The following is a 57,671-nucleotide window of genomic DNA, read 5'->3' as shown; positions in this document are numbered from 1 at the left end:
AGAAAGGCCCTTATGCCGAGAATGTAAATGATGACGGGCAATCGGCAGATCCATATGGTAAGGAGGGGTACCATGCTATCTCTTAATGAGCTTTGGTTTATCCTCGTTGCAGTACTATTTATCGGATTCTTCTTCCTCGAGGGCTTTGACTTCGGGGTAGGGATGAGCACTCGTTTTCTGGCGAAAAACGACATGGAGAGAAGGGTGCTGATCAACTCGATCGGCCCCTTCTGGGATGCGAATGAGGTCTGGCTGCTGACGGCGGGCGGTGCGATGTTCGCGGCCTTCCCCAACTGGTATGCTACGCTGTTCAGCGGCTACTATACGCCGCTTGTCGTACTGCTGCTGGCCCTGATCGGGCGCGGGGTGGCGTTCGAATTCCGGGGGAAGGTTGAAAATACGCGCTGGAAGAATACCTGGGATATAGCGATTTTCCTAGGCAGCCTGCTGCCGCCGTTCCTGCTCGGCGTCGTGTTCTCCGGTCTCCTCAAAGGGCTGCCGATCGACGGCGACATGGAAATGAAAGCCGGATTGTTCGACATGGTTAACCTGTATACGCTCGTCGGGGGAATTACCGTCGTCGTGCTCTGCCTCGTTCACGGCTTGCTGTTCACGTCCTTGCGGACGACGGGCAGCCTGCGGGAGCGGGCGCGCCAGCTGGCACACAGGCTGTTGATTCCGCTAGCGGCATTGTTCGTTATTTTCGGAGCCATGACGTATTTCCAGACCGACGTGTTCGAAGCTCGCGCTTTGCCGCTGACGCTTATCGCGGTGGCTGGCCTGGGGGCCTTCCTGCTAGCCGGATGGTTCATCAGGAAGGAGAGAGACGGCTGGGCCTTTGGAATGACGGGCACTTTGATCGCCCTGTCCATCGCTTCCGTGTTCATTGGACTGTTCCCCCGCGTTATGATCAGCTCGATCAGCGAAGCTTACTCGCTGACGATTCATAATGCGGCGTCCGGTCCATATTCATTAAAGATCATGACGATTGTTGCGCTGACTTTGCTGCCATTCGTACTTGGCTACCAAATTTGGAGCTACTTTGTCTTCCATAAACGCATTAATGAGAAGGAGCATTTAGAGTACTAATGGGACGCGGTTTAATGAAGTTCAAGGGGATCAGGCCGGTTCTTGCGGGAATCGGCGTCCTGACCCTCATTCAGAGCATCGCTATTATATTGCAGGCCAAATGGCTGGCGGAGGTTATCTCCGCCCTGTTTGCCGGCGCTAAGCTGCAGGAGCAATTCGGCGGGGCCGTCTTGTTCCTGCTTGCTTTTATCGTCCGGCAAATTTCAGCGCTGCTCCAGCAGCGGATTGCATACCGATTCGCCGAGCGGACAGGCAAGGAGCTGCGCAAGCAGGTAATGGAGAAGCTGTTCGAGCTGGGCCCCCGTTTTGCCAAACGGGAGGGCACCGGCAATTTGGTGACGCTCGTTCTGGATGGCGTGACGAAGTTCCGCAACTACCTGGAGCTGTTCCTGCCCCGGATGCTGGCAACCGGGATGACTCCGGCGCTCATTTTGCTGTACGTATTTACGCTGGATATTACGGCGGCTGTCATTTTGATCGTAACGCTCCCCATCCTGATTGCCTTCTTGATCCTCGTGGGGCTGGCTGCACGCAAGCAGATGGATCGCCAATGGAAATCCTACCGCACCTTGTCCAATCATTTCGTGGATTCGCTGCGCGGGCTGGAGACCTTGAAATTCCTCGGGCATAGCAAAAGACACAGCAAATCGATCGAGAGGGTCAGCGATTCCTACCGTTCCGCAACGATGCGGACGCTTCGCGTAGCGTTCCTGTCCTCGTTCGCCCTTGACTTCTTCACGATGCTGTCGGTTGCGTCCGTGGCAGTCAGCCTTGGCCTGCGCCTGATCGACGGCCATATGACGCTTCTGACGGGGCTGACGATTCTGATCCTCGCGCCCGAGTACTTCCTGCCTGTCCGGATGGTCGGAGCGGATTACCATGCGACGCTCGACGGCAAGGAAGCAGGGGAAGCGATGAATGCGATCATCGCCGAAGCAGAGGCAGAGAAGGCTTCCTTGGCGCAATGGCCTGCATCGGCTGCAGCTTCGCTGGAGTGGCGGGCGGACAGTCGAATGAAGCTGTCCGAAGTGACGGTACAGCATGGGGAGGAGGGCCAGCCTTCGCTGGATCGGGCCGGGCTTGAGCTTGGCGGCATGGGCACAATCGGCATCATCGGCGAGAGCGGTGCCGGCAAATCGACGCTGATTGACGTGCTTGGAGGCTTCCTGCGTCCAACCGGGGGCGAGATTATGCTGAACGGTCTGAAGCTCGGGGATCTTGCCAGCCCGGAATGGCGGAAGCAGATTACGTACATTCCGCAAAGTCCGTATATATTCAGCGGTACCCTGGCGGAGAATATTTCGTTCTATTCGCCAGGGGCTTCCCGCGCGGCGGTTGAGCAGGCCGCTATTGCCGCAGGACTCGGCGCCCTAGCGGATTCGCTTCCCGCCGGGTACGATGAGCCGATCGGCGGAGGCGGACGTGCGTTAAGCGGCGGCCAGGAGCAGCGCGTGGCGCTGGCCCGGGCCCTGCTCAGCGAGCGCCCGGTCCTGCTGCTGGATGAGCCGACAGCCCATTTGGACATCGAGACGGAATATGAGCTGAAGGAGACGATGCTGCCTTTATTCGAAGGTAAGCTCGTACTGCTGGCAACCCATCGCCTCCACTGGATGCGGGATATGGACCGCATTATCGTCATGGAGCAGGGACGGATCGTGGAGACGGGCACGCACGACGAACTGGTCGCGAGAAGGGGAGCGTATTATCGTTTGTTATCATCTCACCGGGAGGCGATATTGTGAGCAGGAGAGAGGACGCTATGGACTGGAATGGCGAGCAGGGCACCGGCGGGCAAGCGCAGTGGATTACTCCGTATTTTCGTGCCTATAGCGGGCGCTTTGCCCTGTATTTGATCCTTGGGACACTGACGATTCTGGCGGCCAGCATGCTCATGTTCACTTCCGGCTTCCTCATTTCGAAATCTTCCCTGCAGCCGTATAACATCCTGCTTGTTTACGTGCCGATCGTCGGCATTCGTGCGTTCGGGATCGGCCGGGCGGTTATACACTATGTGGAGCGGCTGGTCGGACATGATGCGGTACTGCGGATTTTGTCCAAAATGCGCGTGCGGTTGTATAAAATATTGGAGCCTCAAGCGCTGTTTATCCGTTCCCGCTACCGGGCAGGGGATATTCTCGGCGTACTGGCGGATGATATCGAGCAGCTGCAGAACGTATACATTCGTACGGTATTTCCGAGCCTCGTCGCCGTGATTATTTATGGGGTCGCCGTATTCGCATTAGGCTGGTTCGATGGGCTGTTTGCCTTGCTGATGGCGGGGTATATTTTGATCCTGGTGGCCGTGCTGCCGTATATTTCGCTGATGCTGACCCGGCGTACGAATGCCGAGGTGAAGCGGGAGCGTAACGGGCTGTACCAGAAGCTCACCGATGCCGTGATGGGGATTGGCGACTGGGTGATCAGCGGCAGACCCGCAGAGTTCTTGGAATCGTATGAGCATGACGAGGATATCGTGGCGCGGAAGGAGCGCAAGCTGCGCACCTGGGCCAGATGGAGAAGCTTGATCGGCCAGCTGGTCGTCGGGATCGCCGTCGTATCTATGATTTATTGGTCGGGCAGCCAAGCGGCTGCGGGACAGATTGAGCCTGTGCTGATCGCGGCCTTCGTGCTGGTCGTGTTTCCGCTGGCGGATGCGTTCCTGCCGTTGTCCGAGGCTGCCGAGCGCATTCCGCAGTACCAGGAATCGCTGCGCCGGCTGAACCGGATTACACAGCCCGGATTGGCCCAGTCTCCGGGAACCGGCAGCGGCAGTGATCCTGACTCGGCATTGCAAGAGCAGCAGGTCGCTGGCGTGCTGGATGCTTCCCGTGCCCGTACGATTCATCTGGAGCTGCGCGGGGTCTCCTTCACTTATGATGCCGGACAGAGCTTGCAGGGCAATCGGGACCGGAAGGCGGCGCGAACCGCTGCTGAGGGCACCGCTTATTCAGTATGCGATGTGTCGCTCGACATTCCGCAGGGCAAGCGGGTTATGGTGATCGGCCGGAGCGGCGCAGGCAAGTCTACGCTGCTGAAGCTCATACAGGGTGCAATTGCGCCGACGGAAGGCAGCGTGTTGATTAACGGTGTTCCGGCTGCTGATTTCGGCGATGATATTTCCAAGATCATCTCCGTCTTGAACCAAAGCCCGCATTTGTTCGATACGACGGTAGCGAACAATATCCGGCTTGGGCGGCAAAGCGCTTCGGAGGAAGAGCTTCAGCTGGCAGTGCAGCAAGCGCAGCTTGACGCGCTGGTCGCCGCGCTGCCGGCGGGCCTGGACACGCCGATGCGCGAGACCGGGCAGCGCTTCTCCGGCGGGGAGCGGCAGCGCGTGGCGCTTGCGCGCATTCTGCTCCAGGATGCGCCTGTGCTCGTCCTCGATGAGCCGACCGTGGGGCTTGACCCGCATACCGAGCGCGAGCTGCTGTCGACGATATTTCGTACGACGGCAGGCAAGACGCTGGTTTGGGTCACGCATCATCTAGTCGGCGCGGAGAAGATGGACGAGATCATCTTCATGGAGCATGGCTCGATCCTGATGCGCGGCACGCATGAGGAGCTGCTGGAGCGGGAGCCTCGTTACCGCAGCCTTTATGCGCTGGACCGGCCGGAGGATCTAACCTGTTGATCTATAGAAAAGAACCGCCCCTTATGGAAGACAGCGTCTAACCATAGGGGCGGTTTGTTTTTGGCCTAATTAGCACAACCTGCTTGCGCAACAATATGCTGCAGGGCTATCGGCATCCGGTGTTCCGAAGCGTGACCGCGTATTGTTTGTTTCTGATACTGCTGCCTAGCCAAAGCGAGTTAATAGGGTCTGCATAGCAAGCCGCTTCGGTACATGCCTGCGTACTGATGCAGTAGCCTCATCGGCCAGAGCGCGTATAACGCAGCATGCACAAGTTCGCGGGGTATCCCACAAACATAATAGCCGGGTGCCGCCGCAGCGGTTATGAGTGACTAAGGTGCTGTGCTGCATAAAGGCTTCCGAGCACTACCGCGCCAGCCGGATTACGGCTCCATTCCCCATTGCAGGCTGCCGGATACGTAGCCGGTAACTCGCGGGGCATCCTTATAAGAGGTTGAGGTAGAATCGAAGGAGTAATCGTCGCTCTGCGAATAATTGCTCCAGTCGGATTTGGAGATGCGGATTTGCAGATCGATGCTCTGGCCGGCTGCCAGGCTGCCGGCTCCGCTTGTAAAACCGATCTCCGCATAGTAATCTGCTCCGTTTACCGCAGCGGGCAGCTTGACGAAGGTGCCCGTCACATTGGAGCTGCCTGCCTGCGTCCAATCGCAGAACAGATTTTGCGGCTTATCCCCGTCGATGGTGTAGTAGTAACGCAGCTTCACATCGGAGAGATTGATAGCCTCGCTGCCGGTGTTGGTCAGCTTGATCCGCGGACTGATCGTGTTCGTCACGTCACTTAATGACCCGTTATACATCTCTACCTTAATGTCTCCGGCTGGGGCCGGGACGCTCGAGTCCTGGATGCTGATATTCAGCTCCTGGGCCGCTCCCGCGCTGAACTGGAACGTCAGGGTGAGCTGCCCCAGCGGCTGTGACGCCAGATAGCCGCTGAGAATCGTCACGGTGGAGCCGGAGACCGTGTAGTGGCTGCCTTCTGTTAACACCGCAGAGCCGCTGCGGATCGCGGTTAACGTATTCCCGTTCAGCGTCATTGCGACCGTCACATCGGCCTGATTGCTGACGTTCTTGTCGAAGGCGGCTGCCGTGGGTGCAATCATAGAGTCGGAGCCGGGCTGCGGTTGAGGCACCTCCGGTTCGGGAGGGTTCGTTAGCGCATCCCCATATACGATGCCGAGCCCGTTTGTTCCGATATATACACGGCCATAAATTCTCGGATCGCCGGTTATGGCCGAATTGGTGGAGGCATACTGGTGCTGGTCGTCATTGATGCGGACCCAGGTAGCCCCCGCGTCGTTCGAGCGGAAAATGCCGCGCACGCCGTCCATTTTGGCGCTGGTGTAGAGGGCCATGTAGCTGTGGCCCGGCGCATGCTTGCCGAATCCGATCACGTTGGCCTCCTGTACGTTGGAGAGCTTCGTAAAGGATGCCCCGGAATCGGTTGAGTGCCACAGGCCGTATTTGCCGCCTGTCGTACTGCCCCCGGCGAGCCAGATATCGCCCTCTATACCAGGGACGGCTTTGAAATCCAGGTCGCCTTCGGCAGGCAGCCCGGTCGCAGCTGTCTGAGTAAACGCGGCCCCGCCATTAGTACTTACATAGAAGTTGCCAGCTGACCAAGCGTAGAACTTATTAGGATTCACGCGGTCGGAGGCGATTTTTGCTCCTTTAGGCACGCCGGTGCTGGCTGTCCAGGAGTTTCCGCCATTGCTGGAGTAGTAGACCCCTGCATCAGGGGTACTCCACAGAATCGAGCTGCCGTTGGCGGCCAGGGCGACCTTGCCCCCGCCTGCTGTGCCGGGAGGCTCTCCGTTTCCGGCATACCAGTTCGATCCGCCGTCCCGGGAGAAGCCGATGGATTTGGCGTTCGGATCAGCCGATTTGTCTGCCTGCCCCACACGCACGATAAAGCTGGGGTCAAGCTCCGCATAATCGATATCCGTCGTGCTGTTCGGATGGGTCATCATTTTGGCCGGAGGCCGGGTCAGATCATCATGCCGGAAGCCCGTCACATCCAGCAGTCCGCTGATCAAATGAGCGCCCGACGGCGGGCTGATCAGGTCGGTGACCGCGGTCTCTTCAATGCCCTTGGCCATCACGCTGATGTTGACCTTGCCGCCAGTATCCCAAGCGGTAAGGTTATTAGTGCCATAAATTGTGGCCCCGGTTCCGTACATCATGCGGTCAGGATTGAACGGATCGATCTCCAGGTCGCCGATCATCCAGCCCAGCTTAGGCGTAACCTCTGGCGGGGAAGGGTTGTTCCCGAAATCGAGCCATGGCGCGCCGGAGATATCCTGAGTATACCGGAGCGTCCGGTTAGGATATCCGTCCCAGTCCCAAATGCGGCTCCAGGTGGCTCCGCCATCGGTGCTGCGGAACAGAATGGCATCCGGCCACCAGGAGTTGAGCGTAGCGACAACGATCGTATTCGGATTCTGGGCGTCGACTGCCAGTCCGCCATAGCCGAAGTAGTTGTCGCTGCTGCTGGACGGGATCGGGCTGATGTTGGTCCAGATTCCTGTGGCCGTGTCGTATTTCCAGACGTCGCCTTTCGTTCCGTCGTAAGGGCCTGCGCCATCGCTGTATGGAATATACAGCTGGCCATTGGAGGACAGTACGCCATGGTGCGGTAGATAGCCGGTCGGCTGGCCTGGAACAGCAGACCATGTTGCGCCGCCGTCGGTGCTGCGGTATACGCTTTCATTTTTATCCGCGACGCCGACATAGATCGTTTGTGTAGCTTGTCCAGGCGATCCGGTCGAAGGGTCGAACGTGATCCAGGCCAGCCCGACGATGTCGCTCTGGTATTCATAATCGGGATTCTCAATATAGGTGCCGGGGTTAGGGAAGCTCGTTACCTTGCTCCAGGTTGCCCCGTAATCGGTGCTTCTCCATAGTCCATTCCCGCTGCGCGCCCCGAAATAGAGGATGTTGTTCTTGTTCGGGTCGATAGCCAGCCGTTCGCCCATCGAGCGCCCTGGCATGTTGCCGCCTACCTTGAACGGCAGATGGGACACCTGCCAGGTGCTGCCTCTGTCCGTCGAGCGCAAAATGCTGCCGTTATTCGGATCCCAGCTGTTCGTATAGGTGCCTACGGCGAGATACAGGCGATTCGGGTCGACAGGATCGGTTGCCAAAGCATCAACGCCGGTCTTGCCCCACTCATCCATGCCTACCCAGTCCAAGAGCTGAATCCAGCCGTTGTCATCGGGATTCCAGCGGTAAGCGCCGCCGATATCGGTCCGGGCATAAATCAGGTCAGGCTCGGTTGTATTGAAAATAATCCCCGGCACAAAGCCGCCCCCGCCGCCCGTAACTACTTTGCGCCACTGATAGCTTTCGCTGTCCGCGGCATGAGCACGCTCTGCGCCCAGCAGACCCGTAAACGCCGAGCCTGCAATAAGGATGGATAGTAGAACGAGATGAAATCTTTTAAGAGAAGCATGTTTTAAAAGAGATGTTTTTGCCACCCAATAAACCTCCCTCAGATTGAATGTTGGAAAAATGGCATGCTGAATCGAGCAAATCATTCAATGCACACGTTAACATTTTACTCATTGCGAAGCTGGCTGTTATCTGCAGTACCGTTCTTTCTACAATTAATCCAGTTGTATACATCGAATCTTGCGGTATGCGGCATCCGGTAGCGGGATCGCGTCGTGTTCGTCAATCCTTGAGCGAAATCATGGGGCAAGAGTTGTAGTCGCTAAGAAGATCATCAACGGGTTAAAACAGGGGGACACCTCCTTTTCTTAAGCAAATCGTGCAGCTGCTTGCAGTTCACTAGGCATCGGATTCAGCTATGAAAAGTAGTGTAAAAAATAGATAGGTAGATTAATATTACCTTATAATTTACAAATATTCAATAAATAGTATAAATGTCATTGTTGGCAAAGGGCTTCCTTGACGGCCTCGCTTTTGTTCTGTCAGCTTAACTTATATAATAGGGGCTAATAACGGAGGTGAAGCGGCGGAATGGAATTGAGGCAGATATTGTATTTCATTGAGGTAGCGAAGCTGGAGCATGTGACGGAGGCTTCTTATGCTCTGCACGTATCGCAGTCCGCTGTCAGCAGGCAAATTTTTAAGCTGGAATCCGAGCTTGGCGTGGACTTGTTCATCCATGAAGGGCGAAGGGTCAAGCTCACTCCTATCGGCAGGCTGTTTCTCGCTCATATGGAGCAGCTCGTCAAGGTGCTGGATAACGCGCGCCAGGAGATCAGCGAATTTCTGGATCCGGAGCGAGGGACGGTGCGGATCGGCTTCCCCAGCAGTTTGGCGGCGCAAATGATCCCGGGCGTAGTGTCTGCATTCAGGGAGCAATATCCAGCCGTACACTTTCAGCTTCAGCACGGATCTTACCGGGAACTTGTGGATTCCGTGATCAAGGGGGATATGAATCTGGCCATCATGGGCCCGGTGCCGAAGAACGAATCGCAAATCAAAGCGGAGGTGCTGTTCCGGGAAAAGTTCAAGGCGCTGCTGCCGTCCAAGCATAAACTGGCAGGGCAGTCCTCGGTCAAGCTCAGCGATCTGAAGGACGATTTGTTCGTGCTGTTCCCTGAGGGCTTTGTGCTGCGGGAAATCGTCGTGAGTGCCTGCGGCGATCTTGGCTTCAAGCCGAAGGTGACGTTCGAGGGGGATGATCTCGACGCGATCAAGGGACTTGTCTCCGCGGGGCTCGGCCTGACGGTACTGCCGGAAATTGCCCTTAGCGAACATCTTCCCGATTCGATCGTAGCTCTGCCGATCACCGAGCCGCTGGTTACGCGCGATGTCGGCGTGATCATTCCTGCGAGCCGCGAGCTGCCGCCTACGGAGAAGCTGTTCTACGATTTCCTAAAGGAAATGGCGCCGAGCTTCGGATAGCCGCGATAACGCTAACTCAATAGCATCATAAAAAGGAGCTGCCCCGCAGAATCAACTGCTTGGGGACAGCTCCGTTATTATTTTATCGGCTGCACAATTCTTCTATGATCTTAGACGACTCTTCTATGATCTTAGACGACGCCATGAACGATCATCGTATCCGCGACCTTCAGGAAGCCGGCGATGTTCGAGCCCACCAGAAGGTTGCCGGAGTACCCGTACTCCTCGGCTGCATTTACACTATTTCTATAGATGTTCTTCATGATGTCCTTTAGCTTTTTGTCCACTTTCTCGAACGACCAGGCCAGTCTGGCGCTGTTCTGGGCCATCTCCAATGCGGATACTGCCACACCGCCGGCATTGGCTGCCTTGGCCGGTCCAAAGTATACTCCGTTGTTCAAATATACTTCAATCGCTTCCAGCGTAGATGGCATGTTGGCCCCTTCTGCTACGTACTTCACGCCGTTAGCGACGAGCAATTTTGCCGACTCCTCGTTAATTTCATTTTGCGTCGCGCAAGGCAGGGCAATATCGCAAGGGATGCTCCAGATATTCTGGCAGCCTTCAACATAGATGGCGGAAGGATGGTCGTTGACGTATTCTTTGATCCGTTTTCTCTCCACTTCCTTGATGCGCTTCACCGTAGCCAGATCGATGCCGTTCTCGTCGTAAATATAACCGTTGGAATCGCTGCAGGCAACGACTTTGGCACCGAACTCCTGAGCCTTCTCGATGGCATAGATGGAGACGTTCCCGGAGCCGGATACGACAACGGTCTTGCCCTCCAGACGCTCACCCTTCGTCTTCAGCATCTCTCTCGTGAAGTATACGAGGCCGTAGCCTGTCGCTTCAGTTCTTCCCAGGCTGCCGCCGTACAGCAGGCCCTTGCCGGTTAAGACACCGGCTTCGTTGCCGCCGACAAGGCGTTTGTACTGCCCGAACATATAGCCGATTTCTCTCGCGCCAACCCCAATGTCGCCAGCTGGTACGTCCGTATCCGGTCCGACGTATCTCGACAGCTCGGTCATGAAGCTTTGCGTAAAGCGCATGATTTCGTTGTCGGATTTGCCTTTAGGGTCGAAGTCCGATCCGCCCTTGCCTCCGCCGATAGGCTGCCCTGTCAGGGAGTTCTTGAAAATTTGCTCAAAGCCCAGGAATTTAATGATACTGGCATTGACGGAAGGATGGAAGCGGATGCCGCCTTTATAAGGACCGATGGCGCTGTTGAATTGTACGCGGTAGCCGCGGTTCACCTGCACCTTGCCGTTATCATCGACCCAAGGTACGCGGAAGGTAATCAGCCGCTCAGGCTCGACGATTCTCTCCAGGATCGCATTGTCCCGATATTTAGAATGCTTTGCAAATACGGGAACGAGAGAATCCAGGATTTCTTTGACAGCCTGATGAAATTCCGTCTCGCCGGGATTCCGCTTCTTGACCGTCTCATACACCTCGCTGACGTATTGCTTGGCCTCGTCAAGGTTACTGCCGGATTGTTGTTGCATGATAGCCATAGCTACTCCACCTTTCAGACTGATATTAAACGTGTTCTCTTTTTCACGATTGATCTGAAACCATTGTAATATGTATTCCGGTTCTAAACAAAACTTTATTTAGATGAACTTCATGACTTATAGAGATCAACTTCAAGGTGCTGACTGGAGATTTCATTACTTTATTGTATGAAAAATGACATGCTTATATGAAAAATGACATGTTTTTGAGTAAGAAAAGCGACAATCCAAGCACTTTTTAAGATGACAAAGTGCGTTTGGTGCTTGTTTTCATAACGTATGCAGAATGTTCAGCCACTGAGCTTAAAATTTCTATCTTCTTAAAAAAGTGCCGAAATTATGAATAATCTAACCGGCATCATTATAAAGCAATCCGCGGCTGCACAGGGTGAGCTCATTCCCTTCTTGTGCTTTATTGGGAGAGCGGTTACGCTATTTTTAGCTAAGTGCCGGCTGCGGCTTTCGCCTATATTAAGTTGAACTAACCTCCTTTATCCGTCTCAGGTCTATTGCCATCGTCCCCCGCGTCATGATGCGGACGGTTATAGCAGAGGCAAAGCCACGTGAAGTCCGCCTTGTCAGCGACAGCAATAATGCTGCTGGAGAAATTTTGTACAATAAAACGCGCAATCTCGAAAGAACATTTTTCTGTACAGCAGCTTTTACTTTAAAATCTGAGTTCAGCTTAATAGTTAGTAACTAAATAGAAACAGATGAAGGAGAGATCAGCGATGAATTTGAATATTGGAATCGTCGGTACAGGCTGGTTCAGCAAGGTGCATGGGGATATTCTGGCCGAGACAGAGGGAGCTCGCGTAGCGGCTGCCTGCGGGACAAGCATGGAGAAGGCGAATGCGCTCGCATCCCGCTATCCCGGTGCAAGGGGGTATGACAGTCTTACGGCAATGCTGGATAGCGAGCGGCTGGATGCCGTGTATTTATGCATTCCGCCGATGGCGCATGAGGGAATGGAGACGGAGCTGATTGCCCGGGGAATTCCTTTTCTCGTGGAAAAACCGCTGGGCGTCGATTTGGACGGTCCTTGCCGCATTCTGGAGCAGCTTCGCCGGAATCCAGTTATTACATCGGTAGGGTATCATTTTCGCTATAAGCAGTCGGTTGATCAGCTGAAGGCGCTGCTTAAGGGGCAGACGATCGGCATGGCTCTCGGCACCTGGATGGGCAGCATGCCGGGCGTTGCCTGGTGGAGGAAGCAGGAGGGCTCTGGCGGACAATTCATTGAGCAAACCACGCATTTGGTTGATTTGCTTCGCTATATTGCCGGGGAGGTAGAGGAAGTATACGCTGCTTATGGGAACCGAATTGTACAGAACCAGCACGAAGGCGTTACGGTTTCAGATGTCGGCACGGTCACGTTGAAGCTCTCCAGCGGAGCGGTCGCCAATATATCGAATACTTGCGTGCTGCCGGGAGCTGTAGGCGAAGTCGGGCTCAGCTTGTATACCGAGCAGGGCATCCTGGCCTGGGAGCCTGACAGGCTGGAGGTCAAGAGCCATGGAGTGACTACCAGCTATTCCAGCACCGATAACCCGTATGCCGCCGAAACGGCAGCATTCCTTCATGCGGTGCGTACGGGGGATGCCTCGCGGATTCGCTCCGATTATGCCGATGCCATTCGTACCCAAGCGGTTACCTGCACGGCTTTGGAATCGTCGCTAAGCGGTCAGCCGGTACGCGTCCCGGAGCTCTGAGATTCTGAAGTCTAGCGATCTTTCAAAAATGAGCTATATTCTTAGAATACTCGCCCTATCGAATTCTATCGTCCTTTCATAGTATGAAGTAATCCTTGAAAGGAGTTGATAGATCAATGGCAGAGCTTCTTCAACATGTTACTAATGTACCAACCCCGATTACGAACGGGGCAGCGATCAATGTTCCGCAGACTCCGGCGGGCCAAGGCATCGCGCTGGTACGTGTATCGATTCCCGCCAACCGCCCGGTCAATACAGTAGAATTGACAGCTACGGTAGGCTTGCAGGGCTTGACGGGGATTCCTCGCGTATTGTTCCGTATTTTCCGTGATGGACAAGAAATCTACTATGCTACTCAGGCTGTGGAGAGCGCCTTCGAGACCGTCAATCTTACAGCATTGACAGCAGTGGATACAAACGTTGTTCCAGGGGTGCATGATTATATTCTATCTGTAGAACAGATTGCTGCTGCGACGAACACGGCTAGAGTCATCGGTCCGATCGTGTTCAGCGCGCTGGCCACAGCTCCGTAACTTCACAGCAGCCTGTCGCCATTCTTGCCAGCCTACGATGTTCACAGGAATCACCGAAGCAGGCCGAGAGCTCGTCTCTCGGCCTGTTTTGGCGATATCCGGAGGATCCTGCGTATGTTGGTTATTTGACAAAAAAGAGGGCTTGCCTTAGGCAAGCCCAAATAAATATATGAATTTGGAGGAACCCGTCTGGTTAAGCTCATCCATAAAACAGGACCGCGATGAGCATAGGAGCGACGCCGAGCGTGAACAGGGCGGCCAGGATCATGGAGATGCTGGAAATGGTTCCGGTAAGCGAGCTTAGCTCAAACGCTTTGGAGGTGCCTGTTCCATGGGCGCCGGTACCGAGCAGAACCCCGCGGGCAACCTCATTGTCTATCCGGAACCACTTGAGTACATACGGCCCGATAATACTGCCCAATAGGCCGGTGAGGACGGCGAAGATGGCTGTTACGTTCGGAATTCCTCCGATCGCCTGGGACACGCTCATCGCGATAGGCGCCGTGATCGAGCGGGGAATCAAGCTGCTTACGAGCTGATGGTCGAGCCGCAGCCATTCCGCCAGCAGCCCGGAGGATATAATGGCGATGACCGAGCCCGACAGAACGCTGACGAGAATGACCGCAGCGTGCTTCTTAAGCACGTTGTAGTATTTGTACAGCGGTACTGCAAAAGCGATGGTAGCAGGCTGCAGCATGTCGCTAAGCCATTTGCCGCCGGAATTGTAGGCTTCGTAAGGAATATGCGCCCACATCAGCAAGGCGACCAGCACGATCGGAGTCACCAGCAGCGGGGACAGGTAGACGCGCGGCTTGGCTTGATATATTCGCTTGGATGCTGAATACAGCAGAAGAGTGAGCGCCAGCCATAATAGAGCGGTGATCATGACGCCTTACTCTCCTTTCGCTTCGTGATTCTCGAGGCGATCAGTCCGGAGCTTAGCATGACAATAAAGGTGCTGGAAATGACAACGACAAGAATGCGAAGTCCGTCGCTCTCCAGCAGCGGGATATATTTCATAATGCCGACCGCGGAAGGGATGAAGAACAGCAGCAGCTCGGCCAGCAGCAGGTTGGCGCCTTGTTCGATCCAGGTCAGCTTGATCATATTCATTTTCAGCAGTGCAAAGATAACGATAATGCCCAGGATGGAACCCGGGATCGGCAAATGGAGCAGTTCGGCCAGCCAATTCATCGCTATCGAAATGAAGAATAGAAGGACGACTTGCACTGCGCTCATAGTAATATTACGCAATTTATCCATGGAAGCAGGTTCCTTTCGTGATTTTCTTTAAGCTCGCTATTTTTCGTTAAGCTTGATATTTCGTGACTCCGATAGGGAGTTCTTTTTTCTTGGGGGTCTATAATTTTTCGTTAAACTTGATATTTCATGACCCTTGAGGTTGATCTTTCATTTGAGCATGATTTTTCATTGAGTGGGTAATGAAAATATTACATCAGCTTCTTTCATGAGTAAAATGAATATTAATAATGTATACTATTCCTAAAAGTTATCGATAATTTACCCCGAGGGGATGGAGTGCTATGGATATTCGTCAGCTTCAGTATTTAATTGAGGTTGCACGGTTCGGCAGCTTCACCAAAGCCGCAGATGCGCTGTATATTACGCAGCCGGCGATCAGCAAGGCGATTAAGGCGATGGAGGAGGAGCTCGGCGTCATTTTGTTTGACCGCCTTGGCAAGAGAGTGGAATTGACCGATGCCGGGCAAATTATCGCCGGGCAGGCCCAGCAGATCGTCGCCTCCTTCCACAGCCTGACCTCGGAGCTGGATGATCTGCGCAACTTGAAGAAGGGCCATATCCGCATCGGGCTTCCGCCGATGGTAGGCGCAAGCTTCTTCCCGACCGTCATCGGGCAATTTCATAAGAAATACCCGGACATTACGATCCAGCTCTACGAAGACGGGGCCAAAAAGGTCGAGCAGGAGGTAGCATCCGGTACACTGGAGGTCGGCGTGGTCGTGCTGCCTACGACGCAGGAGGGATTGAGCAGCTTTCCGTTCGTGGAGGAGAAGCTGAATCTGGTGGTGCATCCTTCCCATCCGCTGGCGGGGCGGAAGGAGATTGAGCTGGCTGAGCTGGCCCAGGACGATTTTGTACTGTTTCGGGAGGATTTTACGCTCCATGACCGGATAATCGGCGAGTGCGCGAGATTCGGCTTTCAGCCGCATGTTATTTATGAGAGCTCGCAGTGGGACTTGATCAGTGAGATGGTAGCTGTAGGGCTGGGCATCACGCTTCTTCCGGAAACGATCTGCCGGGAGATCGATAATAAGCGGGTCAGGATCATTCCTCTGGTGAAGCCTGTTATCCCGTGGAAGCTCGGAATTATATGGCGGGATGACCGCTACATGTCGTTCGCTACCCGGGAGTGGATCGCATTTGCCAAATCGGAGCTGTCTAAGGCTTTTTAAGGGAAAGTTATTTTTCCTTGCTACGCACTGCCTGCGAGATTCGATGGTATAATAGGGGCATTCATTCTACAAACAGTCATTGGTGATTTGCGACAGAGGAGGAACAGGAAATGACAATTCAGGTAGGACTTATTGGATTCGGTTTATCGGGCTCGGTATTTCATGCTCCGCTGATTGCTCGGACGGAAGGCTTGGAGCTTGCGGCCGTCGTATCGTCCCAGCCGGGCAAAGTGAAGGAGAGCTATCCCGAAGCAAAGGTATACGAGGATGTGGAGGCGCTCCTGAATGATTCGGAGATTCAGCTTGTGGTCGTATCTAGCCCGAATTTGACGCATTATGAATACGCAACCCAGGCGCTGGAGGCTGGGAAGCATGTCGTCGTGGAGAAGCCCTTCACGAACAGCTCGCAGGAAGCGGATCGCTTGATCGCGCTGGCCAAGGAGAAGAAGCTGCTGCTTACGGTATACCATAATCGCCGCTGGGATAATGATTTCCTGACCATACGCCGTCTTCTGGATTCGGGTGCGCTGGGCAGCGTCTCGTATTATGAGGCTCATTATGACCGCTTCCGCCCGGAAGTGACCGGACGCTGGCGTGAGCAGGATTTGCCCGGCTCGGGGATGCTGTACGATCTCGGCTCGCATCTGATCGATCAAGCTTTGACGCTGTTCGGGAAGCCGAACACCGTATGGGCGGACTTGCGCAAAGAACGGAGAGGCGGCAAGGCTGATGATTATTTTCACCTTGTACTTGGCTATTCGAGTCTTCGGGTTGTCCTTCATTCGGGATCATTAGTCCGCGAGCCGGGACCGCGCTTTATTCTGCACGGGGATCGGGGCAGCTTCATCAAGCACGGCTTCGACCCGCAGGAGGCGCAGCTTAGAAAAGGATACGGACCAGGGGACGAAGGCTGGGGCCGGGATCCCGAAGCGAACTACGGCAAGCTGACGACGGAGCTCGGCGGCCTCACTGTCAGCGGTACGGTGGAGACGCTGCATGGAAGCTATGAGTCGTTCTATCGGCAGCTGGCTGATGCCATCCGCTTTGGACAGCCTGCGCCTGTATCGGCGGAAGATGCCCGCAATGTCATCCGCATTATCGAGCTGGCCATGGAGAGCCATTCCAAGGGACGGGTGCTTACCCTAGACCACTAGACCTTAGCGATTTATAGCTTTAAATCTGGGAATAAGACAGGCTATCTGCAGTCTGGGCATGGGCTTGGATAAGATAGGCTATCTGCAGTCTGGGCATGGGCTTGGATAAGATAGGCTACCCTGCAGTCTGAGCATGGGCTTGGATAAGATGGGCTACCCTGCAGTCCGATCATGGACTTCGGGATAGCCTTATTTTGCGTGATCGTGCATATTTTTTGTCCCGGCAGCGGAAAATACAATGACCTATCATGATGACAAAAGGAGGGAACCGAACCATGATGAGAATAGCGTTGTTAACGGCACTGGCGGCTTATTGTCTCTCAGGCCTTCTGCCGATCGGGACGATAGCTTCGGCTCAGGCCTCAGCGTTAGCCGCGGCGGACGGGCCTTATCATTTCGGCTTCAAGCGCAGCGTGGGCGGGCAGCTGCCCTCGATTAACGAGGAGGGATTCAAGCCGATTATTGACAAGCACGGCGCCATTTTCCTGGGTGATACCTCGCGGAAGGATTTGTTCCTGACATTCGACAACGGCTACGAGAACGGCTTTACGGGACCGATACTCGATACGCTCAAGGCGAAGAAGGTGCCGGCGGCTTTTTTTGTCACGGGGCATTTCGTCAAGGATCAGCCTGAGCTTGTAAAGCGGATGGTGTCGGAGGGGCATATCGTCGGGAATCACTCCTGGAGCCACCCGGACATGACGACCATCTCCGATGCGCAGATCAAGGAGGAGCTTGATCGGGTGAACAAGGGGATTGCAGCTTTGACCGGCCAGGGCGATATGGGGTATCTCCGTCCTCCTCGGGGGATTTTTAATGAGCGTACGCTTCGGGTGACGAAGGAGCTCGGGTACACGAATGTATTCTGGTCGGCAGCCTATAAGGACTGGGATACGAAGGATCAGAAAGGAAGCGATTATGCATTTAAAAAGGTCGTAGGGCAGCTGCATCCGGGAGCCGTTATCCTACTCCATTCGGTATCGAAGGATAACATGGAGGCGCTAGGCGCCATTATCGACGAAGCGCGCCGGCAAGGCTATGAGTTCAGGGCCCTCCCTGAGCTGGATGGCAGCAAGCTGCCGTTTTTACAATAGAGCATATCGGTTGGAGCCTCGCCTGCGGCGAGGTTTTTTGCACTGGATATGTGCTGGGTATGCACTGAATTTGCACTGAATTTGCACTGAATTTGCACTGAATTTGCGCTGGATATGTGCTGGATATTACTGGATATGCACTGGATAGTTATAAGTCCGTAGGGCTTCCTGACGCGGGTCGCCTGGTGTCTTATGACGGTGGTCAACCACATCCATGCGGGCGGGCCCTGATGTATGTCGAAGGAGTTCGTCTGGATGTAAGATTTGTCCGAGTCTAACGAAGCTCACCAACGTTATTTGAACATATTTGCCAATGTATTGAATCTAGCGAATCTCAGTTACTCTATTCATGGCTTATATCCTTCATGGGGCAGTAAACAAATGATATAACGTTACCTGTATTCGTTACATTTTGACAGAGGCTATTTTTACACTAATAGCGCTTGTGAGCTTCGTTATAGAGTTACGCTCTCGAGATCACAACCTCGGTACCATGACATGACCTCACTCTCGCTCTGATCACACTCTCGGTACCACGATATGACCTCGCTCTCGCTCTGATCGCACTCTCGGTACCACGTCTACCTCGTCTTATTCTCGCTCTCGGCCACACTCTCGGCCCCCTCCTAATTTTAATCTCAATCTCGCCCCCATTCTCGGTCAAACGTCTCGTTGTTACAGTCTCGGTTTCTCATCTCGTTGTCTCGGTATCAGGTCGCAGTCTCAGTCTCATGCCTCAACCCCGAGACCGGGACTCGTTTTCCGTATCCCGGTCTCGGGGAGCTTGTGTTATGGGTTCGATATCGTAGTTTGCCACTTGTGATCGGCAGCAACGGTTTGCCAACGAGATACTGCCAGCAGATACAGTCGGCGTGATGCTGCCAACGAGATACTGCCAGCGAGATACAGTCGGCGTGATGCTGCTAATGATTTACCGCCAGCAGATACAGTCGGCGTGATGCTGCCAACGAGATGCTGCTAGCGGGCTGGGGAAGGATCTCTTTTTATGCAGTGTGCTGTCCTTGCGAGCCATGATAATTTTGCTGGTTCTCAGGTCCTTGACTTTGCAAAAACGGATACTTCACTTTACAAAATGGATCCTTGACTTTGAAGTTCAGATATTTGACTTTAAAAAATGGCAGAAATATAATTAGGTATACTAATAAATAGGATTACTAATTATTAAATAGTATAAATAAATTTGGAGGGGATGATCACGTGTTTATGGGCGACGATTCTGTAGCCCAGCGACTTATTGAGGCGATTCAACGTTTTCGCCGTGCAGAATGGCACAAGCTGGCGATCAACGGCTTGAATCATAGCGAAATCAAGATGCTGATGTGCATTCAGCGGGGGTGTGCTCAGGATGAGCGAGGCTCCTCCATTTCTTCGCTCAGCGCCATGATGGAGGTCACTTCTCCGACGATAACCCAGTTGATCAAGGGCTTGGAACGCGAGGGTCTGGTTGCCAGATATAACGATCAGGAGGATCGGCGCGTGGTCAGGGTCAGGCTGACGGAGAAGGGGATGGCGATGACGAAGCAAGCCCGGGAGGATGTGGCCCGGCGATTCAAGGAGCTGTATGAGTATCTGGGAGAAGAGAAGACCGAGCAGTTGGCCTCGCTGCTGGAACAGGTCTACGAGCATCTGGAAGCCCGTTTGAAAGAGAAGCGCGATATTGATAGAGAGAGTGGAGATGATGGACGATGATCAAGCTTTTTCGATTTGTGAAGCCGTTCTGGCTGCCGATACTCGCCGTACTCGTGCTGGTGTTTTTTCAATCGCTGTCCGAGCTGTATCTGCCCACGTTAATGGCGGATATCGTGGATATAGGCGTTGTGAACGGAGATACCCCCTATATATGGAAGGTAGGCTCCGTCATGCTTCTGGTCGCCCTCGGGGGCATGCTGTGCTCCATTGCGGCGAGTTATTTCTCGTCCAGGGCGGCAACAGGATTCGGGAAGCTGCTGCGCGCCAAAGTATTTAATCATGTCGAGAATTTCTCCCTGGAGGAATTCGACAAGGTCGGAACAGCGTCTTTGATTACGCGCACTACGAATGACATTACGCAAATCCAGCAGGTGCTGATCATGATGCTGCGGATGATGGTCATGGCCCCGATGCTCTGTATCGGCGGTATTATTATGGCTGTCTCCAAAGATGCGACGCTATCGCTAATCTTCGTGGTAATACTTCCTGTGCTGGCGCTGGCGGTCTTCCTGATTGCCCGGAAAGGGATTCCCTTATTCAAAGCCATTCAGAAGAAAATCGACAAGCTGAACCTCGTTATGCGGGAGAATCTGACGGGAATTCGCGTCATTCGCTCCTTCAACCGCGTTCAGCATGAGAAAATGCGTTTTGATGAAGCGAACTATGACCTGACGGATACCTCGATCAAAGTGAATAAAATTATGGCTTTCATGATGCCGATCATGATGCTGGTAATGAATCTGTCGTCGGTCGCGATCATTTGGTTCGGCGGGCTTCGCATTCAGGCGGAATCGATGCAGGTCGGAGACTTGATGGCATTTCTGCAATATGCAATGCAGATCATGTTCTCGCTCCTGATGGTTTCTATGATGTTCGTAATGATTCCGCGCGCGTCGGCATCGGCCGTCCGTATCAATGAGGTTCTGGACATGGCTCCGGTCATTAACGACGCGGAGACCACGGCTCCCGCAACCGGACAGAAAGGCCATGTCGAGTTCCAGAACGTGTCCTTCAGCTATCCTGGAGCCGAGAAGCCGGCGATTCAGGATATCAGCTTCGCCGCCCGCCCGGGCGAGGTGACGGCGATCATCGGCGGCACAGGCTCCGGCAAATCTACGCTGATCAATCTCATCCCGAGATTCTATGACGTGAACGAGGGCCGCGTGCTGGTTAACGGCATCGATGTCAGGGAGATGTCCCAGCAGAAGCTGCGCGCGAAGATCGGCTTTGTTCCGCAACAAGCCGTTCTCTTTACCGGAACGATCAGCGACAATATTCGGTATGGCAAAGAGGACGCCAGCGATGAGGAAGTCCGGCATGCGGCGGAGATCGCCCAGGCTGCAGATTTCATTTCAAAAATGGAGCAGGGGTATGATAGTCCGATCGCGCAGGGCGGCACCAATGTCTCCGGCGGACAGAAGCAGCGTCTCTCCATCGCTCGGGCGCTGGTGCGCCAGGCGGAAATTTACATCTTCGACGACAGCTTCTCGGCGCTCGATTTCAAGACGGATTCCAGGTTGCGGGCGGCGCTGAAGCAGGAGACGCAGGAATCCACCGTGATTATCGTAGCCCAACGGGTGAGCACTGTGCTGGATGCCGATCAAATCATCGTCATGGATGAGAGCAGAATCGCCGGCATCGGGAAGCATCAGGAGCTAATGGAGACCTGCGACGTGTATCGGGAAATCGTCCTGTCCCAGCTTTCAGAGGAGGAGATCGCATGAGCCAGAGCCATAATCAAAGTGCAAGGAAACCCGGCGGTTTCGGCGGAAAAGGCGGCCGGGGCCATGGCGGGCCTGGCGGCCATGGCGGCCCGGGCATGGGCATGCCGGTCGAGAAGGCGAAGGATTTCAAAGGCACGCTCAAGCGGCTAATGACCTACATGCGTCCGTTCAGGCTGCAATTAGGCTCTGTTGTGCTTATGGCTGTCCTTAGCACGGTCTTTGCCATTCTGAGCCCGCGGGTCATGGGGGACGCCACCAACGTGCTGTTTGAAGGCATTATGGGCAAGATACAGGGCGTACCGGGTGCTGCCATCGATTTCGATGCGATCGGGAGAATCATTCTTTATTTGCTTGGACTGTACTTATTGAGTTCATTATTCAGCTACTTCCAGCAGTATTTAATGGCGGACGTCTCCCAGAAGACTGTCTATAATTTGCGGAAGCAGGTCAACGACAAGCTGTCGCGGCTCCCGCTCAAGTATTATGATGCCAGAACACACGGCGAAATTCTGAGCCGGGTAACGAACGATATGGACAATATCAGCTCCACCCTGCAGCAGAGCATGACACAGCTCATATCGTCGGTCCTGACTATCATTGGCGTCATTGTGATGATGCTCTCCATCAGTCCGCTTATGACGCTGATCGCGATATTGACGATTCCGCTGAGCATCGCGGCGATCACCTCGATCGCGAAGCGTTCCCAGCAGCAGTTCGTTCGCCAGCAGAAGGAGCTGGGATTGCTCAACGGCCATGTGGAGGAGATGTACACCGGCCACAAAGTGGTGAAGGCCTTCGGCCGCGAGCAGCAATCGCTCCAGCAATTCAGCGAGATCAACGAGCGGCTGTATGAAGCGGGCTGGAAAGCGCAATTCATCTCCGGCGTGATCATGCCGATCATGAGCTTCATCGGCAACATCGGCTATGTGCTCGTTGCCGTGGTAGGCGGTATTCTGGTCCTGAAGGAAAGAATCAAGATCGGTGACGTGCAGGCGTTCATCCAATATACGAGACAGCTGTCCCAGCCGATCGCGCAGACGGCTAATATCGCTAATATCATTCAATCCACCGTCGCATCCTCGGAGCGGGTATTCGAGGTGATGGATGAGGCTGAGGAGATTCCTGATCCGGCTAATCCTGTTACAATCAAAGATCCGCAAGGGGAGGTGTCCTTCAATCATGTGCGCTTTGGTTACCAGGATCAGGCTGTGCTGATCGAGGATATGAACATCCATGCCTCGAAGGGTCAGACGATTGCGATTGTAGGCCCTACGGGCGCCGGGAAGACGACGCTGATCAATCTGCTGATGCGCTTCTACGAAGTCAACGGCGGATCGATTACGATCGACGGGGTCAATATTACCGATATGAGCCGCGGCGATTTGCGCAGTCTGTTCGGGATGGTACTGCAGGATACATGGCTGTTCAACGGTACGATCCGCGACAACATCGCCTACGGGCGGGAGGGAGCAACGGAGGAGGAGATTATCGAGGCGGCGAAGACGGCGCATGCCGACCATTTCATCCGCACGCTGCCGGACGGATATGACACGATCCTGAACGAGGAGGCGTCGAACATCTCCCAAGGCCAGAAGCAGCTGCTGACGATTGCACGGGCCGTTCTCGCTGATCCGGCCATTCTTATTCTTGATGAAGCGACGAGCAGCGTGGACACGCGGACGGAGATTTATATCCAGAAGGCGATGAACGAGCTGATGAAGGGTCGTACGAGCTTTGTCATTGCACACCGCTTATCGACGATCAAGGACGCGGATATGATTCTGGTGATGAACCAAGGCTCAGTCATTGAGCAGGGCACTCATGATGAGCTGCTTGCGCAAGGCGGATTCTATGCTGATCTGTATAACAGCCAATTCTCCAAAGGCGGATTCGATCTCGAAGTCGGATAAATTTCGTTAAGCAAGCTTGCTCTCGATTGAAATTCATGGTAATAATAGAAGAGGATTAGGAAATCACTATTTTAACAATTCAGGAGGACCCTTAGACGATGGAGTAAGAACACGTTCCCATAAAAGACAACTTGTCAGCAGGCAAGCGGAGCTCTCGAGAGATCGGGGGACGGTCAGGGATACGTGTGTCGACTTAGGGTCTTCTTTTTTGTACGCCAAAAGACGGATAAGATCAGGAACGGAGTGAACGGATGCGCTTGTTAGCACGGCGTTCTATTCCGCCGTTGGCCGTACCCTATTTCCCCGTACCCGACCGTGTGCCGCTGGCCACGGTTATTTGCGTTATACAATCGCGAACGGGGGATGATGTCGAATGACGATAGTTTTAACGGTTAAGGATTTGAAGAAGGAATGGAACGGAGAGGTTCTGTTTGCAGATGTTTCGTTTGAAATCAGCGAGGGGGAGCGTGTGGCGCTATTCGGCCGCAACGGCTCCGGGAAGACAACTCTGCTGCAGGGCCTGCTGGGCAAGATCAGCTTTGAGGAGGGGCGCGTTCATCGGCTCCTGCCGCAGGAAGCCTGGGGCTGGATGGAGCAGCAGGTGGACCTCGATTCGCCATTAACGCTGCTGGAATATGTGCAGTCCAGATCCGGGGAAATCTATGAGATGAAAAAGGAACTGGAGCATTTGCAGAGCGAAATGGGAGCGGGCCATGCCTCTGAGGCCAGCGTAGAGCGATACGGTTTGATTTATGAGCGTTACATGCAGCTGGGCGGCTATGACTGGGAGGTCAAGGTAGAGAAGCGTCTGGGACAAATGGGTCTGGCGCCGGAGCTGTGGAGCCAGCCGTTTGACCGGTTGAGCGGCGGTCAAAAGACGAGGGCCCAATTGGCCGCCCTAATGGTTCGTGAGCCGAGGTTTATCCTGCTGGATGAGCCGACGAACCATCTGGATACCCAGTCGCTGAGCGATCTGGAGGAGTGGATCCGCAGCTATGAAGGAACGATCCTGTACGTATCGCATGACCGGACGTTCATGGATCGGACGGCTACGTCCGTACTGGAGCTGCAGGTGAACGGATGCCGGCGCTATTCCGGCGGCTACAGCGATTATCGCCGGCAGAAGGAGCTGGAACGGCGTACTCAAATGACGCTGTACAAGAAGCAGGAGCAGGCTAAGCAGGCTCTGGAGCAATCGATCCGGCGCTATCAGGAGTGGTTCCACCAGGCACACAACGCTGCTCGCGCCGATAACTTAGATGTCGCTATCACCGCCAGCTTCTACAAAGCGAAGGCGAAAAAGAATATTTCACGTTATCATGCGAAGCAGAAGGAGCTGGAGAGACTGGAACGGGATCGGGTAGAGAAGCCCCGCGAGGCCAAGACGCTCCGGATGAATTTACAGGAGGGCGCATTTGCGGCGTCGACCCTGCTGCGGATGAACGATATTACTTTTGGGTATGGCACCGCTGCCGGAGAGGGGAGAGGCAATCCGTTATTCAAGGGCTTCAGCCTGCAGGTGGAGCGGGGGGACCGGGTCGGCGTACTGGGGCCAAACGGGACGGGCAAGTCCACATTAATGAAGCTGGTTACCGGCCAGCTCAGCCCTTTATCAGGCACGGTAGCCCTGCATCCGCAGGCCTCGGTCGGGTATTTCGCCCAGGAGCTTCACAATCTGGATGAGAGTATAAGCATTCTGGACAGCCTGCTGATGCTGCCGGGCATGACGGAGTCGCACGCGAGGACCATTCTGGGCTGCTTCTTATTTTCGAGAGATGAGGTGTATAAGAAAATAGGAGATTTGAGCATGGGCGAGAAATGCCGGGTCGCATTTTTGAGGCTGTTTTTTGGCAGAGCCAATCTGCTTATCCTCGACGAGCCGACGAACTATCTGGACATCGACACGCGGGAGGTCGTCGAGGAAGCGCTGTGCTCCTATCCGGGCGCGCTGATGATCGTAACGCATGACAGGTACTTGGCCCGCAAGGTCTGCAATCGGCTGCTGCTGCTGGATGGCCGGAAGGATCCGGTGTGGTTCCCCGGCACGGTGGAGGAGTATGAATCCAGGGACCGCACGAACCGGCTGGATCCGGCCGGTCAATGGGCAGAGAATGAGCGGGAGCGCCTTAAGCTGGAGCTGGCGTTCCTCATGGGCCAGGAGGAACCGCAATTACCTGAGGAACGGGCCGAGCTGATGGGGAGGATTGCGGAGCTTCGCAAGAGGATAGAAGCTCTTTCCAGGTAGAGACCTATCCAGAGGCTATGTAAGGCAGCCCATGCGAAGAGCTCTTTTTAAGCGGGTCTAGCGCGCGGATATCTATAGTATGCAAAAAAGACGCCGAATCGGTCTGTTGTTGTCAGCCCGAACGGTGTCTTTTTTGCTGATGTACGGCTTATTTGGCGAGCAGGAATACGCCGAATAGAATGACGGCCACGCCGGCCAGCTTGGTTGCCGAGATGGATTCGTCAAAAAGGAAGTAAGCAGGAATAAGAGCAAGAACATAGGCGAATGCCTGCATCGGATAAGCTACGCTGAGCGGCAAGCGCGTCAGAACGGCAAACCATAGTATGGTAGCAAGCCCGTAAAGGCTGATGCCGCCGAGAATCATCGGGGACAGGAGCAGCTTGTTCCACACAAGACCGCCTGACCGGGTGAGTCCAATTTTGAAGAGCACCTGCCCCGTGACCAGCAGCAGAATGTTGCCGAGGAGCATCACATAACTAATTGTTTTTTCCATAAAGCGCCTCCCGAGCCTTGAGGATCGCCACTTCCTGGGTAAGACGAAGCACCTGGCTCGTCAGCTTGGTAATGACGATCGTAAGATGAAGTATGAGTGAGAAGCAGAACAGAAGGCCGAAGAGAAAAAGAACGGCCGGAGCGTATTTGACGCCGAGCTGGTCTGCAATCCACTCCATTAAGGATACATTAAACGACACGATGAGCAGCACGATACTGAACAATATCCACAGCAAGGAATATTGCTCCCGCAGCCTTTGTCTTCGCACAAGCTCCAGAACGATGACAAGAAAGGCTATGGCTATCGATACGGATAGAATGTTAATGAACATCTATTTGATCACCGCCGTTCTATTATATCGCATCGCGCTCATAAGTACAGAGAAGGTTACCTTGATCATATAGTAGACAGACCTCGCTGGAGTGATCGAGGACCTGCCTGCTTGCCGCCGCTGCATTTCCGTGGACACCTCCGTAATTGTACAGCCATGGCGTTTGAGATAGACGAGGGACTCCACCTCCGGGTAATCGATGGGATAATAGCTCGCATACAAGCCGATCACCTTGCGCCCGGCTGCGCGGAAGCCGCTGGTCGTATCCGTGAAGCGCTGCCTCGTCAGCAGCGTGACCAGCTTGGAGAAGAAGATCATGCCGATCCGCCGCATACGGGAAGAGCGGTATGACGTCGATTTCACGTACCTGGAGCCGATCACGAGATCGTACCGGGCGGTCTGACCGATCAATTTAGGCAGCTCCTTCGCCGGGTGCTGGCCATCGGCATCCATTTGTACGGCTACGTCATAGTCCAGCATCTTGGCATACATGTACCCCGTCTGCATGCCGCCGCCGATCCCTACATTGTACGGCATCGTCAAGACGCGGGCTCCGCTGGCCATGGCGACCTCCTCCGTCCGGTCCGAGGAGCCGTCGTTGATGACAATGATGTCCGCCTCCGGCACATGCCGGCGGATATCCGCAATCACGGAGCCAATGCTCCCTTCCTCATTATACGCCGGGATGATGATGAGAGTTTTCATGGCGTCACCGTCCTCCTTCTTCTTAAACCATTCTTGGAGTAACTGCTGAAATGCCGGATAAGCCGTTCTATGCAATATGACCCGAATAGGATTAACAGAATCATGTTCGGATAACCGTATCGATTGAAGGCGACGAAGGGAACATAAATGACGGTAAAATATCCGAGGGCCAGGACCAGCGGCAGCAGCTTGTCCCATCGGTGCTTCAGCATTGCCAGGCCAATGCCGAGCATATTGACCGCCATTAAGGCGATTTGGACGACGTTCATGACCGGCCTTGTGACGGGCCATATCGGGCGGGAGTAGAACGGATGGAAATACAGCTCTACCCATCGGCCCAACGTATACCAATACAAGTATTTAAGCGGCTCGTGCTTGAAGCCGTACTTGATAATGTCGAGGCCCTTCTGCACAGCCAGCCGATCCGAGCCCTGAAACAGCGTCTGTGGATCATACTGCGGATACGCCTCGAAGAAGCCGGCCGGCGGCAGCTGCCAACGGATCCGGGTCCCCAGGAGAAAGGGGCTCCCTCCGGAGTTGGTGAACAAAATGAACTCGTGGAATGTCAGCCAGTTGCGAATCCACCAGGGCATAAGCAGGATGACATAAGTTCCGGCCATAAGCAGGGCATATTTCAGCATCAGCCGCCACGGTACGCGATGCCTCCACCAGAGAATGAGGAACACGGCGGGATACAGGGAGGCATGGGGCTTGAAATAAGCGGCGGCTGCGGTCAGCACGCCGAGCAGAATGTAATAGCGCGCCGTATTCCGTTCCAGAGCGACGATCGTAACGCATAGCAGAAGCAGGAGAAGCGTTCGGAAGGTCGTCTCGGACAGAATGACGCCGGAGGAGAAATAATCCGGCAAATAAAGCGCGCTGATCGTACAGGCGATCAGGGCGACCCGGGTGTTGAAGATGCGCTTGCCCAGCCAAAAAATCAGATATATCGACAGCACCTGCAGGACGCATTGATACAGCCGATAAGCGATGACCCCGCCGTCCTCCTGGCCGAACATGGCCATGAATCCCGCCAGGATGAGCGGCAGCCCGGGCATGATGAAGGCCGAGGGCTTGTCTCCCGTATTATAGGCAAGGACGCCTTCGTTCAGTAAAAGGCGGGCGGTCTGAATATATTTGACGTCGTCATTATTAGGCCTCAGCGGATCGCCAAGAAAGAAGTAATCGTTATAGATCAAGACAATGGCACAAGAAGCAATGCCGACGAAGGCCATCAGTCCAAATAAATAAAATTTGACCCCGCGGCTTATTCCTGCAGAACGGAACAATAGACTCAACTCCACTCTAGAAAATACTCAAATATATATATAAACAGATTGCGGTGATTTAAATACGCAGTCTCATATATCTCCAGTATGGGAAATTATCCCATAAATATAAAGAGTTCTAGAGTAAAATATATATTTTTACCAAGAAAATAACCGGGTCAGTGCTGCTGCTTGTAAAGCAGCGGATCAAGGAGCTGGTCGAGAGTATGGCCGGAATCCACATGCCCCGCATTGATCGCTTCCCATAAATAAAGCGAGGCGATCGACCCGTAGGGACTCCATGAGCCCATGACCTGCTGCAGATATTTGCGATCCGCCCGCTCCTCCAGCTGATAGAGCCATTTGGCAGAGCGCTGAAGCCCGGCATCGCCGACGGACACGACATCCTCGCGCCCCAAGCCGAAGATCAGGAACATCTCGGCCGTCCATTTGCCGATGCCTTTAATGGACGTTAATACTTGAATAACTTCGGCGTTGCCCATTTCGTGCAGCCGCTCCAGCACGACCTCGCCCGACAGTACTTTGCCGGACAGGTCGCGGAGATAAGCCAGCTTGGAGGCGGATAGCCCTGCCCCGCGCAAGGCTTCGTCATTTACCGCTGATAAGGCGGATGGGGTTAGCTCTCCAGCCAGCTCCAGCACCCGGCCGCGGATCGTTGCCGCTGCTTTGACGGAAATCTGCTGGCTGATGATCGAGCGGGCGAGCGAAGCGAAATGCGGTCCTTGAGGCGCCGTCTGGATCTCGCCGATCAGGGCAATCAAGGCCCCCATGCGGGCATCCGCTGCAGACAAGGCGGCAAGGCGAGGATCATCGGTCTTGAGGTGGAAGGAAATCGGGTTCATCATTCGTTCACTCCTAGCTTTTTTAGTTGCTGCTGTTCTTTTACTGCTCCAAAAGGGAAATATATTTATCAATCAGCGGGTCAAGACTCCGCTGAACTTCGTTACGCTCCTCCAGCAGATCCGCCAGCTTCTCGGCGTCGTGGGCGATGCCCGGATCCAGCATAGCTTCATCGAGCTGGGCTATCCGCTGCTCCATGGAGGCGATATCCTGTTCCAGCTTGCGAAGCGTGGCAGGATTAGCGCCAGAAGCAGCTGGATGATCCGGGTCTTTGCTGGCGGGATCTTTGGCAGCCTTTGCCTGCTCAGGTTGTCCCGATGTCCTGCTCTTGATGGATTGATCCGCTGCCCTGGTCTGCATGATGGACCGCCCGGACACCTCAATCTGTCCCGGCTGCCACGGTGCCTCCGCCTGTTGAAGTGACTGTAGCTGCCGCTTCTTCCTCTCGGCCAGATGATCTTCATAACTGCCCTCGGTGATGAGCATGGTGCCATGGTCAAGCTCCCAGATCTGGTTAGCAATCTTGTTGATGAAATACCGGTCATGCGAGATAACCAGCACAGAGCCCGGGTACTCCTCGAGCGCTTCCTCCAGGGCTTCCCGGGAGTCGATGTCCAGATGGTTGGTCGGCTCATCCAGGAGCAGCAAATTCGGCTTGTGATACATCAGTATAGCCAGTCGGAGCCGCGTCCACTCACCGCCAGACAGACTGTGAACCTTCTTGAACACATCGCTGCCATAGAAGAGAAAGCGCGCAAGCTGATTGCGGGCCTCCCCGGCTTCCATGCCAAGCTCATTCCGGAAATATTCCAGCACCGTCCCGGGATAGTCCTTGGGTGCCGATTCTTGGGCAAGGTACCCGGTGTCCACCCGGGAGCCAAGCCGGATCTCTCCTTCCTGCACAGGCTCGATGCCAAGAATGCTCTTCATGAGCGTTGTTTTTCCGACGCCGTTTCCGCCGATCAAGGCCGCGTTCTCTCCGTAACGGAGCGTATGATTTATTCCGCGGTACAGCGTTCGTTCTCCTATGCGCTTGCCTGCTTCTCGCAGCACGATGACCTCGTTGCCGGAACGGCCGGACTGGGACAGCTGCAGATCGATGCGCTTTCGTTCAAGCACGGGCTTCTTCAGCTTCACCATGCGATCTAGCGCTTTTTGCATAGAGGCCGCTCTGCGGTGGAAGCCAGGATTCGGCGGGTTGGAGCGGTTTCCCCATTCGATCAGCTGCTTAATGGTCTCTTGCATCTTCTTGATCTTCTTCTGCTGCTCCTGATAGTCGGCAAATTGCTGCAGCAGTCTCCGCTCCTTCTCCTTCTTGTACTCGCTGTAGCTGCAAGGGTAGGTAAAGGCTTCGCCGTCCTCGATTTCGATGATCTTGCCAGCTACCCTGTCGAGAAAATAGCGGTCATGAGATATCACGATAACGGTACCTTTAAAAGCGGCCAGAAATTCCTCAAGCCAGTGAATGGCGGCCATGTCCAGATGGTTGGTCGGCTCATCGAGCAGAAGAACGTCCGGCTGCTGCAGTAAAATGACGGCTAGACCGATCTTCGTCTTCTCTCCGCCGGACAGGGAGCGGAAGGCGCGAGGGAAGCTGCTGGAAGGGATACGGAGCCCGTTAGCCACCCGCTCGATCGATGCTTCCATTTCAAAGCCGCCATTTCGCTCAAAGGCCTCCTGCAGGCTTCCGTACTGCTCGAGCAGACGCTCCAGGCCAGAAGGGCTCGTTCCTGCTGTGGATAGCGCGGACATCTCCGCCTCGAGCTGCCTCATCTGCTCGCCGATCGCCAGCAGAGGCTTAAAGGCGGATTTCAGCACGTCGTAAACCGTCATGCTGTCGGCAAAGTCGGGAATCTGGGCAAGAGCGCCTAGCACAGCGTCTTTACGGGTAGCTATGGAGCCCTGATCGGGCGTCTCACTGCCGGTCAAGAGGCGCATCAGCGTCGTCTTGCCGCTTCCGTTGCGGCCGATCAAGCCGACCTTCTCGCCGGGCTTAATTTCACAGGTAACATTGCTGAGCACAAGCTCGGCACCATAGTATTTTTGAATATTGCTGCATTGGATAATCATCTTTATATAATCTCCTTCGGCCCACGCCGCTTCCATCACAAGCATAGCTACCTTTGGAGACGAAAAAAGGCTGCAGAAATTCTGCAGCCTTCTTCACGTAACGATCCGTTAGGTTAAGGTAGGAGCGGCATTTCGCAATTGTAATTTGGATATCGTATGGCTGAAAATGGACAGACTTCTCCCGTTGACAGCTGCATTATGGGTAATGCCAAATAATGCCATAGGCAATTGGCTAATTCGATTCCAAACGAAATTGCGATCCACTCTACCCCACCTCCTTCGAATAACATTACTCAAATTGTATCCGTTTTGGCATTTATTTTCAATAGTTTGGTTCTACAAAAAAGGATTGACGGGATTTAAGATAGGGCGTAATATAATCAATTAATCCGAGATGAATTGTATGAATTAAATAAAACTTATTAGATAGGGGTCTGATGGAAATGAAGAAGCTTAGCTTGGTCGTTCTAACCTTACTATTAACGGCAATGCTGGCCGCGGCCTGCGGTGGAGGAGCGAGCAGCCCGGGCAATCAGACCGGCAATTCTTTGGCTCAAGCCAGCGTTGGCAATGAAGGGCAGGCCGAACTGGCTCCCGGGGATCTGCTGGAAGCCATCAAGGCGAGCGGCAAGATCCGGATCGGGACGGAAGGCACGTACGCTCCGTTCACGTATCATGATAAAGACGGCAAGCTGACCGGCTTTGACGTGGAGCTGGCCCAGGAGGTTGCCAAGCGCCTTGGCGTTGAGGCCGAGTTCATCGAGACTCCGTGGGATGGAATCTTTGCTGGACTTGATGCGAAACGGTTCGATACGGTGTTCAATCAGGTCACGATTCGGGATGACCGCAAAGAGAAGTATGATTTCTCGGATGCCTATATCGTATCTCGTGCCGCACTGATCGTCCGCGAAGATAATGAGGAGATCACGAAGTTTGCGGATCTTGAGGGGAAGAAGGCCGGACAGTCGCTGACGAGCAATCTGACGGACATCGCTAAGGAGAACGGGGCGGAAATCGTCGGGACGGAGGGCTTCAACCAGGCGGTCGATTTGCTGCTCTCGAAGCGGATCGATGCGACGGTCAATGACGGTTTGTCTTTTCTGGATTTGAAAAAGCAAAAGCCGGATGTACCTCTGAAAGTCGTCGATGAGCTGCCGGAGGCGGCGAAGAGCGCGGCGCTGTTCAACAAAGGGAATGATGAGCTCGTCAACGCAGTCAATGAAGCGCTGGCAGCGATCAAGGAGGACGGCACGTACCTGGAGATTTCCAACAAATATTTCGGTGCAGACGTATCTAAATAAATGGCGGTTTAGCCGGTCTGACCTTTAAAGGATGTCTTGATATGAACGACAGACTTGTACAAATATTTATCGATTCGCTGCTGCCCCTGCTTAAAGCGGGGGTTGCTTTTACGATTCCGCTGACGTTGATCTCCTTCGGCCTCGGCATGCTAGTGGCGATATTGACTGCCCTGGCGAGACTGTCGAGGTGGACGCCGATCCGGCAGGCCGCCCGGTTCTACGTATGGGTGATTCGGGGAACTCCGCTGCTCGTGCAGCTGTTCATTATTTTCTATGGCTTGCCAAGCGTGGGCATTACGCTGGAGCCGTTTCCTGCGGCGGTCATCGGCTTTACGCTAAGCGTGGGAGCGTATGGCTCGGAGATCGTCCGCGCGGCGATCCTGTCGATTGAGAAGGGGCAATGGGAGGCCGCCTATTCCCTGGGAATGAGCCGGCTGCAGGCGCTCTGCCTCGTCATCCTTCCTCAAGCGGCCCGCGTAGCCGTTCCGCCGCTGAGCAATTCCTTCATCAGTCTGGTGAAGGACACCTCGCTGGCCTTTACGGTTACTTATGCGGAGATGTTCCGTAAAGCGCAGGAAATCACCTCAGCGACTTATGAGCCGCTGCTCGTGTACAGCGAGGTTGCTATGATTTACTTGCTGTTCAGCACGGTTCTGTCGGCATTGCAGGCGCATATGGAGAAACGGCTTGACCGCTTTTACGCCAAATAAAAAATGTAAAAATAATGGTTGCTCTGTTATTCATTTCTGGAATCTGTTGGATTATAATGAGGAAGGCAAAAACGTACTGGTTGAAGAAAATCAGAATACGCCATGTCAATTTACAAGAAATAAGGGGAATCCATTTGGAAAGTACAGCACAGCTTATTATGAATCAATTGCTCATGCAGTCAGGCAGCACGGTCTCCCTTGACGTTCGCTCGCGGTTTCCCGGGGGTCGGAACGTAGGCGGTAAATATAGCATGGCTGATCATAGAGTCACGATGTATTTAGATGAAATCAAGAAGCAATGCTTAAGTCTGTTTGGCTCGCTGGAGGTGTTCCCCCAGGTGCTTCGCATCGTGTTTGCCCATGAGCTTGGCCATGCGGAGGATGCCAGTCTGAAGGAGCTGTCGGATCTTCTGGATGCCTGCGATAGCGAGCTGGAGCGGAAGAGGATCGCCCTTCGCATCGAAGAGAACGCCTGGGAATATGCTAAGACGCTTATCCCTGAAGAGGATCAGAGCCTCATGCAGACGGTCGTTTATTACTCGCTGAAGTCGTACCGCGATGCCATCGCTGGCGAAATCGCCTAGAGAAAAGGTCTTGGCACCCACTACGTCAAAACAAGGGGCTGTCCCAGAAGCCATTAAAGATGACTTCCGGGACAGCCCCTTTCCTTTAGAAAGTTATTCGTTTCTGCGGAATCAATTTCTCCCTTGCCTGTATCCCATTTTTTTGCTCATCCTATTTAATTGTTGGACTAAGCTGGCGGACACTAAATGGAATTCATGTATCTAATTATGCTGTAAAGGAGTGGTTCAATAGATTAGATGGATTTGATGCACCTAAAATCAAGAATCCCGCCCGTGATGGATAGTTCCCTTCTTCTAACGACATGAAATCCATTTAAATTTGCTCTCCTTGCTTTGCCGTAGAAACTAACTACTATAATTCCACTTAGAACGAGAAACCCGTGATTCCTGCTGGGCGTAAAAGGGAGCTGGAGAGCGTGTTTAGTCACATCATGGGCGACCGGAGGCCGAGAGCGTGTTTGCTCACATCAGGGGCAACCGGAGACCAGACCGTGTTTGCTCACATCAAGGGCAACCGGTTGGGAAGTTTACTTTCCGGACAACTCTTGTTTTTATGTTTATCCGGACAGATAAAGGTTCCAGCTGAACTCGCTTCTATTATCTAATCTTAATATTGCCGGAAGTGGAACGCACTTTGATGATGTCGTCGGTCACGCCGGGTGAATCCGGAGCGTCGATATTTCCAGAGGTAGTTCCCAGATCGTAAGTGCCTTTGAACCCGGGATCAGCAGATACACTGACGTTTCCGGAGTGAATGCCAATGTCCAGGGAGTCCGAACGCTGATCCTTAATCGTGATATTGCCGGAGGTTGACTTGAACGCTCCGTTACCCGTCCAGTCGCTGACCCTGAGATTTCCTGAGGTCATTGTAGCCTCAATGTCGCCTTCCAGGTTCTGAGCAGAGAAATCTCCGGACGTCATTTTGACAGACAAGGATCCATTGAATTGATCGAAATCTACATTGCCCGAGGTTACCCTAAGCTCGGTGTCGGCGGCAACCTGCTCCAGCGATATTCTGCCGGAATGGGCTCTTACTTGCAAATGGTCTGCGGTTATCTCCCGGCCATCCATATTCCCCGAGCTAGCCTCCAGCGAGATCTCCTTAGCGCGCAGCGCTTTGAACTTTCCATTGTTGGAGTTCAGGTCGACGGCGATCTGGTTCAACGCCTGTTCAGGGTCAGCCAGAGCCACTGTCACGTGCTGGGTCGAAGACTGGAAGTTAAAGCTGAGGAAACGAATGACGTGCTCCTCCTTGAATTGAAGGGCTAGGCTGCGATCCGCGATTTTCGTATTTGTAAGATAATCGATCGATTTCTGCGGCAAATTACCGCTGGCTTCTACATAGTTGGTGCCATCGGGACTGTTGATGAATTCGAATTCTACATGATAGTCGCTGTTGATGGAGAGAGCTTGCAGCTCATTATCTCCGAACGTCCATTTCTGCGTATAAGAAGGCTGTTCTTCTTCGAAGCCGAAGCCTTGGTAGATCATCCCGCTGATGCCGAGGATAATGAAAAGGGTCGCAATCAGGGTCCAACTTCTTCTATTCATTGATCTTAACTCCTTTGGCGGCTCGGACGTTCCATGCCCAATAAGACGCGCTTAGTTTAGTAATGTTCGAGTATGCATAGCGCGAGCCGATGGCCAGAAAAATGCCAAGGCCAACCATTGTAAGTACCGCAAAGGCCTTTGCTGGCTGGAAAGCGCCATTAAAAGCATACTCAAGCAGCAGGAAGGCGGGGCTGAAGATGCCGGCGGCAGCCGCCAAGGCGATCGACAGACCGAATGCCCATAATGCAGCCAGAAGAGGCATCATGAGCAGGTTCAAGAAGAATAGCCCGGTATACACCGCCGGAGCTGCCTTCCGGTAACGGGGGCGGGCTGCTGCCGGGACTTGAGCTGCCGGGGCCTGAGCCGCTGGAGTTCCAGCCGCTTGACCTTCCGGCCTGTCTCCAAACCAGTACAAGGGGTGCTGAGGAGCAACCCGGTTACCTAATGCTTCCTGGGCCAATTCGGCCGGATCGCCCAGCTCGCGAACGATCTCTTCCTCGGTTTTTCCATTCTGAAGGGCAAAAGCAAAATGGGCTTCATAGTCCTCCATAAGCTCGCTGCGCTCCTCTGGCGGCAGCGCCGACAGATGAGAGCTGAGCAGCGATATGAATTCGCTTTTGTTCATAGATGGCTTCCTCTCTCGATTAAATTGGATACGTTGCTGACGAATCGTTTCCATTCAATCACCAGCTTCTTCATGTGAATTTCCCCTTGGGGAGTCAATTTATAATATTTACGGGGCGGGCCTTCACTCGATTCCTGTAAATACGTCGTGCAGTGTCCCTCGTTAACGAGCCTGCGTAGCAGGGGGTACAGCGCGCCTTCCGCCACTTCAATATGCTCCGAGACGGATTGGGCCAATTCATATCCATAGCGGTCTTTCTCGTGGATCAGTACGAGCACGCAAATTTCCAAGGCGCCTTTTTTGAATTGGATATTGATATCCAAATGGCATCGCCTCTTCTTCCTAGTATATTAGTTAGTGTTCATGAGCTGTCGTTTCTCCTACATGTTATCATCCAGTACTGAATAATGCAATATACCTGACGAAAAAGAAGGCACCTGACGGTGCTTTCTTCATTGGCGCTCTGTCTTCCGCTATGTTAACTCTGCTCCTTAGGAGTCCTGAGCGAGCAGCGGCAAATTTTCCGTGGCCGGCCCTTCCAGCACTTCCCCTTTATAATTGAACCTTGACCCGTGGCACGGGCAGTCCCAGGAGCGCTCAGCCTCGTTCCATTCCACCTCGCAGCCGAGATGTGTGCATGTTGTGTCGACGATGTATAAATTGCCCTCCGCATCCTTATAGCCGCCGGCTCTTCTGCCGTGAAGCCGAACGACCCCGCCCTCGCCGGCCTTTAGCTCATCTGGCTTGCGGCGAATGAACCCGACCTTGCCGGACACCCATTCCTTGGCTACATCCGCATTCTGTACCGTAAAGTTCTTGATCCCCGGATTCGCCTTGAAGCGGGATGGCTTGTACAGATCGGTATATTTGTTGCCGTGGCCCATAATGATGTCGCGGAACATGAGGGCAGCCACGGTTCCGTTCGTCATGCCCCATTTGGCAAAGCCGGTCGCCACGAGAACATTGTCTTCGTCCGCGGCAATGGCTCCGATATAAGGGACTTCGTCAATGGTGATGAGGTCTTGGGTCGACCAGCGATAAGGGATGCTTTTGGCTCCGAACAGCTGGCCTCCGAATTTCTCCAGCTCTTCATAGTGCTTGAATGTACACTCGCCTTTTCCCGTCTTATGCGATTCTCCGCCGACCAGAATGACCTGTTCGCCGTCGAGCAGAGCCGATCTCAATGAACGCTTGGGATCGCCGCAGTTAATGTACATGCCCTTCTCCAGGGGAATCTCCGGTTCTATGGCAACCACGTACGACCGTTCTGCATGCAGTCTCGTAAAGTAGAACCCGCCCCCGTCGTAGAACGGGAAATGCGAGGCAGAGATCGCATATTTGCAAATAATCTTATGGCCGTTCTCCGTAGCCAGCTGCCGCCGTCCATCCCCGGTGTTGTCGGCTGCATCCTCCAGGGTCGTATTTTCGTACAGGGCACCGCCGTGGGCGGTTACGTAATCGACAAGGACGCGCAGGTACTGCAGCGGATGGAATTGGGCCTGGTCCTTCAGCCGGATCGCTCCATGAACTTGTAGGGGAATCGGCAAGGTCTCGCACCATTCGCCCGGCAGCCCAAGCTTCTCATAAGCCTCCCATTCCTTGCGCAGCTGCTTTGCCTGCTCCTCAGAGTCAGCATATAAATAGGCATCCTGCTGCTGCAATTGACACTCGATCTGATGCTCCTCTACCGTGGCCCGAATGAAGGAGAGGGCTTCCTCATTGGCTTCGTAATACAGCCTGGCTTCTTGATCCCCGAAATGCGTTCGCAGCTTATCATAAATCATGCCATGCTGGGATGTGATCTTTGCCGTTGTGAAGCCGGTAGTTCCGTCTAGTATTTCCGCTGCATCCACTACGGCTACCTTGAAGCCGGCCTTGCACAGCAAATAGGCGGTGGTAATGCCCGTAATGCCGGCGCCGATGATGGCGACATCGGTCTCAATGTCCTCCTCCAGCCTGGGGAAAGAGGGCAAATCTGTTGTATGCCTCCACATCGACTGGGGGAAGCGGGGCAATGCTCCGGGATCCTTTTCTTGGTTATTCATCGCTAGCCTCCTTATAATCGCGCTTGTTCTCCATTATTACCACGATGGCAGTGAATTAAAGCATCTGCAGACAGCTTGCTTTTTCAAGGCTATCCGTTTGCCGCTGTTGTCGTAATCCGCATGAAAGTGGAGCGGTCAGCAAATAATGGGGGTGTCTTATTGTGGAAAAGAGGCAGCCTTCCCATACAGAGTCTGCATAAAATGGAACATGATGTGGCCACTACCTGTCTTAACGCCGTCTTGACGTATCATGTAATAAGACTTATACTAATTCTAAAAACAAATCATAAGGAATGATTCTATATATGAAATCACTAAATCTAACGACGCAGCGCAAAGCTGTTTATGATGTCGTTCGCAATGCGAATGATCATCCGACAGCAGCGGAAGTGATGAACCGTTTGGTGGAGCAAGGGTATAACTTCGCTTACGGTACGGTCTATAATTCGCTTAGATATTTAACGGAGAAGGAATTGATCCGCGAGTTGAAGCTGGGCGAGGCTGCTAGCCGCTATGACGCAAAGCTTGACGACCATCAGCATATTCTATGCGAGGTATGCGGAAGAGTAGATGAGGTCATGTCGAAGGTTCCCGAGGATTGGAGCGCCGATGTAGCCAAGGAGACCGGATATGACGTGCATCATGCCCATGTTGTATTTGGGGGGGTGTGCCCAGCATGCAGGCAGAAGAAATAAAGAGGAGTCTCAGGGCGGCAACGGGAGCGGCAACAGCAACGGCATTCAGACACCCCGGGGAAGAGCTTGCTTCCAGCGAGGGGCCGTTGGCTTCCGGTCAGCTTCAGGCCTGTCCAATTACGCAGCGCGTTATTCTCGTCAGCCCTTATCCAAGCGGGATTCATGAGCTGGTGAGAGATTTGTCCGTGGGCTGCTTCGATGTTCTGGTGTTCCATCATTGGGAGCAGGGCATACGGAATGCGTTGGCGGCAGATCTGGTGATTTTTGACCTGACCGCCTATCGCAGCCGTGACGAGGCGCTGCTAGTCTCGAAGCGGATGCTGCAGGACCTGGAGGGCGTTCCGTCCTTGCTGCTAGTGAATGAGGCGATGCTGTCGCAAATGGATCAGAGCCTGATGAACCAGGAGCTGCTCGTTTGGCCGGCATCGCCGAATGAGATGCTCTACCACGTGCAGCGGATTATTCGCACGAGCGATCATCGGCCAGCCGCCTCCTCTGCACTGCCGACAGCCGGCACGGTGATTTACAAGGATCTGTGGATCGACCGCAGGAAAATGCAGGTCTATCGCGACGGGACCGCCATCGAACTAACCAAGACGGAATACGAGCTGCTGATCAAGCTTGTGGATCATGAAGGAAGCGTCATGTCCCGGGAGGAGCTCCTGGCAGAAGTGTGGGATACCTCCTTCATGGGCGGCAGCAACGTGGTTGACGTGCATATCAAGAGCTTGCGGAAGAAGCTTGGCGATCGGGCGGCTAACCCGACCTATATCGCGACTGTACGCGGCGTAGGCTACCGCCTGGCTGATTAAGAGGCGACTTCGGCTTTCCCTGCTGTACGGCATTCTTCGAGGAGATTCGACGGCGACAGAAGCCCAAAAAAACCGTTCACTTTTATTTGGGTGAACGGTTTTTTTGCGGTCTGTATTGGAGGGAAATATGCAGATTATGTTGAACATAACAGGCATAAACACAGAATAACCACGGAATAACCACTACATAGTCTAAACGGCTCAAATTTATATTATGGAAAGGATTGTGCAAATGAAGAAGCGCGTAACACTCTCACTGCTTGTGGCCAGTGTATTGATTGCTGTCGTTGCTAATGTTCTGCTGCTGTTGCTGAGGGACACCTCGACGTGGATCGCGGGGGCGGCATCTGTTGTCTTTGCCCTGCTGGTGGCCGCATTGCTCGCCCGGAGCATAACGGGGCCGCTGCAGCGGTTAAGCGAATCTATTCAGAGGATCAGCCGGGGGGACCTGACAGAGCAGATTAGCGGAGCGGGCCGCCAAGATGAGATCGGCGCGGTAGCTAAACGGGTTCAGGAGGCGGTTGATCACTGGGATGCCATGCTGACAGAGATGGGCCAAGCGTCCAGCCAGGTCACCCTATCGGCGAATCAGTTGTCGGCCAGCGCAGATCAGACCACCAAAGCCATCGAGCATGTTACTATGGCGATTCAAGAAGTGGCGGCAGGAAGCGAGCAGCAAACACAAAGTTTGATCGAAGGCGTCAAAGGCATTGAGGATATTTCTCGTCAGGCCGAGGCTATCTCCAGCCATATCCAAAATGTGACCGAAACGATGGAACAGACGACGGCAGTCGCGGAGGAGGGGAACACCTCCGTGATCAGCGTTGTTGAGAAAATCGAACATATACACAGGACGGTTGATGAGCTCGGCACGGTCATTCAGACCTTGAGCGAGAATACCGAGAACATCGGCGGAATCGTCGGCGTTATTACAGGGATAGCGCAGCAGACCAATTTGCTGGCCCTGAACGCCTCGATCGAAGCGGCCAGAGCCGGGGAGGAGGGCCGGGGATTTGCCGTCGTCGCGGCAGAGGTCCGCAAGCTGGCCGAGGGCTCCGAGAGCTCTGCCCGCCAGATCGAAGAGCTTATCGGCGGCATTCAGTCGGAGGTTCAGCGGGCCTTGCAGTCGATGGAGAATGCAAGGAAAGGCGTAGAGGAAGGAATTGTTGCCGTCGATATTTCCGGCCGGAGCTTCTCGCGAATCCGCAGAGCCGTCCGGGGAGCCGCAGCCAAAATCGAAGAGGTATCCGGCGCGGCCCAAGAATTGACGGTTGGCGCGGGCAAGGTATCGGAGACGATGTCGGCTATTCGCGGCATTTCGGAAGAGGGGGCCGAGAATGTAGGAACGATTTCCGCAGCCGCGGAGGAACAATTCGCCTCGATCCAGGAAATTGCATCCTCCACAGCCCAGCTGTCCTTAATCGCCGGACGGCTGGAGGAAATGGTGAGCCAATTCAAGCTGCGGAAATCCTAGGCTAGAGAACTGCTAAATGGGGAACAGGGGCCGTCACGCAAGTCACTGGTTGACAGCGGGGCGGCTTTTTTTGCGGTTAGCGGGCCTATTCGTCAACCCGGGCATGATGCTAAAGTTGGATGCATAAATGTTCCAGTCGGAATTCATTCTAACGAGAAAGATGCAAGAGAACGATTTACTTAGGCCCCGGTGTCGTTTAAGCTTATGATAAAAGAAGCTGTTTTTTAAAGATGGCTGGGACGGGGGTAAAGCTGTGGCTAGAAGATTAGAAGGCAAGCGAATTGCGCTGACCGGCCCTCGCCGGGCGGAGGAACTGGGGAAGCTGATTGAGAATATGGGGGGTGTTCCGCTATATAGACCGGCGCAGGGAACGGTATTCTTAAACGATGAGGAGCTTCGCCAAGGCATTCAGGCGTGGGTGAGCCGTCCGACGGAATGGTCGATTTTTACAACGGGCATCGGGCTTGCTGCGCTGTTTGAAATGGCCGAGGAGCTGGGGCTTCTGGCCCCGCTGCTGGACAATCTCTCCAAATCGCGTATCGCTGCGAGGGGATATAAGACGGTAAACGTATTGAAGAAGCGTCAGCTGGCGCCTCATGTCCGCGATGATGACGGCAGCACAGACGGACTGATTCGTGAGCTGGGCGCATATGATTTGAAGGATGCCACGGTACTGCTGCAGCTGTACGGTGATCCTGCGCCGAAGCTGGTAGCCTGGCTCGAGCAGCAGGGGGCAATTTGCACGGAATTGATGCCTTATCGGCATATTGCCCCGCCAGAGGAAGATTTGAACCGGTTATTGTTCGACCTGATTGAGGGGCGTGTCGATGCCGTATCCTTTACAAGCAGCCCGCAGGTGAGGTTCTTGTTTGAATATGCGCAGAAGCAAGGGCGTTATGACGAGCTCATCGCTGCGCTGAAGGGGCCGGTGATCGCCGTTGCCGTCGGCAGAGTGACGGCGCAGGGATTATATGAAGCGGGCATTCCGCGCGTTGTCGCTCCAAAGGAGGAGCGAATGGGCAGCATGATTGTTGAGCTGGCACGATTCTTCGCCGGCGAGAGCGATCCCCTGCTGACAAGCCAATAAGCCCTGCCTTGCCTGGGGCTGGAAACTTTACAGACAGGAGGAGCAGATCATGAATAAGAAGAGAGCGCTGCTGATCGGAGACTACACTCATCCTAAATTTTATCCCCTGCAAGGGGTTGACCTGGAAATTACCCATATTCTGAATGACAGCTTCACGGTGCAGTGCACAGAGAACAATCATATGCTTGAGGAGAGCAATTTGCAGTCGTTCGATCTTTGTATTTCCTATCACGACAGCTGGAGAGAGAAGCTGTCCTCGAAGCAGACGGCCGGCCTTCTGTCCTGCATCAGCGGCGGCCGCGGACTGCTTATACTTCATAACGGCATCGTGCTGCAGAAGAAATACGAGCTTGCGCAGCTGATCGGCGCCAGGAATGTATCGCACCCTTCCACTCGCAAATTGCAGATGCGCGTGGCTGCGCCGGAGCATGATATCATGCTTCATATTTCGCCCTTCGAGATCGAGGACGAGCCTTATCGCTTTGAATTTGATCCGTTTAGCGAAACGACGATCCTGCTGGAATACGAGATGGATGGGGAATGGCATCCGGCGGCATGGGCGCACAGCTACGGCCTTGGCCGTGTGGTCTATCTTCTGCCGGGCCGCGATCAAGCGGTTTTCCAGCACCCGGAATACCGCAAGCTGGTGCTGCAGGCTGCGAAGTGGGCTGCAAGATCGCCGGGCTAAGCTGCCTTCATGGCAGGGATTTCTACAAGTGTAAAGCGGGGAATAGGGAAAAGCTTCTGCAAAAGGCCGGAACGCTGATTGGACGCGGGTCCGGTCTTTTTTAAATATCGAAATTACAACACGACGAGGTGGATTTATTTGACAACTTTTGACCAATGGGGCATATCGCCAAAGCTTGTTCAAACCCTGCTAGGTTACGGCATCAGCCGTCCAACGCCAGTGCAAGAGGCGGCCATACCCGTGCTGCTGACAGGGGAGGACGCGATTGTTCAGGCTCAGACGGGAACGGGCAAGACGCTGGCCTTCCTGCTGCCGATCATGGATAAGCTGCGGGCGGATCGGTCTGAAGCGCAGGCGCTGATCATTACGCCAACCCGGGAATTAGCCATCCAGATTACGGCGGAGGCGCGCAAGCTGGCAGCTGCCCGGGAAGGAATATCGATTCTTGCTGCTTACGGAGGACAGGATGTGGAGCGGCAGCTTCGAAAATTGCAGAACGGCACCCAGCTGGTTATCGGCACGCCGGGCCGCTTGCTCGACCATCTGCGCCGGGGTTCGCTGACGCTTGGTGCCGTGCGCATGCTCGTGCTCGATGAGGCGGATCAGATGCTGCATATGGGATTTCTGGCCGAGGTGGAGGCGATTATTCGCATGGTGCCGAAGAGCCGGCAGACCATGCTGTTCTCAGCGACGATGCCGGACAATGTGAAGCGGCTGGCTAAGACGTATATGGATCGGCCGCGGGATATCCGGATCGCGGAAACCTCTCGCGTGACTCTGGATAACATTCGGCAAATCGCAGTAGAATGCACCGATCGGGGCAAGCAAGGGGCGCTGGTTGAGCTGATTCGCAGTCACCGCCCTTATCTGGCAGTGATTTTCTGCCGTACGAAGCGGCGGGCCAGCAAGCTGAATGAAGCCTTGCAGGAGGCCGGATTTGCTTCGGACGAGCTGCACGGCGATTTGTCCCAGTCGAAGCGGGAGCAGGTCATGCGCGCATTCCGCGAAGCGAAGCTGGAACTGCTTGTTGCCACCGATGTGGCAGCGCGGGGAATCGATGTAGAGGGCGTAACCCATGTGTTCAACTACGATATCCCTCAGGACGTGGACAGTTATATCCATCGGATCGGCCGGACGGGCCGGGCTGGAGAGAGAGGGATCGCGGTCACCTTTGTTGCTCCGAGAGACATCGATGCGCTCCGGCTGATTGAGCGGGGCATCGGCATGAAGCTGGAGCGCCGGCGACAGGACAGGAACGGAGCAGCGGATCCTGCGAGCGGCCGCACGGCTGCCAAGCGGGAGGTGCAGGACACGGCAAGGAAAGGCAAGAGGCCGGAGGGCGGGAAGCTGGCGGAGGGAAGAGCGAGCGGAGGCCGCCGCGGCCAAGACGGAGACCATGCCGGCCGCGGACGTGCCGCCTCCCAGCTTGGCCAGGCACGAGGCGGCAAACGTATGAATGCAAGAGGCGGCCATACCGCAAGGCAAGACGGAGGCCGGACCGGGAGAGCGGAGCGCGGGGGCGGCCGTGGCCGACGGGGCCGATGAATGCGGAGCGGTATGAAGCTAAGCGCAGCATTAGGCGGCTCTGACACGTTGTAAAGGATAGAAATATGCCATATCTCTAGGGAATGGAGCAAAGGGGAGAGCGTGAAGTGAATAACTTTGAAATAGCATCAGGACAACAAGGCAAGGGACGAGAACAAAGACATCCGCTGAAGCTGTCGGCCATTCTGCTGATCTGCATGCTCGCTGCTGTCGTTATGACAGCATGCGGCAAGGAGGATTCGCCGAAGCCGGCTGATTCAGCTCCCGTGTCCGGGGCCGGGAATAGCGCGCCAGGCAACTTGAACGAGGGCCAGGGAAATGCCGCAGGGGAAGATGGACAAGGCAGCGGCCAGAATGCCGGGCAGGATTCGGGACAGCTTCCGTCGCAAGATCCGGAGGAAGGCTCCGGGGCGGTGGACAAAGCGGCCGCAGCCGATCCGCACAGCGTCGCGGTGCTTGTCAATAAGGAGCTGGCGCTTCCAGAGGATTATGAGCCTTCTGATCTGGTTTACCCGGATGTCCGTTTTACGTTCAAGGAGAAGATCGAGAAGCGGATGATGCGCAGCGAGGCTGCTAAGGCACTGGAGGAAATGTTCGCTGGAGCCGAGAAGGACGGTATTTATTTGGCTGGCGTATCGGCCTATCGCTCCCATAGTACGCAGAAGGGCTTGTTTAACCGCTACGTAGAGAGGGACGGGGAGGAGAAGGCCAAGACGTACAGCGCTGTCCCGGGGCATAGCGAGCATGAGACGGGTCTGGCGATTGACGTCTCGGGAAGCGATGGTAAATGCGCAGCCGAAGACTGCTTCGGGGGAACGAAGGAGGCCGAATGGCTTGCCCGGCATTCCGCGGAGTACGGCTTTATCATCCGTTACCCGGAAGGCAAAGAAGCCATTACGGGCTACAAGTACGAGCCTTGGCATTTACGCTATGTCGGCAAAGAGATCGCTGCGGATATTTTTGAGCGGGGCATTACATTAGAGGAGTATTATGATGCCGTTCCGGTATCCGGAACGCCCTAAAGCTTGCCGAACTACGCCGATAAGCTGATTCATTCTGCTGCTGCCCGGGTTATGTAGTTACGAACTCCAACATAACTTTAGGGAGGCGTATAGACATGTCCGAGCATAATCATGTAGTCAACAAGGAAGGCGAGATGGCGCTGAATAAAGTGGATGATGCGCTTAAGCGTATGGATGGAGAACGGAAGGAAGAGATTCTGAAGAGCTTCGATGCTGTCAAACGTTATTTAGGCGAGCGGATCGAGCTGGCTCAAGGAATAGGGCTTAGCGAGGAGGCAATAGCTAAGGCGGCGGAGAAAATCGGCGATTATTTGGCGGCTAACGAGGAGCCGCGCAACCGGGAAGAGAAGCTGCTTCAGGAATTATGGAAGGCCGGTGAGAAGGAGCATCGTCATGCCCTGGCCCATATTCTTGTAAGGCTCGCCAAATCCGAACAGTAGGCATGTTGGTTAGAGGGGGTTTCCTAAGGGAAATCCCTTTTTTTAATTAACAGAGTTTATGAAGATCAGCTATGCTGAACAATTCTAAAGTCACAGGAAATCTCTCGTGTGAAGCGACTTGCTAGCCTGGGGATTCCGTTGATTTGCGTTTTTATGATTGCAGAATCGCAAGACAGCGATTAAAAACAGTTGACAACTGATAATGATTATCAGTATCTTTAGAGCAGAGGATTTATGTTAGATTATGGTCGCTTCGTGTTCATATAAATCATCAATAAGTCTTATGCGGAAAGGGAGATCATTATGGTGGCCTTGAATACATCCCACTTGAGTATTGCTTATGGGGACCGTCTCATTGTAGAAGACCTGAATATCAGCATTCCAAAGGGGAAAATTACAGCTCTTGTAGGAGCGAACGGCTCGGGGAAATCGACGGTGCTCAAAACAATGGCCCGCATCCTGCAGCCCAAAGAAGGGAAGGTGCTGCTGAACGGGAAGTCCATTCATAAGCAATCGACCCGCGAGGTGGCGAAACAGCTTGCTATTCTGCCCCAGAATCCGACGGCACCCGACGGTCTTACGGTATACGAGCTTGTATCTTATGGCCGTTTTCCGCACCAAAAGGGCTTCGGGGGCTTGAAGTCCGAGGATCGGAAAATCGTGGATTGGGCGATTCAGGCCACCGGAATGAACGAGTTTGCGGACCGGGCGCTGGAACAGCTGTCCGGAGGTCAGCGGCAGCGGGCCTGGATTGCTATGGCGCTGGCACAGGAGACGGACATCCTCTTTCTGGATGAGCCGACGACCTTCCTGGATATGGCGCATCAGCTGGAGGTGCTTCAGCTGCTGGAGCAGCTGAATGCGGAATCCGGGAGCACAATCGTCATGGTCGTGCATGATTTGAACCATGCGGCTAGGTATGCCCATCATATGATTGCCATCAAGAAGGGTCAGGCGATTGCGGAAGGAGCGCCAGCTGAAGTGGTCACCTCCTCCGTTCTGCGCGAAGTATTCGGCATTGAGGCGGATATCGTAACGGATCCCCGCAGCGGAGTGCCGCTATGCCTTCCATACGAGCTGTACCGGGCAGCTGAGAGTAAAGGGCAGCTTTCGAAGAACAGCGTACTTACAGGCACCGGCGATAAGGCGGCTGCACTTTAATAAGCGGCCAGGGCATTCAGAAGGCTCAGAGGGAGCAGGAGGATCAATATGGACCGATTGGCTATCGATTATTCATTGCTGGAGCAGCAATGTTACGTAGTTCGCGAACCTAGAGATCAGGCCATTTATACGATCGAAGGGAAGGCATTCCTGGATCGGAACAGGACCGAGCGTTTCTTGACCATGTACCAATCCGAGATCAAGGGGCTCGATATCCAGGTTGCGGCGACGTATTTCGCGGCAAGCTGGCGGGTTCTCTGTGCGGCGGTGCAATATATGGTGTCATTGACAAGCCCGCGGTTAAACCTCCATTTGGAGAATTTAACGCTGCAGGTCGTTCGGGTAAATGAGTTTCCGATGATTTTCTTTGTGCTGGGGGAAGATTCGGAAATAGCATGGCCGGGGGGCAAGGCTGGAGAGTGGCAGGAACAGCAGCTTGGCAGCTTCTATAAAGAGACCCTGCGGCCGGTTATGGAATCAGCAGCTGAAGTGTCCAAGCTGCCGGTAACGCAGCTGTGGGGCCAGCTTCCCCTGGGAATTGCCTATTATATCAAGCAAATGGCGAACAAGCTGGATTCCGCGGAGCATCGCGCGAAGCTGCAAGCGGATCATGAATCTGTCAAGGAGATGTCCGCAGAGTGGTTTGGTATTAAACGCAACCCGTTTGCCATCAAACAAGTCCTGGTGGATCATCCTTATTCGCCGGGCGAGAAGATGCCTTTGAAGCCGACCTGCTGCCTGGCCTACCGCACCAGCACGGGTCTGGGCTATTGCTATTCTTGTCCCAAGCTGACCAAGCAGCAGAGGGAAGAGAAGCGAATGGAGCTGCTGCACAGGCAGGCGCAATCCAGCAAAACATAGGAGCTATTCCCAAAGTGATATACTCCCCATATAGGACAGGAAAAATAAAGCCTGCTACTATAAGGAGGGCATATCAGTCATCTATGATGATTTTGGGGAACAGCTCTTTTTTTATAGGCTGAATTCGGTTTATTAATATTTCTTGTAATCATCCGCCAAGGATGGCCGCCTCAGCGATAACCTTGGCGACAACCGGAATAATTCTCATTTCTCGGATGTTCCTCTGAAAAAAATTATGAATAACCCCTTGCAATGTGAAAAATATCACACTATAATAGAGATCACAAGGTGAATGATTTCACAATATTTTATTTTCATAAGTGATATATTTCACAATAAACATCCCGATAATTGAACAATATATAACATCGGGTCATTACTAAGGAGGAAGAGAAACCATGAGAGTAGCAGTTATTGGATGTACGCATGCGGGGACGGCAGCTATCGTAAATACAGCAAAATTATATCCTGAGGCAGAGATAACCGTGTATGAGCGCAACGACAATATTTCATTCCTGTCGTGCGGAATCGCCCTGTATGTCGGCGGCGTAGTGAAGGATCCCCAAGGCTTGTTCTACTCATCGCCTGAGCAGCTTGCGGAGCTTGGCGTAGAGACGAAAATGCTTCATGAAGTGACCTACGTAGACACAGACCGGAAGCAGCTGACGGCTCGCCGCTTGCAGACCGGGGAGGAATTTACCGATCGTTTCGACAAGCTGATTGTTACGACGGGATCGTGGCCCGTAGTTCCTCAATTTCCAGGGATCGAACTGGATAACATCATTCTGTCCAAAAACTTCAATCATTCCAACTTGATTATTGAGAAAGGGAAGGAGGCGCAAAATATCGTCGTGGTCGGCGCCGGATATATCGGTATTGAATTGGTCGAGGCTTTTCAGATGAACGGCAAGAGCGTCACGCTGATTGATGCGGAGGAGCGGATTCTAAGCAAATATCTTGACGAGGAATATACGGATGTTATTGAGAATACCCTTCGTGATCGCGGTATTTCACTAGCGCTTGGCGAGAAGGTTACGCGGTTTGAGGGCGAAGAGGGCAAGGTGAGAGCTGTCGTGACCGATCATGGGCGCTATGCGGCCGACGTTGTCATTCTATGCATCGGCTTCAAGCCGAATACGGAGCTGCTGAAGGGCCAGGTCGATATGCTGGATAATGGGGCGATCCTCGTAGATGAGTATATGCGTACGAGCAAGCGCGATGTGTTCGCTGCAGGCGACAGCTGCGCCGTATACTACAATCCGCTTAAGAGCCATGCGTATATTCCTCTTGCCACCAATGCCGTGCGCATGGGGACGCTGGCCGCCCGCAATCTGGTATCGCCGACGGTGAAATATCTTGGAACCCAGGGAACCTCAGGTATCAAGATTTATGAGAACAACATTGCAGCCACCGGGCTGACGGAGATAGCAGCCAAGGAAGCGGGACTTGAAGCGGAATCGGTGCTGGTAACCGACAGCTATCGTCCGGAGTTTATGCCTAGCCATGAAAAGGTTACGCTGAAGCTCGTATATGAGCAGGGGACCCGGCGGATTCTGGGCGCGCAAATTATGTCCAAGGTGGACTTGACGCAATCGATCAATACCATCTCCGTCTGCATCCAAAATGATATGAAGATGGAGGAGCTGGCGTTCGTCGATTTCTTCTTTCAGCCGCATTTTAACAAGCCATGGAATTTCTTGAACAGTGCGGGACTGCAGGTGCTTCCTGAAGTGCCGGCTCAGGAAATCGTCCACGTCTGATCGAGGAGTGACTGGAAGCAATCCCTGCCTTAAAAGAATATAGCCACTGCGGGGGTCATGCCCTGTGCAGTGGCTTCTTTCATGCCTGAGGTGACTTATATTACATTGCGGGCACACCGGGGCACGGTACAATGAGAAGGAAATATATAGACAGAGTACTGCCCGGTTGGTACTGCTCAGTTCAAGGGAGATGATTACCATGGCTTATTACAAACCGCCGCAAATTGCGGAAATAACCGTGGATACGGGAGTCCAGAAGGCGCGGAATCCGCTGCTGACTGTGATTATATTGGGTTTTCTCGGCGGAGCTTTTATCGCTCTCGGTTTTTTGCTCGACATTCGGGTGATCAGTAATGCGCCGCAGGAGTGGGGAAGCATTGTCAACTTCATCGGGGCCGCCGTGTTCCCTATCGGCCTCATCCTCGTTCTGCTCGCAGGCGGCGAGCTGCTGACGGGCAATATGATGGCCGTGCCGCTCGCGCGGATGGCCGGCCGTATTACGACGCTGGAAATGTTAAAGAATATCGTGCTTATCACCCTGGCCAATTTTCTCGGCGCCGTCTTTGTAGCTTATTTCTTCGGGCATGTCGTCGGGCTGACCTCCAGCGGTCCTTATCTTGATAAATTGATCGCGATGGCCGGGCACAAGCTGGATGACAGCTTCCTGCAGGCCTTCGTATCCGGGATCGGCTGCAACTGGCTTGTTGCGCTTGCCGTGTGGCTGTCCTACGGCGCCGATAATATCAGCGGCAAAATTCTCGGCATCTGGTTCCCGACGATGGCTTTTGTCGCCATCGGCTTCCAGCACGTTGTCGCCAATATGTTCCTTCTTCCCGCGGCGATATTTGAGGGTTATTTCTCTTGGGAAGATTACTTTCGAAATTTCGTGCCTGTCTGGCTAGGCAATTTGACCGGCGGAGCTTTGTTTGTCGCAGGGGCCTACTGGACGGCTTATCTGAAGAACCGGAACGAACAGGCCGTTTCCAGTCCGGCCGCCGCAGGCAACCGGAAATCGGCTTGAAATCTGAAGAATCCAGGAAAAGAAGCCATTTCAATCAGCAGCCTCTCCTATGCCCGGCATCATGCCGGGAGGGAGGGCTATTTGGCGTTCCATGCGATACAGCGGCGCTCCGGAGCTCAATCGTCTAAACTCAACCTATCTAAACTCAACCTATCTAAACTCAACCTATCTAAACTCAACCTATCTAAACTCAACCTATCTAAACTCAACCTATCTAAACTCAATTATACTTTACATGAATTTGCAAAGAGCTATATGATAGATTGATCAGTATGTTTTTTGCCTATTGTTTGTTTGGAAAGGTGTGTATGAGATGATTCATGAACAGGACGGGATATTTCCGGCTGTGTGTCCCCTGGATTGCCCGGACACTTGCGGCCTGTTATTGCATAAAGAAGACGGGAAAATTGTAAAGGTGACGGGGAATCCCGAGCATCCGATCACGAGGGGGGCTATTTGCAATAAGGTCCGCAATATGACGGAGCGGGTCTATCACCCTGAACGCATCCTCTATCCGCTGCGGCGAACGGGGGCCAAGGGTGAAGGGAAATTCGAACGGATCACCTGGGAAGAGGCTATCGGCGAGATTGCGGGGAGATTTACGGAGCTGATTCGTGATTACGGATCCGAGAGCATTATGCCTTACAGCTTCTATGGCAATATGGGAGTGATCAGCGTAGAAGGCATGGATCGCCGCTTCTTTCACCGGCTTGGGTCAACCCGGCTGGATCAAGGCATTTGCTGTGCCGCCGGAAACGCTGGCTGGAGATATACGATGGGATTCATGGCGGGAACGAGCCCGGAGGCTAGCGTCAAGGCTAAGCTGTTCATCGTATGGGGGCAGAACACGATCAGCACGAATATGCACGCGTGGTCAATTATGGAGAAAGCACGCAAGCAAGGCGCAAAGCTGGTAGTAATCGATGTGCACCGAAATCGGACTGGCGATCGGGCGGACTGGTTCATTCCGCTCCATCCAGGAACGGATGCCGCCCTGGCCCTTGGTATGATGCATGTTCTGTTTGAGCGGGGATTGGTAAACGAGAAGTTCCTGAAGAAATATACCGTCGGCCATAAGGAGCTGCGCGAGCATGTGAAGCAGTATACACCGGACAAGGTGGCCGCAATTACCGGCGTTCCGGCGGAGGATATCGTCAAGCTGGCCGAGATGTACGGGGAGACGTCCCCGGCGTTCATTCAGATCGGCAATGGTCTTCAGCATCATGACAACGGAGGCATGAACGTAAGGGCGATCGCTTGTCTTCCCGCATTGACCGGGCAATGGCTCGTCGAGGGCGGCGGAGCGATCAAATCGAACGGCGATTACGCGAAATTCAATGAAGCCGCATTAGCCCGTCCCGATCTCCGGCCGAATCCGGATGCCCGGGTCGTCAGCATGAACCAGCTTGGCGAGGCGCTGCTGTCCCTGGATCCGCCGATTCGCGGGATGTTTGTCTACTGTTCCAATCCGGCCGTGGTCGCACCCGAGACGGAAAAAGTGGAACAGGGCTTGCAGCGCGAGGATTTGTTCACAGTAGTGCACGACCTGTTCATGACCGATACGGCCAAATATGCGGATATCGTCCTGCCGGCGACCTCGACCTTCGAGAACATGGACTTATATTCATCGTATTGGCATCACTATGTACAGCTTCAAGAGCCCGTCATCCCTCCACAAGGAGAGAGCAAAAGCAATATAGAGGTGTTCAAGCTGCTCGCCCAAGCGATGGGCTTCGCCGAGGAAGCCTTCCAGGATACGGAGGAGGACATGATTCGCCAGGCGCTTGATCATCCGGCTAACCCCTATATCGAGTCTGTGACACTGGAAGGGCTGAAGGAGCATCGCTTCCTCAAGCTGAATATGGAGCATCAGAAGCGTTATTTAGAGACGCTTCCCACCCCATCCGGCAAAATCGAGCTGTATTCGCAGCGCATGGCGGATGCCGGCCTTCCGCCGCTGCCGACCTATGTTCCGCTCGTCGAGGGCTACGACGGGGTGCGGCGCCCGGGCAAGGGCTCTCTCTATCCGCTTATGTTCATCTCGCCGCCGAACCACAGCTTCCTTAATTCCAATTTCGCTAATGTGAAGAAGCTGGCAGCGTTGGAGAAGGGGCCAGCGCTGCAAATCCATCCGCTGGATGCCGAAGTCCGGGGAATAGCGGATGGGGATGAGGTGCTTGTCTGGAACGATCGCGGCCATTTTGCCGTAACCGCACAGGTAACAGATAAGATGCTGCCAGGAACCGTCGTCAGCCAGGGGCTGTGGTGGGAGGAGGAGGGCAAGCGCCAGCGCGCGAATGCGCTGACTCCGGAGCGCCTCTCCGATATGGGCAACGGGGCGACCTTCTTCTCGACAGTTGTCGAGGTAAAGCGTCAAGGGAAGGGCCTGGCGGAGTGAATAGGATTGCGCGCCAGCAGAGTGAATAAGATTGCGCGATACTGGATAGCTTTGTGTATATGTATAGGAAAGCCCGCAAGGGCTTTTTCTTTTTCATGCAGATAGTGCGTTCGTCCTGCTGCGCCCGCGTCCTGCGGGGAGGGCGGCGCTTACCGCCGCATTCGTTATTGCGTATCCCTGGATGATCTGGTGCAGACAGCCGCGAACAATGCAATATGATGGTTTTTGAGCAAGTTCCTTATAGTGGTATAATAAATGGCAGTACATCCATTATTGGACGATTATTGGACGATGGAAAGGGATGGCGGCATTCATGGCTGATCAATCGGATTTGCACCGGGATTCCGGGATATGGATCAGGCGGTCGGAGTTGCGTGATGCGGCTCAGTTAATGCAGCTTGATGAAATAGTATGGGACAGCAGGACAAGCCCGTCTCCTGTCAAATGGGCCTCCCGGGAGCAATATTTGCGGAAATGCCCGCCCGGAGGACAACTGGTGGCCGGAATCGATGAGAAGGTATGCGGGTATTTGGGCTTTGCCGCGCCGACGTCGATGGCATGCCATCGCCATGTATACGAGATTCATTTGGCGATCCACCCTTCCTACCGGCGGCTCGGGATCGGCAGCAAGCTAATGGCAGCAGTGAAGAAGCTGGCTACGGAGGAGGGAATCGGAAAGCTGTCGCTACGCGTGCTCAGCACAAACCCATGCGCTGTTGCATTTTATGAGAGCTGCGGATTTATGGTGCAGGGCAGGCTGATTGCCGAGTATTGCATTGAAGGGGAGTTCGTGGACGATATCTTGATGTGGTACCCGATTGCTTTGGAGGCTTCCGCCCAGAGCAGACGGGAAGAAGCGCTGTCTCGAGCCGGGGGCGGCCCAAGTCCAGAATCCGGATCGGGACATGGATAGGGGCTCGGGCCGGAATTCGGATCGGGATTCATTGCCGGAATTCGGATCGGTACCGATCAGTCAGGATTTGATGAGATTGATCGGGATTTGATCGGGTTCGATTGGGTTTCAATTGGGTTTCTTTCGGGTTAGGAGCAGGACCAGGGCCCGGGTTGGGTTCCGATGATGCACGGTAAGGCACCCGAAGAGAGGGAGGGGCTTCTACTCCCTTTTATTATCTGGTCCGCTTGGGCTTTAGTTCAAGCGCATAGATGTCTTCCTCCAGCGATGCCATTTTCTCGTTTACGAGCTGCCGACAGTCGCCAAGTGCCTGGTTGTATACATAAGGGCCGATTTGTTTCAGAAAAAAATCGAGCATACCGTCCGCGGCCAAGTCACCGATTTGTTCGCCTCGTTCCATTTCGAAATATTCCTGAATAAGCGCTATAATTTGTTCGCGCTGCTCTCTAGGCAGCTTTAAAGGGGTAATACTCATAGTTTATACGTCCTTTCGCGAGAATGGATGGTTTTTATCATAACAAAAACGTCTGCCGCGGCACCTCCAAGGTGCCAGATTGTATTTAGCGTGAGTTTTTCAGTGATATAAGGATGCAAAGACTCTGAAGTTACGCTGGCCTATCAATACAAAACATCTATCGGGACACCTTCCAAGAAGCAGACCGCCTTTAGCGGGATTTTTTTGTGATATAAGGATGCAGAGACTTCGAAGTTACACTGTCTTATATCATAACAAAAAACGCCTGACAGCGCCCACTCGAAGATGCCGTGAAAAGCCCTGCCATTGAACTATTGCGAAGTTATCGGTATATTTATAAGAAGAAAATCGGGTCAGAACGAGGCTTATCATTTAAGGAAAGGTTGATATCCGTGGAGCATAACAGCAGTAACAGTACCCCTCCAAACTTTATTAAGAATATTATTACCGAGGATCTGAAGAGCGGCAAGGTGAAGGAGATCGTTACGCGCTTTCCGCCGGAGCCTAACGGTTATTTGCATATCGGCCATGCCAAGGCAATTTGGCTTAACTTCACGATTGCGGATGAATTCGGCGGACGCACCCACCTGCGCTTTGACGATACGAATCCTGTCAAGGAGGACGTAGAATACGTCAATTCGATCAAGGAAGACGTGAAGTGGCTTGGCTTTGATTGGGAAGAGCTGCATTTTGCTTCCGATTATTTCGAGGAGATGTATCAGCGGGCGATTGTGCTGATCAAGAAAGGCAAGGCTTACGTCGATGATCAGAGCCCGGAGGAAATTCGCGCGACTCGCGGGACGTTGACCGAGCCAGGACAGAACAGCCCGTACCGCGACCGTTCCGTGGAGGAGAACCTGGATTTGTTTGCCCGCATGCGCGCGGGTGAATTCAAGGACGGCGAGAAGGTGCTGCGCGCCAAAATCGACATGGCTTCGCCTAATATTAACTTAAGGGATCCGGTCATTTATCGAATCCTTCATGCTTCGCACCATAACACGGGAGACAAGTGGTGCATCTATCCGATGTATACGTATGCCCATCCCCTGGAGGATGCGATTGAGGGCATCACGCATTCCCTCTGTACGACGGAGTTTGAGGATCAACGGCCGTTCTACGATTGGGTCATTGAGGAGACGGAAATGCCAAGCGTTCCGCGTCAATATGAATTTGGCCGCCTGAATCTGACACAAACGGTAACTAGCAAACGCAAGCTGAAGCTGCTGGTCGACGAGGGTATCGTGGATGGCTGGGACGATCCAAGGATGCCGACGATATCCGGCCTGCGCCGCCGGGGTGTGACACCGGAAGCCATCAAGGCGTTCGTATTCGAAGCCGGAGTATCCAAAGCGTATGGGGAAATCGATCTGAAAATGCTCGATCATTTCATCCGCGAGGATTTGAAGCTGAAGGCGCCTAGAACGATGGCTGTCCTTGATCCGCTCAAGGTCGTGATCACGAATTACCCGGAAGGGCAAAGCGAGCTGCTCGAAGCCGAGAATAATAGTGAGAATCCGGAAATGGGACATCGCCAAATCCCGTTCTCCCGGGAAATTTACATTGAGCGTGAAGATTTCATGGAGAATCCGCCAAGCAAATATTTTCGCTTGTTCCCGGGCAATGAGGTTCGCTTGAAGCATGCTTACTTCATCAAATGCAATGACGTGATCAAGGATGAGGAAGGCAATGTGCTTGAAATCCACTGCACCTATGACCCGGAAACGAAGAGCGGCAGCGGCTTTACCGGCCGCAAGGTGAAGGGCACGATCCATTGGGTGGACGCTTCTCAGGCAGTGCCTGCGGAATTCCGGCTGTATGAGCCACTTATTCTGGAGGAGCAAGTAGAAGAAGAAATTCAGCTCGACGACGAGGAAGCCGGCGAAGAGAAAACCTTCATGGACTACCTCAACCCCAACTCTCTGAAGGTGGTTCAAGGCTTTGTGGAGCCTGGTTTGAAGGATGTGAAGCCGCAGGATAAATTCCAGTTTTTCCGGCACGGTTATTTCAACGTGGACTCCAAATATTCGGAGCCGGGCCGCCCGGTCTTTAACCTGATCGTTTCGTTGAAGAGCTCCTTCCAGCTTCCCGCCAAAAAGTAAATTAGGGATATAAAGGTACTGCGTGCATAATGCAGATGAGTATAGTGTTACGTACACAGTAGATTTGCTTGATGCATATACATAGTGCGCTTGCATAGTGCGCTTGCATAGTGCACTTGCGTAGTGCTTGTGTAGTGCACTTGCGTAGTGTACCTGTGTAATGTACCTGTGTAGTGCACTTGTGTAGTGCACTTGTGTAATGTACCTGTGTAGTGCACTTGTGTAATGCACTTGTGTAGTGCACTTGTGTAGTGCACTTGTGTAGTGTACTTGCGTAGTGTACCTGTGTATGTACTTGCGTAGTGCACTTGTGTAATGTACTTGTGTAATGTATTTGTGTAGTGCACTTGTGTAGTACATTTCTGCAGAACATTTGCGTGGTGTATAGAGTGGTACATTGCGTGTTTATTTTGTGGTGTATTTACGAAGTTTAAGTCATCGGTGTATATGTGAACTGTATGTGTATGGTCTATCCGCGGAGTGCATGTGCATGGGCTATCTGCCGAGCATAGTGCATTTACCGCTACAAAATACCCGCTTAATAGCGAGCCGTGAGACCCGCTTTATAGCGGGTTTTTTGCGTTATTTACGCTAGCTAAGGCTTGTGGGAATATTTGTAATGTTTGAAGGTGGCTAAGTGGTCACGATTAAAACCAGGAAAGGGCCTAACAATCCTTGGAGAATTACTGAAGGACGGGAAGTGCAAGGTGTAAGGAATCAGTTGAGAATCAAATAAGGGGTAGCGTGAACGGGCAGTGGTAGAGGGCAGTAATTGGGGCGATCAAGCCCAGCTCGGAGTTCGTAAGTAATGTGAGGCAGCAGGAGTGGTCTGAAGTAGCTTGAAGCGAAGTAGCAGGATTGGCTGAGGTAATTTTAAGTGACGTAGCATAACAGGGTTGGTTGAAGTAATTTCTAGGGAGTGACAGGATTTGTGAGAGTAAAATGAAGCAAGTAGCAGGATTGAGTGGAGCAAATAGCATAAAACGGCAAAATCTGGTGGAAGCTAACGGACCCTAGTTCCGCTATTTACGG

Annotated in this window: 50 protein-coding genes (1 of these 50 running past the window's edge); 34 read left to right on the top strand and 16 right to left on the bottom strand. The window is 53.7% G+C overall.

Going from position 1 to position 57,671, the window contains the following annotated elements; all coding sequences use genetic code 11:
- The 4 genes in view from BN2762_RS06365 to cydC are tightly spaced (at most 17 nt apart) and all read left to right on the top strand, a layout consistent with a single transcriptional unit that may run on beyond the window.
- Nucleotides 1-86: the final stretch of a cytochrome ubiquinol oxidase subunit I gene (locus BN2762_RS06365; RefSeq protein ID WP_055106180.1), read on the top strand. 1,321 nt of this gene lie to the left of the window's left edge; the window shows 86 of its 1,407 coding nt (coding positions 1,322-1,407); the start codon falls outside the window, past its left edge; it ends in the stop codon at nucleotides 84-86.
- Nucleotides 73-1,089, top strand: a complete 1,017-nt coding sequence (gene cydB / locus BN2762_RS06360) for a cytochrome d ubiquinol oxidase subunit II (RefSeq protein ID WP_055106179.1) — start codon at nucleotides 73-75, stop codon at nucleotides 1,087-1,089. Before BN2762_RS06365 ends, cydB begins: the two co-directional genes overlap by 14 nt.
- Nucleotides 1,089-2,831, top strand: a complete 1,743-nt coding sequence (gene cydD / locus BN2762_RS06355) for a thiol reductant ABC exporter subunit CydD (RefSeq protein WP_055106178.1) — start codon at nucleotides 1,089-1,091, stop codon at nucleotides 2,829-2,831. Before cydB ends, cydD begins: the two co-directional genes overlap by 1 nt.
- A 17-nt stretch (nucleotides 2,832-2,848) precedes the next feature.
- Nucleotides 2,849-4,720: a thiol reductant ABC exporter subunit CydC gene (gene cydC, locus BN2762_RS06350; protein ID WP_055106177.1), complete on the top strand. Its 1,872-nt coding sequence runs from the start codon at nucleotides 2,849-2,851 to the stop codon at nucleotides 4,718-4,720.
- Between the two features lie 383 nt (nucleotides 4,721-5,103).
- Here the strand turns inward: cydC and BN2762_RS06345 are convergent, their stop codons facing one another.
- Nucleotides 5,104-8,145, bottom strand: a complete 3,042-nt coding sequence (locus tag BN2762_RS06345; protein ID WP_392391569.1) for a X2-like carbohydrate binding domain-containing protein — start codon at nucleotides 8,143-8,145, stop codon at nucleotides 5,104-5,106.
- Nucleotides 8,146-8,719: 574 nt separating this feature from the next.
- Here BN2762_RS06345 and BN2762_RS06340 point away from each other — a divergent pair.
- The gene (locus BN2762_RS06340) at nucleotides 8,720-9,613 is read left to right on the top strand and encodes a glutamate biosynthesis transcriptional regulator GltC (protein ID WP_055106175.1); all 894 of its coding nucleotides are present in this window, start codon (nucleotides 8,720-8,722) and stop codon (nucleotides 9,611-9,613) included.
- Nucleotides 9,614-9,744: 131 nt separating this feature from the next.
- On the opposite strand, the gene gdhA is transcribed toward BN2762_RS06340, so the two are convergent.
- Nucleotides 9,745-11,127, bottom strand: a complete 1,383-nt coding sequence (gene gdhA, locus BN2762_RS06335; protein ID WP_055106174.1) for an NADP-specific glutamate dehydrogenase — start codon at nucleotides 11,125-11,127, stop codon at nucleotides 9,745-9,747.
- Between the two features lie 731 nt (nucleotides 11,128-11,858).
- Between gdhA and BN2762_RS06330 the strand changes: the two genes are divergently transcribed.
- Both BN2762_RS06330 and BN2762_RS06325 read left to right on the top strand, forming a co-directional pair.
- A complete protein-coding gene (locus tag BN2762_RS06330) occupies nucleotides 11,859-12,839 on the top strand; it encodes a Gfo/Idh/MocA family protein (RefSeq protein WP_055106173.1) in 981 nt (326 codons plus the stop codon).
- A 116-nt stretch (nucleotides 12,840-12,955) separates the two neighbouring features.
- On the top strand, nucleotides 12,956-13,372 hold the full coding sequence (locus tag BN2762_RS06325) for a hypothetical protein (protein WP_055106172.1): 417 nt from the start codon (nucleotides 12,956-12,958) through the stop codon (nucleotides 13,370-13,372).
- A 199-nt stretch (nucleotides 13,373-13,571) separates the two neighbouring features.
- On the opposite strand, the gene BN2762_RS06320 is transcribed toward BN2762_RS06325, so the two are convergent.
- Complete coding sequence (locus BN2762_RS06320; protein WP_055106171.1) at nucleotides 13,572-14,258, bottom strand: CidB/LrgB family autolysis modulator; 687 nt, start codon at nucleotides 14,256-14,258, stop codon at nucleotides 13,572-13,574.
- Nucleotides 14,255-14,611: a CidA/LrgA family holin-like protein gene (locus tag BN2762_RS06315; RefSeq protein WP_230202442.1), complete on the bottom strand. Its 357-nt coding sequence runs from the start codon at nucleotides 14,609-14,611 to the stop codon at nucleotides 14,255-14,257. Before BN2762_RS06315 ends, BN2762_RS06320 begins: the two co-directional genes overlap by 4 nt.
- A 305-nt stretch (nucleotides 14,612-14,916) precedes the next feature.
- Between BN2762_RS06315 and cidR the strand changes: the two genes are divergently transcribed.
- From cidR to abc-f (BN2762_RS06280), 8 genes are all read left to right on the top strand, one after another.
- A complete protein-coding gene (cidR, locus tag BN2762_RS06310) occupies nucleotides 14,917-15,807 on the top strand; it encodes a cidABC operon transcriptional activator CidR (protein ID WP_055106169.1) in 891 nt (296 codons plus the stop codon).
- A gap of 110 nt (nucleotides 15,808-15,917) precedes the next feature.
- The gene (locus BN2762_RS06305) at nucleotides 15,918-16,961 is read left to right on the top strand and encodes an oxidoreductase (protein WP_055106168.1); all 1,044 of its coding nucleotides are present in this window, start codon (nucleotides 15,918-15,920) and stop codon (nucleotides 16,959-16,961) included.
- A 278-nt stretch (nucleotides 16,962-17,239) separates the two neighbouring features.
- Entirely contained in the window at nucleotides 17,240-18,055 is an 816-nt protein-coding gene (gene pdaA, locus BN2762_RS06300) for a delta-lactam-biosynthetic de-N-acetylase (protein ID WP_083484806.1), read from the top strand.
- A 1,224-nt stretch (nucleotides 18,056-19,279) separates the two neighbouring features.
- Nucleotides 19,280-19,765, top strand: coding sequence for a MarR family winged helix-turn-helix transcriptional regulator (locus BN2762_RS06295; protein ID WP_074048592.1), 486 nt, complete (start codon nucleotides 19,280-19,282; stop codon nucleotides 19,763-19,765).
- The gene (locus BN2762_RS06290; protein WP_055106165.1) at nucleotides 19,762-21,489 is read left to right on the top strand and encodes an ABC transporter ATP-binding protein; all 1,728 of its coding nucleotides are present in this window, start codon (nucleotides 19,762-19,764) and stop codon (nucleotides 21,487-21,489) included. The genes BN2762_RS06295 and BN2762_RS06290 overlap by 4 nt, the downstream gene beginning before the upstream one ends.
- Nucleotides 21,486-23,399, top strand: coding sequence for an ABC transporter ATP-binding protein (locus BN2762_RS06285; protein WP_055106164.1), 1,914 nt, complete (start codon nucleotides 21,486-21,488; stop codon nucleotides 23,397-23,399). The genes BN2762_RS06290 and BN2762_RS06285 overlap by 4 nt, the downstream gene beginning before the upstream one ends.
- A 251-nt stretch (nucleotides 23,400-23,650) precedes the next feature.
- Nucleotides 23,651-23,776 carry a hypothetical protein gene (locus BN2762_RS28035; protein WP_262362797.1) on the top strand — a complete coding sequence of 42 codons (126 nt, stop codon included), beginning with the start codon at nucleotides 23,651-23,653 and terminating at the stop codon, nucleotides 23,774-23,776.
- Entirely contained in the window at nucleotides 23,773-25,644 is a 1,872-nt protein-coding gene (gene abc-f / locus BN2762_RS06280) for a ribosomal protection-like ABC-F family protein (RefSeq protein WP_055106163.1), read from the top strand. Before BN2762_RS28035 ends, abc-f (BN2762_RS06280) begins: the two co-directional genes overlap by 4 nt.
- Before the next feature lie 148 nt (nucleotides 25,645-25,792).
- Here the strand turns inward: abc-f (BN2762_RS06280) and BN2762_RS06275 are convergent, their stop codons facing one another.
- The 7 genes from BN2762_RS06275 to BN2762_RS28125 all read right to left on the bottom strand — a co-directional run bounded on the left by BN2762_RS06275 (nucleotide 25,793) and on the right by BN2762_RS28125 (nucleotide 31,636).
- Nucleotides 25,793-26,137, bottom strand: coding sequence for an EamA family transporter (locus tag BN2762_RS06275; protein WP_055106162.1), 345 nt, complete (start codon nucleotides 26,135-26,137; stop codon nucleotides 25,793-25,795).
- Entirely contained in the window at nucleotides 26,121-26,468 is a 348-nt protein-coding gene (locus BN2762_RS06270) for a DUF2304 domain-containing protein (RefSeq protein WP_055106161.1), read from the bottom strand. Before BN2762_RS06270 ends, BN2762_RS06275 begins: the two co-directional genes overlap by 17 nt.
- Nucleotides 26,469-27,173, bottom strand: coding sequence for a glycosyltransferase family 2 protein (locus BN2762_RS06265; protein ID WP_055106160.1), 705 nt, complete (start codon nucleotides 27,171-27,173; stop codon nucleotides 26,469-26,471).
- On the bottom strand, nucleotides 27,170-28,462 hold the full coding sequence (locus tag BN2762_RS06260; protein ID WP_055106159.1) for an ArnT family glycosyltransferase: 1,293 nt from the start codon (nucleotides 28,460-28,462) through the stop codon (nucleotides 27,170-27,172). Before BN2762_RS06260 ends, BN2762_RS06265 begins: the two co-directional genes overlap by 4 nt.
- A gap of 158 nt (nucleotides 28,463-28,620) precedes the next feature.
- Nucleotides 28,621-29,307 carry a DNA-3-methyladenine glycosylase family protein gene (locus BN2762_RS06255; RefSeq protein ID WP_230202441.1) on the bottom strand — a complete coding sequence of 229 codons (687 nt, stop codon included), beginning with the start codon at nucleotides 29,305-29,307 and terminating at the stop codon, nucleotides 28,621-28,623.
- 37 nt (nucleotides 29,308-29,344) lie between these two features.
- Nucleotides 29,345-31,372 (bottom strand): ribosomal protection-like ABC-F family protein, encoded by a 2,028-nt coding sequence (gene abc-f / locus BN2762_RS06250; RefSeq protein ID WP_055106158.1) that lies wholly within the window; start codon nucleotides 31,370-31,372, stop codon nucleotides 29,345-29,347.
- A gap of 108 nt (nucleotides 31,373-31,480) precedes the next feature.
- Nucleotides 31,481-31,636, bottom strand: a complete 156-nt coding sequence (locus BN2762_RS28125) for an RAxF-45 family protein (RefSeq protein ID WP_316246767.1) — start codon at nucleotides 31,634-31,636, stop codon at nucleotides 31,481-31,483.
- A gap of 179 nt (nucleotides 31,637-31,815) precedes the next feature.
- Here BN2762_RS28125 and BN2762_RS06245 point away from each other — a divergent pair, with 179 nt between their 5' ends.
- The 4 genes from BN2762_RS06245 to BN2762_RS06235 are packed head-to-tail and all read left to right on the top strand — an operon-like array spanning nucleotide 31,816 to nucleotide 33,967.
- The gene (locus BN2762_RS06245) at nucleotides 31,816-32,673 is read left to right on the top strand and encodes an amino acid ABC transporter substrate-binding protein (RefSeq protein WP_187386481.1); all 858 of its coding nucleotides are present in this window, start codon (nucleotides 31,816-31,818) and stop codon (nucleotides 32,671-32,673) included.
- A gap of 41 nt (nucleotides 32,674-32,714) precedes the next feature.
- Complete coding sequence (locus BN2762_RS06240; RefSeq protein ID WP_055106156.1) at nucleotides 32,715-33,383, top strand: amino acid ABC transporter permease; 669 nt, start codon at nucleotides 32,715-32,717, stop codon at nucleotides 33,381-33,383.
- A complete protein-coding gene (locus tag BN2762_RS27215) occupies nucleotides 33,361-33,585 on the top strand; it encodes a hypothetical protein (protein ID WP_187386494.1) in 225 nt (74 codons plus the stop codon). Before BN2762_RS06240 ends, BN2762_RS27215 begins: the two co-directional genes overlap by 23 nt.
- Before the next feature lie 49 nt (nucleotides 33,586-33,634).
- A complete protein-coding gene (locus BN2762_RS06235; RefSeq protein ID WP_230202440.1) occupies nucleotides 33,635-33,967 on the top strand; it encodes a hypothetical protein in 333 nt (110 codons plus the stop codon).
- 597 nt (nucleotides 33,968-34,564) lie between these two features.
- Here the strand turns inward: BN2762_RS06235 and BN2762_RS06230 are convergent.
- The 4 genes from BN2762_RS06230 to BN2762_RS06215 form a co-directional block, all read right to left on the bottom strand.
- On the bottom strand, nucleotides 34,565-35,518 hold the full coding sequence (locus BN2762_RS06230) for a DUF4097 family beta strand repeat-containing protein (protein ID WP_055106155.1): 954 nt from the start codon (nucleotides 35,516-35,518) through the stop codon (nucleotides 34,565-34,567).
- Entirely contained in the window at nucleotides 35,511-36,143 is a 633-nt protein-coding gene (locus BN2762_RS06225) for a DUF1700 domain-containing protein (RefSeq protein WP_055106154.1), read from the bottom strand. The genes BN2762_RS06230 and BN2762_RS06225 overlap by 8 nt, the downstream gene beginning before the upstream one ends.
- A complete protein-coding gene (locus tag BN2762_RS06220) occupies nucleotides 36,140-36,466 on the bottom strand; it encodes a PadR family transcriptional regulator (RefSeq protein WP_055106153.1) in 327 nt (108 codons plus the stop codon). Before BN2762_RS06220 ends, BN2762_RS06225 begins: the two co-directional genes overlap by 4 nt.
- 168 nt (nucleotides 36,467-36,634) lie before the next feature.
- Nucleotides 36,635-38,188, bottom strand: coding sequence for an FAD-dependent oxidoreductase (locus BN2762_RS06215; protein ID WP_055106152.1), 1,554 nt, complete (start codon nucleotides 38,186-38,188; stop codon nucleotides 36,635-36,637).
- Between the two features lie 305 nt (nucleotides 38,189-38,493).
- Here BN2762_RS06215 and BN2762_RS06210 point away from each other — a divergent pair, with 305 nt between their 5' ends.
- The 14 genes from BN2762_RS06210 to BN2762_RS06145 all read left to right on the top strand — a co-directional run bounded on the left by BN2762_RS06210 (nucleotide 38,494) and on the right by BN2762_RS06145 (nucleotide 54,065).
- Entirely contained in the window at nucleotides 38,494-38,883 is a 390-nt protein-coding gene (locus BN2762_RS06210) for a Fur family transcriptional regulator (RefSeq protein WP_055106151.1), read from the top strand.
- Complete coding sequence (locus BN2762_RS06205) at nucleotides 38,865-39,695, top strand: winged helix-turn-helix domain-containing protein (RefSeq protein WP_055106150.1); 831 nt, start codon at nucleotides 38,865-38,867, stop codon at nucleotides 39,693-39,695. Before BN2762_RS06210 ends, BN2762_RS06205 begins: the two co-directional genes overlap by 19 nt.
- Nucleotides 39,696-39,927: 232 nt before the next feature.
- Nucleotides 39,928-41,169 carry a methyl-accepting chemotaxis protein gene (locus BN2762_RS06200; protein WP_055106149.1) on the top strand — a complete coding sequence of 414 codons (1,242 nt, stop codon included), beginning with the start codon at nucleotides 39,928-39,930 and terminating at the stop codon, nucleotides 41,167-41,169.
- Between the two features lie 253 nt (nucleotides 41,170-41,422).
- Nucleotides 41,423-42,256 carry a uroporphyrinogen-III synthase gene (locus BN2762_RS06195; protein WP_055106148.1) on the top strand — a complete coding sequence of 278 codons (834 nt, stop codon included), beginning with the start codon at nucleotides 41,423-41,425 and terminating at the stop codon, nucleotides 42,254-42,256.
- Between the two features lie 49 nt (nucleotides 42,257-42,305).
- Nucleotides 42,306-42,944: a ThuA domain-containing protein gene (locus BN2762_RS06190; protein ID WP_055106147.1), complete on the top strand. Its 639-nt coding sequence runs from the start codon at nucleotides 42,306-42,308 to the stop codon at nucleotides 42,942-42,944.
- Between the two features lie 138 nt (nucleotides 42,945-43,082).
- Nucleotides 43,083-44,489, top strand: coding sequence for a DEAD/DEAH box helicase (locus BN2762_RS06185; protein ID WP_055106146.1), 1,407 nt, complete (start codon nucleotides 43,083-43,085; stop codon nucleotides 44,487-44,489).
- 197 nt (nucleotides 44,490-44,686) lie between these two features.
- Nucleotides 44,687-45,511: a M15 family metallopeptidase gene (locus tag BN2762_RS06180; RefSeq protein WP_055106467.1), complete on the top strand. Its 825-nt coding sequence runs from the start codon at nucleotides 44,687-44,689 to the stop codon at nucleotides 45,509-45,511.
- 95 nt (nucleotides 45,512-45,606) lie between these two features.
- On the top strand, nucleotides 45,607-45,951 hold the full coding sequence (locus BN2762_RS06175) for a DUF3243 domain-containing protein (RefSeq protein WP_055106145.1): 345 nt from the start codon (nucleotides 45,607-45,609) through the stop codon (nucleotides 45,949-45,951).
- A 303-nt stretch (nucleotides 45,952-46,254) separates the two neighbouring features.
- On the top strand, nucleotides 46,255-47,112 hold the full coding sequence (locus tag BN2762_RS06170) for an ABC transporter ATP-binding protein (RefSeq protein WP_055106144.1): 858 nt from the start codon (nucleotides 46,255-46,257) through the stop codon (nucleotides 47,110-47,112).
- A gap of 48 nt (nucleotides 47,113-47,160) precedes the next feature.
- Nucleotides 47,161-47,973 carry a (2Fe-2S)-binding protein gene (locus tag BN2762_RS06165; protein ID WP_055106143.1) on the top strand — a complete coding sequence of 271 codons (813 nt, stop codon included), beginning with the start codon at nucleotides 47,161-47,163 and terminating at the stop codon, nucleotides 47,971-47,973.
- A 398-nt stretch (nucleotides 47,974-48,371) separates the two neighbouring features.
- Entirely contained in the window at nucleotides 48,372-49,733 is a 1,362-nt protein-coding gene (locus BN2762_RS06160; protein ID WP_055106142.1) for an FAD-dependent oxidoreductase, read from the top strand.
- A gap of 199 nt (nucleotides 49,734-49,932) precedes the next feature.
- On the top strand, nucleotides 49,933-50,754 hold the full coding sequence (locus BN2762_RS06155) for a formate/nitrite transporter family protein (protein ID WP_055106141.1): 822 nt from the start codon (nucleotides 49,933-49,935) through the stop codon (nucleotides 50,752-50,754).
- 313 nt (nucleotides 50,755-51,067) lie between these two features.
- Nucleotides 51,068-53,152, top strand: coding sequence for a molybdopterin-containing oxidoreductase family protein (locus tag BN2762_RS06150; RefSeq protein ID WP_083484788.1), 2,085 nt, complete (start codon nucleotides 51,068-51,070; stop codon nucleotides 53,150-53,152).
- Nucleotides 53,153-53,465: 313 nt separating this feature from the next.
- Complete coding sequence (locus BN2762_RS06145; RefSeq protein WP_074048577.1) at nucleotides 53,466-54,065, top strand: GNAT family N-acetyltransferase; 600 nt, start codon at nucleotides 53,466-53,468, stop codon at nucleotides 54,063-54,065.
- Between the two features lie 214 nt (nucleotides 54,066-54,279).
- Here BN2762_RS06145 and BN2762_RS06140 read toward each other — a convergent pair whose 3' ends face one another.
- Nucleotides 54,280-54,540, bottom strand: a complete 261-nt coding sequence (locus BN2762_RS06140; protein ID WP_392391566.1) for a DUF2164 domain-containing protein — start codon at nucleotides 54,538-54,540, stop codon at nucleotides 54,280-54,282.
- A gap of 392 nt (nucleotides 54,541-54,932) precedes the next feature.
- Here BN2762_RS06140 and BN2762_RS06135 point away from each other — a divergent pair, with 392 nt between their 5' ends.
- Nucleotides 54,933-56,639, top strand: a complete 1,707-nt coding sequence (locus tag BN2762_RS06135; protein ID WP_392391565.1) for a glutamine--tRNA ligase/YqeY domain fusion protein — start codon at nucleotides 54,933-54,935, stop codon at nucleotides 56,637-56,639.
- The last annotated feature ends 1,032 nt before the right edge of the window (nucleotides 56,640-57,671 follow it).

Origin of the sequence: Paenibacillus ihumii (assembly GCF_001403875.1) — a bacterium.
Lineage (GTDB): Bacteria > Bacillota > Bacilli > Paenibacillales > Paenibacillaceae > Fontibacillus > Fontibacillus ihumii.
Note: the sequence above shows the minus strand (reverse complement) of the source record. Positions and strands in the feature narration are given on the sequence as shown.

What these genes read in the sequence shown, in the direction of transcription:
- cydD (WP_055106178.1), top strand. Translation starts at nt 1,089, where the DNA reads ATGGGACGCGGTTTAATGAAGTTCAAGGGGATCAGGCCGGTTCTTGCG.
- BN2762_RS06180 (WP_055106467.1), top strand. Translation starts at nt 44,687, where the DNA reads ATGCTCGCTGCTGTCGTTATGACAGCATGCGGCAAGGAGGATTCGCCG.
- BN2762_RS06330 (WP_055106173.1), top strand. Translation starts at nt 11,859, where the DNA reads ATGAATTTGAATATTGGAATCGTCGGTACAGGCTGGTTCAGCAAGGTG.
- BN2762_RS06275 (WP_055106162.1), bottom strand. Translation starts at nt 26,137, where the DNA reads ATGGAAAAAACAATTAGTTATGTGATGCTCCTCGGCAACATTCTGCTG.
- BN2762_RS06340 (WP_055106175.1), top strand. Translation starts at nt 8,720, where the DNA reads ATGGAATTGAGGCAGATATTGTATTTCATTGAGGTAGCGAAGCTGGAG.
- BN2762_RS06295 (WP_074048592.1), top strand. Translation starts at nt 19,280, where the DNA reads ATGGGCGACGATTCTGTAGCCCAGCGACTTATTGAGGCGATTCAACGT.
- BN2762_RS06240 (WP_055106156.1), top strand. Translation starts at nt 32,715, where the DNA reads ATGAACGACAGACTTGTACAAATATTTATCGATTCGCTGCTGCCCCTG.
- BN2762_RS06235 (WP_230202440.1), top strand. Translation starts at nt 33,635, where the DNA reads ATGGCTGATCATAGAGTCACGATGTATTTAGATGAAATCAAGAAGCAA.
- BN2762_RS06315 (WP_230202442.1), bottom strand. Translation starts at nt 14,611, where the DNA reads ATGAGCGCAGTGCAAGTCGTCCTTCTATTCTTCATTTCGATAGCGATG.
- BN2762_RS06155 (WP_055106141.1), top strand. Translation starts at nt 49,933, where the DNA reads ATGGCTTATTACAAACCGCCGCAAATTGCGGAAATAACCGTGGATACG.
- BN2762_RS06170 (WP_055106144.1), top strand. Translation starts at nt 46,255, where the DNA reads ATGGTGGCCTTGAATACATCCCACTTGAGTATTGCTTATGGGGACCGT.
- BN2762_RS06205 (WP_055106150.1), top strand. Translation starts at nt 38,865, where the DNA reads ATGCAGGCAGAAGAAATAAAGAGGAGTCTCAGGGCGGCAACGGGAGCG.
- BN2762_RS06200 (WP_055106149.1), top strand. Translation starts at nt 39,928, where the DNA reads ATGAAGAAGCGCGTAACACTCTCACTGCTTGTGGCCAGTGTATTGATT.
- BN2762_RS06255 (WP_230202441.1), bottom strand. Translation starts at nt 29,307, where the DNA reads ATGATGAACCCGATTTCCTTCCACCTCAAGACCGATGATCCTCGCCTT.
- gdhA (WP_055106174.1), bottom strand. Translation starts at nt 11,127, where the DNA reads ATGGCTATCATGCAACAACAATCCGGCAGTAACCTTGACGAGGCCAAG.
- BN2762_RS06270 (WP_055106161.1), bottom strand. Translation starts at nt 26,468, where the DNA reads ATGTTCATTAACATTCTATCCGTATCGATAGCCATAGCCTTTCTTGTC.
- BN2762_RS06145 (WP_074048577.1), top strand. Translation starts at nt 53,466, where the DNA reads ATGGCTGATCAATCGGATTTGCACCGGGATTCCGGGATATGGATCAGG.
- BN2762_RS06150 (WP_083484788.1), top strand. Translation starts at nt 51,068, where the DNA reads ATGATTCATGAACAGGACGGGATATTTCCGGCTGTGTGTCCCCTGGAT.
- pdaA (WP_083484806.1), top strand. Translation starts at nt 17,240, where the DNA reads ATGAGAATAGCGTTGTTAACGGCACTGGCGGCTTATTGTCTCTCAGGC.
- BN2762_RS28035 (WP_262362797.1), top strand. Translation starts at nt 23,651, where the DNA reads ATGCGCTTGTTAGCACGGCGTTCTATTCCGCCGTTGGCCGTACCCTAT.
- BN2762_RS06285 (WP_055106164.1), top strand. Translation starts at nt 21,486, where the DNA reads ATGAGCCAGAGCCATAATCAAAGTGCAAGGAAACCCGGCGGTTTCGGC.
- BN2762_RS06140 (WP_392391566.1), bottom strand. Translation starts at nt 54,540, where the DNA reads ATGAGTATTACCCCTTTAAAGCTGCCTAGAGAGCAGCGCGAACAAATT.
- BN2762_RS06190 (WP_055106147.1), top strand. Translation starts at nt 42,306, where the DNA reads ATGAATAAGAAGAGAGCGCTGCTGATCGGAGACTACACTCATCCTAAA.
- abc-f (WP_055106163.1), top strand. Translation starts at nt 23,773, where the DNA reads ATGACGATAGTTTTAACGGTTAAGGATTTGAAGAAGGAATGGAACGGA.
- BN2762_RS06245 (WP_187386481.1), top strand. Translation starts at nt 31,816, where the DNA reads ATGAAGAAGCTTAGCTTGGTCGTTCTAACCTTACTATTAACGGCAATG.
- BN2762_RS06175 (WP_055106145.1), top strand. Translation starts at nt 45,607, where the DNA reads ATGTCCGAGCATAATCATGTAGTCAACAAGGAAGGCGAGATGGCGCTG.
- BN2762_RS06225 (WP_055106154.1), bottom strand. Translation starts at nt 36,143, where the DNA reads ATGAACAAAAGCGAATTCATATCGCTGCTCAGCTCTCATCTGTCGGCG.
- BN2762_RS06160 (WP_055106142.1), top strand. Translation starts at nt 48,372, where the DNA reads ATGAGAGTAGCAGTTATTGGATGTACGCATGCGGGGACGGCAGCTATC.
- BN2762_RS06210 (WP_055106151.1), top strand. Translation starts at nt 38,494, where the DNA reads ATGAAATCACTAAATCTAACGACGCAGCGCAAAGCTGTTTATGATGTC.
- BN2762_RS06325 (WP_055106172.1), top strand. Translation starts at nt 12,956, where the DNA reads ATGGCAGAGCTTCTTCAACATGTTACTAATGTACCAACCCCGATTACG.
- BN2762_RS06215 (WP_055106152.1), bottom strand. Translation starts at nt 38,188, where the DNA reads ATGAATAACCAAGAAAAGGATCCCGGAGCATTGCCCCGCTTCCCCCAG.
- BN2762_RS06305 (WP_055106168.1), top strand. Translation starts at nt 15,918, where the DNA reads ATGACAATTCAGGTAGGACTTATTGGATTCGGTTTATCGGGCTCGGTA.
- cydC (WP_055106177.1), top strand. Translation starts at nt 2,849, where the DNA reads ATGGACTGGAATGGCGAGCAGGGCACCGGCGGGCAAGCGCAGTGGATT.
- BN2762_RS06290 (WP_055106165.1), top strand. Translation starts at nt 19,762, where the DNA reads ATGATCAAGCTTTTTCGATTTGTGAAGCCGTTCTGGCTGCCGATACTC.
- abc-f (WP_055106158.1), bottom strand. Translation starts at nt 31,372, where the DNA reads ATGATTATCCAATGCAGCAATATTCAAAAATACTATGGTGCCGAGCTT.
- cidR (WP_055106169.1), top strand. Translation starts at nt 14,917, where the DNA reads ATGGATATTCGTCAGCTTCAGTATTTAATTGAGGTTGCACGGTTCGGC.
- BN2762_RS06165 (WP_055106143.1), top strand. Translation starts at nt 47,161, where the DNA reads ATGGACCGATTGGCTATCGATTATTCATTGCTGGAGCAGCAATGTTAC.
- cydB (WP_055106179.1), top strand. Translation starts at nt 73, where the DNA reads ATGCTATCTCTTAATGAGCTTTGGTTTATCCTCGTTGCAGTACTATTT.
- BN2762_RS06265 (WP_055106160.1), bottom strand. Translation starts at nt 27,173, where the DNA reads ATGAAAACTCTCATCATCATCCCGGCGTATAATGAGGAAGGGAGCATT.
- BN2762_RS06320 (WP_055106171.1), bottom strand. Translation starts at nt 14,258, where the DNA reads ATGATCACCGCTCTATTATGGCTGGCGCTCACTCTTCTGCTGTATTCA.
- BN2762_RS06230 (WP_055106155.1), bottom strand. Translation starts at nt 35,518, where the DNA reads ATGAATAGAAGAAGTTGGACCCTGATTGCGACCCTTTTCATTATCCTC.